Raw genomic sequence first — 42,897 nt, 5'->3', positions numbered from 1 at the left:
TTGGGCTTGACCTTGCCCGCCTCCAGATCCCGGACCCACATGCAGTCGAGCTTGTTCTTGCTCACATCAATGCCAATATGCGCCATCTCGTCCTCTCGCCTTGTCCGTACAGCCTCACCCGTCCCTCACGGGGGGCATTGGATACCGTTCAAACTTCGAGATGAAAAAGGACTCGGGGGCCCATCTACGAAACAGGTTCGTGACCTCAGGATGCGTTCGGGTTACCCCGAGCCCGGTACGGTTCATGGTAGCGATCCGTGAACCGCAAGACACAAGGATGCGTAGAGCGCAGCGAAACGCATCATGCATGGCCTTGGCAACGGGTGAACGATGCGTTTCGCTACGCTCTACGCATCCTACGTGAATACGGGGGCGTTGCGTGTCGTGCGCGGCGGTCAGGCGCGGGCGATCAGCTGCTGGATTACGTGCCCGGCGGCGGTCAGGCCGAAGATCGCGGGCAGGTAGGAGATGGTGCCGTTGACCGAGCGCGGGCGCCCGCCGTCGCCGACCGGCCGGTGCTCCGTGCCCTTGCGCGGCTGCTCGATGGAGAACACCACGGGGTAGTCGAGATGTGCGCCTAGGCGCCGCAGCCGTTTGCGCATCTGCCGCGCGAGCGGGCACACGCGGGTCTCGTTCAGCGGCCCTACGCGCACGGCCGTCGGGTCGATGCGCCCACCTGCGCCCATGCTCGAGATCACGGCCTGCCCACGGGCCTGGGCGGTCGCGACCAGCGCAGCCTTGCAGACAATGGAGTCGATCGCGTCCAGCACGAAGTCGGCATCCTCGGGGACCAGGTCGCCGATGGTGTCGGGCTGGAGGAAGTCCTGGCGAATGATGACCTCGATGCCGGGATCGATGTCGTGGATGCGGTTCGCCATGATCTCGGTCTTGGGTCGGTCCACGGTGGAGCGCAGCGCGACGAGCTGGCGGTTCAGGTTGGAGGCCCCGACCACGTCGTGATCGGCCAGGGTCATGCGTCCGACCCCGGCCCGCGCGATCGCCTCGGCCGCGTAGCTGCCCACACCGCCCAGTCCGGCGATGAAGACATGCCGATCGCGCAGGCGCGCGGTGACGTCATGCCCCAGCAGCAGATCCGTGCGTTCGGTATAGGGATTGTGCGGGGCGTCGGCGGGCGAGCTCATGCAGCGGAACCGGTCGGGAGCCGGAGGACCCGGCGTGCGTTTTGTGACGTGATTATAGCCATCTCGGCCGGATCCATGTCTCGCAGGGCCGCGAGCTGGCGGTTGACCTCGGCAGTCATGGCCGGTTCGTTGCGCTCGCCCTGGTGTCCGGCCAGCGGTTGGTCCGGGGCGTCCGTCTCCACCACCAGTGCCTCCAGCGGTGCCTCGCGCACCACGCGGTGCAGTTTCTTCGCGCGCTCGTAGGTCACGGGTCCGCCGATCCCGAGTGCAAAGCCGAGATCCGCCGCCTGCCGAGCCTGCTGCGGACTCCCGATGAAGGCATGCAGGATGCCGCTGATGCCGGGGTGCTGGCGCAGGCCCTTCAGGACCTCGTCGAGCGCGCGTCGGCTGTGGATGATCACCGGCAGCTCGCGTTCCCGGGCGATGGCCAGTTGCCGCGTATAGAACCGCCACTGGCGATCCCAGTCGAGCTCCTGGTGGTAGCCGTCCAGTCCGATCTCGCCGACGGCGACGGTCTCCGGGTGCGCGTCCAGCCAGGGCTCCAGCGCGTCGAGGTCGTCATCCGCATGGTCCTGCAGGAAGATTGGGTGCAGACCGTAGGCGACATGCAGACCATCGTAGTGCCGGTGCAGGGCGTCCAGATCCGGCCAGCGGGCACGCGTGACGCCGGGCAGGACCAGTTCCTGCACGCCGGCGGCGCGGGCCCGGTCCAGCACCGCCGGGCGGTCCGGATCGAACGCGTCGAGGTCCAGGTGGACGTGCGTATCGATCAGGTGCAACGGATCCGACCTAAGGACAAGGGTAGGTATAGCGGGCGTGGATCGCCTCGATGGCCTCCAGCACGGCGTCGGACAGGGTGATGTCGACGGTGGCGATGTTCTCGCGCAGCTGTTCCATGGTGGTCGCGCCGACCAGGTTGCTGGTCACGAACGGTTGCTGGTTGACGAAGACCAGTGCCAGCTGGGTTGGCGTCAGCCCGTGTTCGGCGGCGAGCCTGGCGTACTCGGCGGTGGCGGCCAGGCCGGATTCGTTGCTGTAGCGCTGGAAGCGCTCGAACAGGGTCAGGCGGGCACCTGCCGGCTTGGCGCCATCCAGGTACTTGCCGGAGAGCATGCCGAAGGCCAGCGGCGAATAGGCCAGGAGGCCGGCGTCCTCGCGGATGGCCATCTCGGCCAGGCCCGCCTCGAAACTGCGGTTGAGCAGGTTGTAGGGGTTCTGGATGGAGACAATGCGCTCGGACAGGCCGCGGTCATGTGCGCGGATCCATTCCATGAAGCCCCACGGGGTCTCGTTGGAGATGCCGATGGTCCGCACCCGGCCGCTGTCGACCATGGCCTTCAGGGCGGCGGCGGTCTCCTCGATCGGCGTGGCGTTATCGTCGGGCTTGTGGCTGTAACCGAGCTGGCCGAAGAAGTTGGTCGCGCGCGCCGGCCAATGGACCTGGTAGAGGTCCAGATAGTCGGTCTGCAGCCGCTTGAGGCTGTCGCTCAGGGCCTGCTCGATGTGCTCGCGGTTCAGCTGGGGGCCGCCGCGCAGGTAGTCGATCATGCCGGGGCCGGCGACCTTGCTGGCCAGCACGACCTGGTCGCGATTCTGGCGCTGCGCCAGCCAGTTGCCAATGTAGGTCTCGGTCAGGCCCTGGGTGTCTTCGCGCGGCGGCACCGGGTACATTTCGGCGGCGTCGATGAAGTTCACGCCCTGCCCCAGCGCGTAGTCCAGCTGCTCGTGCGCCTCGCGCTCGGTGTTCTGCTCGCCCCAGGTCATGGTGCCCAGGCCGATCAGGCTGACTTCGATATCGGTACGTCCCAGCTTGCGGTACTGCATGCCTTCTCCCGGGGTGTGGTGGAGTGCGTTTCAGGTGAACAGGGTCAGGACCCCAGTGTAGCCGTACAGGCGGTTGGCGAAGATCTCGCCATTGGCGAAGAAGCCGACCAGGGGTACGTCCCCCAGCCCCTTTTGCACGATAGCCAACTCCGCGCCTTCCTGCCCGAACTGGTGGCGTCCGCGCCCGACACAGGAGACGTAGAGCGCCCCGCGAATACCGTTGGGTGCCTGGGCGCGCACCTGTTCCAGCATGCGTTCGAGGTCGTCGCGGGCGGCCTGGCCGTCGCGGCGCACGAACAGGATCTGCGACCCCGGTTCCAGCATCTCGCCGATCGCGAGGACCTCCTGATCCAGGTCTACCCCGATGATGTTGCGCACGCGATAGTCGCCGGTATCCGAGCCGGCGATGGGAAAGCCGACCAGGATGTAGCCCAGCGCGCGTTCCAGATCGCGCGACAGGACATCGCCGATGATGCCCTTGAATGCCGGCAGCGCCTGCTGCCCGTCCAGGCGCACGATGATGTTGCGCCAGGTCTCGGTCAGCTCGTGCTGGCCGGGCAGCGGTGTGCAGCCCTGGCTGTGGCGCGCGGCGATGGCGACATCGTCGCGCAGCGCCAGGCCGGTGATGCCCGAGGCGGAGACCCCGTCGGCGATCTGTACCACGCCCGGCTCGCCGGAGTTGACCCCCCCGGTGGCGAACCAGGCGGTCTGCTCGCCGATTTCGGTCAGTATGCCTTCCAGGCCCTCCGTTTGGGGGTCGGCATTCAGGATCAGACGCCCCGGGGTCTGCGGGTCGAGGAAGCCGTCCAGTTCCTTTACCAGATCCTCGAAACGACGCACCGGATGGTAGATGACCCGAACACTGGATGCCGGGAACTCGCCAATCATAAGGGTCACACCGGGCTGCTCGTAGAGCTCGTCGTGCGGGCCGATGATCGCCATGGCCATGCCGCCGACGAAGTGATCGATCCCGAGGCCTTCGCGCAGGTGTTTCAGCAGGCTGCGGGCGTGGCGGCTCAGGGGGTCGGAGAGATAGATGAAGCCGACGCGTACCTGATCATCGCCACGCACCGGCTGTTCGCCGAGCTCGGCGATCAGGGTGGTGGCCAGGGCCCCGGGCTCGTCGCCGCGGGCGGTGGCGCTGCGAAAGGGTGTGGTCATAAACCGAGATGCTCCAGCATGCTGAGGGCCTCGTTGTCGTCGACCGGCAGGCCGGTGTGCACGTGCAGGCCGCCATCTTCGGCGAAGACCAGGCGGGCGTGGTGGCGAGTGTCCAGTTCCTCCAGAAACCAGGCGATCTCGGAGGGGTGCACGGCATGCTGCCCGCGCGTCAGGTGGCGTACGAGGATGGCGTCCTCGCGTACGTCCAGAAACAGCGGCTGAGGGAGCTCCAGCGGCAGGATGTAGGTCTGCACCAGCCATTCCACCGGGGTGGGGCGCCGCCGCGGCAGCGGTCGGCTGTCCATGCGGAAGTGGCCCCCGCCGCCCGGCTGCTTGATGAGCTCCTCCAGCCAGTCTCCGTTGAAACCCTGGTGCACGATCAGCGAGCGTCCGTCGTAACGGCTGCGAAAGCGCTCCATCTGTTGGGCCGGCCGTGGCCCGAAGAGTCCGAACACGCCAACTCCGTCCTGTTGGTTAAAGCCCGAATCCTAGCGGAATGCCCGGCCTTGAACGAAAAAAGCCCCGCCGGAGCGGGGCTTGGGAACTTCTCTTGGGCTTGCGGATCAGCCGCGACGCGACAGCATCTCGTGGATGATCGGGGCCAGGATGACCTCCATCGCGAAGCTCATCTTGCCGCCCGGGACCACCAGGGTCTTGGGATCGGACATGAAGGAGTCCGGGATCATGTTCTGCAGGTACGGGAAGTCGATGCCGAGCTTCGTCGGATCCTTGAAGCTGATCACCACCATCGACTCGTCCGGGGTCGGCACCGCGCGGGCGATGAACGGGTTGGAGGTGTCCACCGTCGGCACGCGCTGGAAGTTGATGTCGGTGTAGCCGAACTGCGGGGTGATGTAGTTCACGTAGTCCGGCATGCGGCGCAGGATCGTGTCGACGATCGCCTCGGCGGAATAGCCGCGCTCGGCATTGTCGCGGAAGATCTTCTGGATCCACTCGAGGTTCACGATCGGCACCACGCCGATACCCAGGTCCACGTGCTGCGCGGCGTCCACTTCGCCGTTCACGACCAGGCCGTGCAGGCCTTCGTAGAACATCAGATCGGTGCCCGGCTGGATCTCTTCCCAGGGGGTGAATTCGCCCGGTCCGAGGTTGGTGCCCAGGCGCTCGTTGTGCTCGGCGGCCTCTTCGTCGGAGTGCAGGTAGTAGCGCTTCTCGCCCTGGCCGGTCTCGCCGTAGGTCTTGAACAGCCCCTCGATGCGATCGAACAGGTTGGCTTCGGGGCCGAAGTGCGAGAAGTGATCGTTGCCGTCGGCGGCGGCCTTCTGCATCGCCTCCTTCATTGCCTTGCGGTCATAGCGATGGAAGCTGTCGCCCTCGATCACAACCGGGCTGATCTGCTCGCGACGGAAGATGGACTCGAAGGAGCGCTTGACGGTGGAGGTGCCGGCACCCGAGGAACCGGTCACCGCAATCACGGGATGCTTCTGGGACATGGGATTTCTCCTTGCAAACGGGTTGCTAAAGGTTGCGTTTAACAGACTAGAAAATCAGGTTGAGCATGAACATGGCGACCACGGCGAACAGGATGGTCATGATGCCGCCCGCTTTCATGAAGTCCTTCACCCGATAGCCGCCGGGGCCCATGATCAGGGCGTTCACCTGGTGGGTCGGGATCAGGAAGGAATTCGAGGTGGCGATCGCCACGGTCAGCGCGAACACGCGCGGGTCGGCATCCATGCCCGCGGCCTGCGCGGCGATCGCGAAATTGATCGCCAGCGGCACCAGCAGCACGGTCGCGCCGACGTTGGACATGACCAGGGTAAAGAACGTGGCCAGGGCGAAGATCGTCGCCTGCAGGACCCAGGGCGGTACGGTGCCCAGCATGTCGAGCGTGTTCTGCGCGATCCAGGCGGCGGTTCCGGTGTTCTCCACCGCCATGCCCAGCGGGATCAGTGACGCCAGCAGGAAGACGGTCTTCCAGCTGACGGCGCGATAGGCGTTGTCGAGGCTGATGACGCCGGTCAGGATCATGCCCAGTGCGCCGGTCAGCAGTGCGACCGAGAGCATCAGGTCGGTGAACACGATCAGGCCCACGGTCAGCGCCAGGAAGAACAGCGCATGCGGCACCTTGGACGGTACCAGTTCCTCGCGCGGATAGTCCGACGTGATCACCACGAAATCGCGGTCCTGCTCCAGCCGGGCCAGCGATTCCCAGGTGCAGTGCACCACCAGGATATCGCCCGGCTCCAGGGGGATGTCGCGCAGCCCCTCGCCGTAGGTCTCGTTGCCGCGCTGGATGCGCATCACCGACAGGCCGTAGGTCTGGCGCATCGCCAGTTCGGTGACCGTCTTGCCGGCGAGGTTCGAGCCCGGGGCGATGGCGACCTCGGCGACGCCGGAACGCCCACTGTCCAGGGCGTTGGCGAACACGTCGAGATGGGTGCTGGGACGCTTGCGCGTGCCCTCGCACAGCTTTTCCATGCGTGACGGGCTGGCCAGCACGGCCAGGTGCGAGTTGGCCTGGATCTCGTAGCCGGTCCACGGTGCCATGCGCAGCTCGTCACGCATGTAGGTGCCGACGATCGCGATCCCGGTCTCACGCTCAATCTCGGCCACCGTGCGCCCAACCATCGGGTCGTTCTCCGGGACGAACAGCTCATGGATCTCGTAGGACAGGCCGTACACGCGCTGGAAATAGTCCTGTGCGCTCTCGCGCTGGGCCGACTTGGTCTTTACCGACGGCAGTACAAAACGGCCCAGCAGCACGAAGTAGACGATGGCGGTCGCCAGCAGGGCCAGCCCGATCGGGGTCACGTCGAACAGCTGGAACGGTTCCATGTCCGACGGCAGCAGGTCGTTCAGCAGGATCAGCGGGCTGGACCCGACCAGGGTGATGGTGCCGCCGACGATCGCGGCGAAGCCCATCGGCATCAGCAGGCGCGACAGCGGGATGTTCAGGCGATTGGAGATGCGGCTCATCACCGGCATGAACAGCGCGGCTGCGCCGATGTTCTGCATGAAGCTGGAGATTACGCCGACGGTTCCGGAGACGGTCGGGATGATGCTTTTTTCGGTGGTGCCACCCACGCGCATGATGAACGCCGCCACCTTGTGCATCACGCCGGTCTTGTCCAGGCCCGCGCCGATAATCATCACCGCGATGATCGAGATCACCGCATTGGAGGCGAAGCCGCTGAACAGCTCTTCCTGGCCGACCAGCATCCCGAGTCCGGGCACCAGCGTCAGCAGGCCGAGCAGGACCATCACCGAGATCGCCGCCAGGTCGACCCGGATGATCTCGGAGACAAACAGGAAGATCGTGAACGCGAGCAGCGCAAGCACCACGATCATCTCGGTGGTCAGCGTAAGGTTTTCCATGTTCCAGTCGTGTCCTGAGGACCCGCGCCGGACGGCGCGTGGCCAGAAGCCGAAAAAGGGGACTCGCGCCGGGCGCAGGCGCCGAGGCGGGTCGGAGGAAACAGATTCCGCCTTTCCCTTGAAAGCGCGGGATTATTTCATCCCGCGGGCACGGACGCAAAAAATGCGCCGGCGTCGGGTTGGCGGTTCGGTCGGTGCGGCCCCGAGTGCTGGCGTTTGCCGGCATGTCGGTTATGCTTGGAAAAAAGTCCAGGTGGAGACCCCAGCATGTCCGAATCCGATGCCCCGCTGTGCCGTTTCGAGACCATCGTCCTGGCGACGGATGGCTCCGAATTCAGCGAATCCGCCGAGAATGTGGCGCTGGATCTGGCGCAGCGCTGTGGTGCGCGCCTGATCGTCGCACGGATTATCCGCACCGATACCCAGCACGATGCGTTGTCTCCGCCGCGCAGCCACGAGGCGAGCGTTGCCGGCCAGACCGATCTGGACGCACTGGAAAAGCGCGCCCGCGAGGTGGGCATCGATGCCTCCATGATCCTGCGCCACGGGGTCGACCGGCACCAGGAGATCGTCGCCATTGCCGAGGAGTTCAAGGCCGGGCTGATCGTCATCGGCCGGCGCGATCGCGGTGACCTCTCGCGCCTGATGGTGGGCGACGCCACGCGCAAGGTCGTGGGGCTCGCACCCTGCAACGTGATGATTGTCCCGCGTGGCGCCCAGGCGCCGCATCGTGGGCTTCTGGTGGGGACCGACGGCTCCGACCTTGGGGACCAGGCCGCGCGCGCCGCAATCGAGCTGGCCGGCTATTGCAAGCTTCCGATCACCATCGTGTCGGTGGCGGTCCCGGGGCAGAACGAGGAGCGGCGTCAGGAGGGCGTCCAGGCCATCCAGCGTCTGCAGGGCGAGGCCCGCGAGAAGGGGCTGGAGGCCGATGCGACCTTCGAGGAGGGGCGCCCCGAGGTTACCCTGCTGGAGGTGGCTGCGCGCGACCATCGCGATCTGGTGGTGGTCGGCAGCCACGGGCGTACCGGGCTCAAGCGCCTGCTGATGGGCAGCGTGTCCGAGCGCGTGATTGGCGGGGCTGACTGCCCGGTCCTGGTGGTCAAGAACGTCTGATCCGACCCGGCATCGCGCCGGGTATCATCAGGCGGGTTCGTCGGTGCGCCGGTAGAGCAGATCGGCGACCTTGTGGCCGCGTTGCTCCCCGCGCCGTTCGAACTTGGTCACCGGGCGCTCCGGTGGCCGGCCGGGAGCCGGGATCGGGCCGTCCGGCACGAACCATGGCCGGCATTCCTGCAGCACCACCATCATGTGTTCGGCGTATTCGGCCCAGTCGGTTGCCAGATGCAGCCGCCCGCCCGGCCGGATGCGCGTCGCCAGGTGGCGTACGAAGGCCGGCTGGATCAGGCGCCGCTTGTGGTGGCGCTTCTTGTGCCAAGGGTCGGGGAAGAACACCTGCACGCAGTCCAGGCTGGCGGGCGTCAGGTAGTGCTCCAGCAGTTCCACCGCATCGACATCGCTGACACGTACGTTGGACAAGTTGCGCTGTTCCACCTCGCGCAGCAGATGCCCGACCCCCGGTCGATGGACCTCGGTACCGATGAAGTCGCGTTCCGGCTGGTTCGCGGCCTGCTCAGCCAGGCTCTCGCCGTCCCCGAAGCCGATCTCCAGGGTCACGGGTGCCGTGCGCCCGAAGACCGCGGCCAGATCCAGCGGCGCGGCAGGCGCCGGCAGCTGCAGGCCAAAGCGTGGGGACAGGTCGTCCAGCGCCCGCTGCTGGCCGGGGGTTAGCCGGCCCTCGCGGCGCACGAAGCTGCGGATACGGCGGTAGAACGGTTTGTCGTCGTCGGCCCCGGTGTTGGTCTGGTCGTTCATGCTTAGTTGAAGAACAGGCCGGTCTGCGGCGAAGAGGCCGAGGCGTAGCGCCGTGGCGCCATGCGCCCGGCGCGAAAGGCCTGGCGCCCGCCGATGATCGCGTGGCGCATCGCCGAGGCCATCAGCACCGGGTCGTCGGCGGCGGCGATGGCGGTGTTCATCAGCACGCCGTCGCAGCCCAGCTCCATTGCGATCGCGGCGTCCGAGGCGGTGCCGACCCCGGCATCCACTAGCACCGGAACCGAGGCGTTCTCCACGATCTCGCGGATGTTGTAGCGATTCTGGATGCCCAGGCCCGAGCCGATCGGCGCGGCCAGCGGCATGATCGCCAGGCAGCCGATGTCTTCCAGGCGCTTCGCCAGCAGTGGGTCGTCGGTGGTGTAGACCATCACGTCGAACCCCTCGGCCACCAGCGTCTCGGCGGCCTTCACGGTTTCGAAGACGTCCGGGTACAGGGTCTTCTCGTCGCCCAGGACCTCCAGCTTCACCAGGTTGTGGCCGTCGAGCAACTCGCGTGCCAGGCGGCAGGTGCGGATCGCATCCTCGGCATTGAAGCAGCCGGCAGTATTCGGCAGCAGCGTGTAGCGCTCCGGCGAGATCACGTCCAGCAGGTTGGGTTCGTCCGGGTTCTGGCCGATGTTGGTGCGGCGGATGGCGACGGTCACGATCTCCGCGCCGCTCGCCTCGATGGCGTCGCGGGTCTGGTCGAGATCGCAGTACTTGCCGGTCCCCACGAGCAGGCGGGAGGTGAACTCGCGCGTGCCTACGCGGAACAGGTCGTCGGCGGACGCGGCCGATTCGGTCATGGTCATTCCTTCGTTGAAAAGTGGTCGCAGGCCGGGCGGCTGGGCAATCTAGCCGCCCCCGATCGCCTGCACGATCTCCACGCGATCCCCGGGTTTCAAGGGATGGGCCGCGTGCTCGCTGCGCGGGACCAGCTCTTCGTTCACCTCCACCGCCAGACGGCGGCCGCCAAGGCCGCGGGCCTCGATCAGCGCGGCCAGGGTGGCCTCGCGATCATCGGGGAGTTCAAAGGGTTCGCCGTTCAGCTGAATCTGCATGGTTCTTCGACTGCTCAGTTTACCGTTGAGCCGGAGGCCGACAAGGCCTACAATCGGCGGCGCAAGCGGGTGTAGTTCAATGGTAGAACGGGAGCTTCCCAAGCTCTTAATGTGGGTTCGATTCCCATCACCCGCTCCATTCTATCAGGCTTCCCGGCCTCACCGGTCCCCGGAAAGCGGGATATGGACTTGCTCCAGATCCCTGTTATATCGTCGGAATCATGAACATCGACTCCAACAACCCGGATCTGCTTTCGGTCCACGCCGCGCGCGAAATGCTGCGCGAGCACGCGATCTCCCCGACCGAGCAGCGCGTCGAGATTGCCCGCGTGATGTTCGCCCGCCATCAGCACCTCAGCGCCGAGCAAATCCTCGGGCAGCTAATGCGGCATGCCTCGCGGGTGTCCAAGGCCACGGTGTACAACACCCTGAACCTGTTCGCCGAGAAGGGGCTGGTGCGCGAGGTCGTGATTGATCCGGCCAAGCTGTTCTACGACTCCAACCTGAATCCGCATCACCACCTGTTCCATACCGATACCGGGCAACTGGAAGACGTGGATCCGGCGCGGATCGACATCTCCGATCTGCCCGCCCTGCCGGAAGGCAAGGAGCTCGAGGGTGTGGACGTCGTCTTCCGCGTGGGCCGCCGCCGCTCCTGAGCCGGTGATCGGTCGATTGTCCGGGCTCGCCGGATTGTGGTCGGCACCGGCCCTCGCTATCATGTCGCGCTTCGCCGGTGTAGCTCAGTTGGTAGAGCAATCGATTCGTAATCGATAGGTCGGAGGTTCGACTCCTCTCGCCGGCACCATCTTTTTCTGTGGTTTTCCCGCGTCCGCTCAGCCCCGGTTGCCGCTGCGCTGCGGGCGGCTGCCTCCGGGGCGGCCGCCTCCGCCGGAGCGTGGGCCACCGCGGCGATCGTCGCGCGGCTTGCGCGGGCGTGGCTTCGGCTTGACGGCATCCTGGAACAGGCGTGCCGGGTCCACGCTCGCGGTGGGGATGCGCTCGCCCAGGTAGCTCTCGATATCCGGCAGGTAGAAGGCCGAGTCCTCGCAGCCGAAGCTGATCGCGTCACCTTCGGCGCCCGCACGTGCGGTGCGCCCGATACGGTGCACGTAGTCCTCGCCGGACTGCGGCAGATCGAAGTTGAAGACATGCGTGACCGCCGGGATGTGCAGCCCGCGGGCGGCCACGTCGGTCGCCACCAGGTAGGTGTATTCGCCAGCGGCGAAGTGTTCCAGCAGCTGCGAGCGCTTGTTCTGCGGTACGTCGCCGGACAGCAGCGCGGCCTTCTGGTCGTTCACGTTCAGCCAGTCGCAGACCTTCTCGGCGCCGTGCTTGGTGTTCACGAACACGATGGCGCGCTCCGGCTCGAGGTCGCGTGCGAGCCCGAGGAGCAGCGGGATCTTTTCGTCGTTGGCCGGGTAGTAAATCACCTGGCGCACGCGGTCGGCAGTCAGGGTCTCGGCCTCGACCTGGACCTTTTCCGGATTGTTCATGTGCTCGTACGCCAGCTCCATCACGCGGAAGGACAGCGTGGCGGAGAACAGCATCGACAGGCGTTCGCTGGCCGGCGCGCAGCCACGCATCAGAAAGCGCACATCCTTGATGAAGCCGAGATCGAACATGCGATCCGCCTCGTCCAGCACCACCACCTCCGTATGCTTGAGGCCGAAGACCTTCTGCTTGAAGTAGTCGATGATGCGTCCGGGCGTGCCGATCAAGATGTCGGCGCCGGCCTCCAGCTGTTCGCGCTGGCTGTCGTAGCCGGTGCCGCCGTAGGCCAGCGCGAGCTTCAGCCCGGTCTCGGCGCCCAGCGATTCGGCATCCTTGTGGATCTGGATCGCCAGTTCGCGGGTCGGGGCCAGGATCAGGGCGCGCACGTCCGTCGGCCGCCGGTTGGGCGACGGCTGCTGGCGTAGCAGGCGGTTGAAGGTCGCGATCAGGAAGGCGGCCGTCTTGCCGGTCCCGGTCTGGGCCTGGCCGGCGACGTCGTGGCCGGCCAGCGCGATCGGCAGGGTCTGTGCCTGGATCGGGGTGCAGGTTTCGAAACCGGTGGCGCGGATGCCCGCCTGGACGGGTTCGGGCAGATCGAGCTGGTCGAAGCGGGGGGTGGTGTCCTGCACGGTTTCGGTCATGGGGTTCCTCGGTTCCTGCGTATTACTTGAACTGTCCGGCGTTGATCGTCGATAGTAAGGGCCGTGCAGCCGGCGGTGCGGGCTGCTCCCCCAACCCAAGTCATGAGGGCTCGGAGTGAGCGACAAAATTGTGTACACATCGGACGCCGGTTTCGACGAGGACGTCCTGAAGGCGGATCAGCCGGTCCTGGTGGACTACTGGGCCGAGTGGTGCGGGCCCTGCAAGATGATCGCCCCCATTCTGGACGAAATCGCCGAAGAATACGCCGGCAAGGTCAAGGTCGCCAAGCTGAACATCGACGAGAACCCGTCCACGCCGCCGAAATACGGCATCCGCGGGATCCCGACGCTGATGCTGTTCAAGAACGGCGATGTCGAGGCCACCAAGGTCGGTGCCCTGTCCAAGTCGCAGCTGACTGCGTTCCTGGATCAGCACCTTTGATGCTTGGGCCTGGCGGTTAACCGCCAGGCCTCGCAGGCGTCCGGTTTCACCGGGGTTGCCCCGCGCCGCCGCCTCGCTTACCATCGAACCAGTTCGAGTGGCCGCCAGGCCATTCCCTGCCTCCTTCCAGTCAATCCGAGTGACCATCCCCGGTCGCCGATCATCCACGTTGAACACAGCATCCCACGCATGAATCTGACCGAATTGAAGCGGATGTCCGCTGCCGATCTCGTGGCCTTTGCCGAAGAAAAAGGCATCGAGAACATGTCCCGTGCCCGCAAGCAGGAGATCATCTTCGCCCTGCTCAAGGCTCACGCGAAGAGCGGCGAAGCCATCTTTGGCGACGGTGTCCTCGAGATCCTCTCCGACGGCTTCGGCTTTCTCCGCAGTGCCGACAGCTCCTATCAGGCCGGGCCGGACGACGTCTATGTCTCGCCCAGCCAGATCCGACGCTTCGGACTGCGCACCGGCGACACCATCTCCGGCAAGATCCGCCCGCCCAAGGACAACGAGCGCTACTTCGCGTTGTTGAAGGTCTCGGAGATCAACTTCGAGCCGCCGGAGAACGCCAAGCACAAGGTGCTGTTCGAGAACCTCACCCCGCTGCATGCCAACAAGCGCATGCGCATGGAGCGCGGCAATGGCTCCACCGAGGACATCACCGCGCGGATCATCGACATCGTCTCACCGTTCGGCAAGGGCCAGCGCGGCCTGATCGTCTCCCCGCCCAAGGCGGGCAAGACGCTGATGCTGCAGAACATTGCCCAGAGCATCGCCGGCAACTACCCCGAGTGCTATCTGATCGTCCTGTTGATCGACGAGCGCCCGGAAGAGGTCACCGAGATGGACCGCATGGTCCAGGGCGAGGTCGTCTCCTCCACCTTCGACGAGCCGGCCCAGCGCCACGTGCAGGTCGCCGAGATGGTGATCGAGAAGGCCAAGCGCCTGGTCGAGCACAAGCGCGACGTGGTGATCCTGCTGGATTCCATCACCCGCCTGGCGCGCGCCTACAACACCGTCTCGCCCAGCTCCGGCAAGGTGCTCACCGGTGGTGTGGATGCCAACGCCCTGCATCGCCCGAAGCGCTTCTTCGGTGCCGCGCGCAACGTGGAAGAGGGCGGCAGCCTGACCATCATCGCCACCGCACTGGTCGAGACCGGGTCGAAGATGGACGAGGTGATCTACGAGGAGTTCAAGGGCACCGGCAACATGGAGCTCCAGCTGGAGCGCCGCATCGCGGAGAAGCGCATTTATCCTGCGATCAACGTGAACCGTTCCGGTACCCGCCGCGAGGAACTGCTGACCGCACCCGACGAGCTGCAAAAGCTCTGGATCCTGCGCAAGTTCCTGCACGGCATGGACGACATCGAGGCCATGGAATTCCTGCTCGGCCGCATGCAGTCGTCCAAGACCAATTCCGAGTTCTTCGACCAGATGAAGCGCAGCTGAGACCCGCCGCGTCCGGCGTCCGCTTCTGCCTCGAAAGGCAAGGGCGGTTTACAGGGAGGTTGGAAGACCGGAAGGTTTCAGGGTTATCCGGATAGGGCCGAGGCCTTGTGAGGCCTTGTGGGTCAGCTCATCGCCGGAGGCTGTTACAGGCCCATTTTGATCCGGCCTTCTGGTCTTCCTGTGATAGCTCTTTTGCAGGGAGTAGGATGCGGTTGAGCGTAGCGAAACGCATCCATCCGGGAGCCGGGAAACCTCAGGCCGCGACACGATGCGATTCGCTGCGCTCATCACATCCTACCTACTGTGGTGAATCAATCAGCCGCCGCGAGCCGACTTCGGTAGCGTGGCGTTCAGCCTGAGACCGGCTCGAAGCTGATCAGCCGGTCCAGGCGCCACCATTGCCGCCGGCCCTCGGCGTCACGCAGGATCAGGTACTCCGCGCTGCGCCGGGTGCGCAAGTCCAGCGGCCGTACGATCGCGATGCGGTCCATCTCCCCGCGGCGCCAGTGCGTGCGCAGGGACTGACCGCGCAGGATGGCCAGCTCCAGCTCGGAATAGCGCTCGCAGTCGATCGGGGTATACGGTGGCGCCGCGCTCACTCGCCCTCCCGTTGGGCAGCGACGCGCGGAATCTCCTCGTCGCCGGCATCCTCGCGGCGGAACACGATGGGGGCACAGCACACCGCGCAGTCCTCGACCCATTCGCGGTCATTGCTGACCATGTCCACCGTGATCTCGCCGGGCTCGCCGCACCAGGGGCAGGCGAAACCAACAAACTCGACGGGACGCATTATCGACCCTCCTCCCGGCCCGCGGGCCAGGCTATCGGCGTGGCGATCGAGTCCTGCGGAGTCCCTTCCGGAAGAAACCGTTCCAGCACGTCATTGAGAAACGCCAGGCCCCGTTCCGTGGCCTGCAGGCGCTCCGTATTCGCCCCCAGCAGCCCATCCGCGCGCAGTTCGGAAAGCGCCGGCTCGAGCGCCGCCAGCGGCAGGCCGCAATGTGCCTCGAAGCTCGCGGCCGGAACACCTTCCACCAGTCGCAGCGCGTTCAGCATGAACTCGAAGGGGCGCTCCGCCGTGGGCACGGTCTGATCGTTGTGCTGCTGCGGCCCGGCGAGATAGGCCTCCGGCTGGCGCGGCTTCATCCGCCGCAGGATCGTGCCATCGTGCACCTGCGTCAGCTTGCCGTGGGCCCCGGCGCCAATGCCGAGATAGTCGCCGAAGGTCCAGTAATTGCGGTTGTGGCGACATTCCTGCCCCGGGCGCGCATAGGCAGATACCTCGTATCGAGTATAGCCAGCCGCCGCCAGATGGGACTGGCCGCGGGTGAACAATTCCTCGATTGTGACGTCCTCCGGCAGTTCGGGTGGGCGCGCCGCGAACAGGGTGTTCGGCTCGAGGGTCAGCTGATACCAGGAGATGTGTCCCGGGTCCTGGTCGATGGCCGCCTGCAGGTCCGCCAGCCCGGCCGCCACCGACTGACCGGGCAGGCCGAACATCAGATCCAGATTGATCGCCTCGAAGCCGGCGGCGCGGGCGTGCTCCACCGCGTCGCGGGCCTCGGTGGCGCCGTGGATGCGACCCAGCCGGGCGAGCATCGCGTCGTCGAAGCTCTGGACACCCAGCGACAGCCGATTGACCCCGGCCTCGCGGTAGCCGCGAAAGTAGGCGCGATCGGCGGTGCCAGGGTTGGCCTCCAGGGTAACCTCGCAGTCCGGGCGCAGCGGCAGCCGGGCACGCAGACCGGACATGAGAGCGTCCAGTGCCTCCGGCGGGAACAGGCTCGGGGTCCCGCCACCGATGAACACACTCTCCAGCCGTCGCCCCCAGACATCCGGGAGCTGGCCCTCCAGATCCCGCAGCAGCGCCGCCACGTAGTCGTCGAACGGTGCCTCGCCGCGTGGCTCGTGGGAGTTGAAGTCGCAGTACGGGCACTTGCGCACGCACCAGGGCAGGTGCACGTACAGCGCCAGGGGTGGCGGATGGGTCATCGCGGGGTTCATGTGCGGAGCATAGGCGAGGCTCCGGGTGGCGTCGAAAGCACCCAGTCCCGCCATTGCAGCCTCCGACGTCGGGGCTTTCGCGCCGATCGCCGCAGGCGCGTGGCGATCTCCTGGGCCTGGCCCCGACGCGGGCCCGAACATGCGCCGGGGTGTCGTCGGGCGGTTGCTAAGGGGCCTCGCAACGACGGGCACAAAGAGACACCGTCATCGCGAGGGGCGCAGCGCCGTGGCGATCTCCCTGGATGCGCCCCGGAGCCAGGCAGGACCGGGTGTCAGGCCGTCGGGTTGCCCATACAGTTGCGCAGGCTGGCCACGAGCTGTTGCAGGGCCTGGCCGCGGTGGCTCAGGCGGTTCTTGGTCGCCGGGTCCAGTTCGGCCGAGGTGCAGCCTTCCTCCGGAACGAGGAACAACGGGTCGTAGCCGAAGCCCTCGGCGCCGCTGGCCTGCTCGGCGATGCGGCCGGGCCACACGCCCTCGGCGATGATCGGGGCCGGGTCCTCGGCGTGTTCCAGGTACACCACCACGGCGCGGAAACGCGCACCCCGCTGTTCCGGTGGCACGCCTTGCAATGCCTCCATCAGCCGCGCGTTGTTGGCGGCATCGTCGGCGTCCGTTCCGGCGTAGCGCGAGGAGTAGATCCCCGGCTGGCCGTGCAGGGCCTCCACCTCCAGCCCGGAGTCGTCGGCGATCGCCGGCAGTCCGGTGTGTCGGGCGGCGTTGCGCGCCTTCAGGATGGCGTTCTCCACGAATGTCAGGCCGGTCTCTTCGGCCTCCGGCACGCCATGCTCCGATTGCGACTCGACCGCGAGGCCCAGCGGCTCCAGCAGGGTGCGGATCTCGCGCAGCTTGCCGGGGTTGCCGGTGGCCAGCACCACGCGCCGCGGTTCGCCGGTCATGCCCGGATCAGCCTTCGGCCAGAACGGCGCGCTGGGCGTCGCAGATCTCGCGGATGCCCTTCTCGCCCAGATCCAGCATCTGGTCCAGCTCGTCGCGGCGGAAGGCGTGGCCCTCGGCCGTGCCCTGGATCTCGATCACCCCGCCGGCCTCGTTCATCACCAGGTTCAGGTCGGTCTCGGCCTGGGAGTCCTCGTCGTAATCGAGGTCCAGCACCGGCGTGCCATTGAAGATGCCCACGGAGACCGCTGCCAGGTGCCCGTGCAGCGGGTCCTTGCGGATCAGGCCCTGTTCGCGTGCCTTGCGGATGGCATCGCGCAGCGCGACGTAGGCCCCACTAATCGCGGCTGTGCGGGTGCCGCCATCGGCCTGGATCACGTCGCAGTCGACGATGATCTGGCGTTCGCCGAGGGCCTCGAGATCAACCGCGGCACGCAGTGAGCGGCCGATCAGGCGCTGGATCTCCATGGTGCGACCGCCCAGCTTGCCCCGGGCGGCCTCGCGCACCATGCGCTCGTGGGTGGAGCGCGGCAGCATGCTGTATTCGGCGGTGACCCAGCCGCGGCCCTTGTTCTTCAACCACGGCGGCACGCGCGACTCTACCGTGGCGTTGCACAGCACGCGCGTGTCCCCGAATTCCACCAGTACGGAACCCTCCGCGTGACGGGTGAAATGGCGGGTAAAACGCACGGGGCGCATCGCGTCGGCTGCTCGGCCACTGGGTCGCATGCTGTGATCCTTGCTAGATTTGAGAGGGGCGCAGTATACGGGCCATGAGTGTAGTGCGTCGCCCAGTGGGGTGACGCACTACACTCATGCCTTGCGCGGCAGGGATCGCAACGGGGGAATAATGATTACCAGCATGACCGGATTTTCCCGGCACGCCATCACCCTGGATGGGGGCGTATTCGACTGGGAGCTCAAGAGCGTCAATCACCGCTACCTGGAGCTGCGGATCCACCTGCCGGATCACCTGCGCTCGCTGGAGGCCGAGGTGCGTAAACGCCTCAAGGGCCACTTGGCACGCGGCAAGGTGGACGTGGTGCTGCGCGACCGGGGCCAGGCGGACAACGCCCCGGAGGCCTTCGATCAGGAGCGCGCGCAGGCGCTGATCGATGCCTGCGCGGCGATCGAGCGAAGGATGCGCAATCCGGCCCCGGTCTCGCCGCTGGACGTGCTGAGCTGGCCCGGCGTCCTGCAGGGCGCCTCGGATGCCGGCGAGGTCCTGGCGGAGCCGCTACTGGCCGGCTTCGACACCGCGCTGGAGGCCCTGGTCGCGATGCGTACGACGGAGGGGGCAGCCCTGGCCGATGGCATGCGCACGCGCCTGGAGGCCCTGGCGGAGCATGCCCGGACGGTCCACTCGCGGCGTCAGCCGATGCTCGACGAGCAGCGCGAACGCATCCTGGCGCGTATCCGCGAACTGGACCTGCACCTGGACCCGAAACGCCTGGAGCAGGAGGTCGCGTTGCTGGCCCAGCGCATGGATATCGCCGAGGAGCTGGATCGCATCGACGGTCACGTGGCGGCCGTGCGCGAGATCCTGGACCAGGGCGGGCCCAGCGGTCGGCGGCTCGACTTCCTGATGCAGGAGTTCAACCGCGAGGCCAACACCATCTCCTCCAAGTCGCACGATCTGGAGATCACTCGTGCCACAGTGGAAATGAAGGTCCTGATCGAGCAGCTGCGCGAGCAGGTGCAAAACCTGGAATAGCCGATGCGCCGGTTTCGCTTGCGCCTGGCGATCTCGCGCCAGGAGATGGAGGACTACTACACCGGGCGTGCCGCGGTGGTCTTTGCGCAGGCGGATAGTGGCGAGAGCGTGCAATTTCCGGCGCGGCTGCTGCGCAGTCATCTGGATCAGCGCGGCGTGCATGGCGTGTTCGAACTAATCACCGACGACGACTACAAGCTGAGGGAGTTTCGCCGTGTGTAAGTGAGGCGTTCATCAGCCTGCACAATCGGCGCGAGTGCGGGCCAGTACAGTGAGCGCCGTCTCCCTCAGGCCCTTGAAAACGCGGGAAGTGTCCCCTAACTGTAAGGGTGAGTCAGATGACACCCACACAGGAGGGAATGCCATGACCATGACCCGCTACGAACCGTTCAGCCTGCTCGGTCAACTGTCGCGCGAACTTGGGCGCATGCCGGACATGCCCGGCACCGAGGACTCCGCCGCGACCTCCGACTGGGCCCCCGCAGTGGACATCCGCGAAGAGACCGATGCCTACGTGCTGCATGCCGATATCCCCGGGGTAGACCCGAAGGACATCGAACTGCACATGGAGAATGGCGTGCTGACCCTGCGCGGCGAGCGCAAGCACGAAAGCGAGGAAGAGAAGGATGGCTACAAGCGCATCGAGCGCGTGCGTGGCTCGTTCTTCCGCCGCTTCTCGTTGCCGGATACGGCGGATGCCGAAAATATCTCCGCGCGCAGCGAGAACGGCGTGCTGGAGGTGCGTATCCCGAAGCAGGCCCGCGTGCAGCCGCGCCGGATCCAGATCGAGAACTGATCCGGCTTCACGTGCCCGGTGGGGATGCTCGCCCACCGGGCGAGACACGGGCGCTGCCCCGGGTTCCACCCGCGGTGGCGCCCGTTTTTTTGAACCTTGGGAGGCACGGATCTTTTTCTGCGGCTCGTGTCTCCCGGGGTGACAGCCGCATCCCGGCTATCATGGGCAAGGGAAACACTGATCAATGTACACACTCGCGTTGGTACCCCAGGTTTTCCGAGACAAGGCGCGTCGTGCAGCGGGTAGTGGTTCTACCGCGCAAGCGGCGCAACGCAGGATCGGGGAACCTGGGGTGCCAACCCCGAAGGGGCTCGGCCTCTTTTGCGCACGCACGGCGTTGCGGCTCCTTTGTGCAGAATGACTGCACGGCGGTCGCCGCGCCTTGTTCGCACGCAAAAGCGACTCGAGCGCGAGCGTGTACATTGATCAGTGTTTCCCTAGGCGAGATCCGGGTGTCACCCGAGGACGCAGCCGCAACCGCTCGAGGAAAGCAATGGAATACAAGGACTACTACAAGGTCCTCGGTGTGAGCCGCGACGCGAGCCAGGACGAGATCAAGAAGGCCTACCGCAAGCTGGCGCGCAAGTACCACCCGGATGTCAGCAAGGACCCGGACGCCGAGACCCGCATCAAGGAGGTCAACGAGGCCTACGAGGCCCTGGGCGACGCGGAAAAGCGCAAGGCCTACGACCAGCTGGGCTCTAACTGGCGCCAGGGACAGGACTTTCGTCCGCCGCCCGGCTGGGACGGCCGGGCGCAATACGGCGGTGCCCGCGGGGGCGCCGATGCCGGTGGCTTCTCGGACTTCTTCGACTCGATCTTCGGCGGTGGCGGTATGGGTGGGGGGCGTCGCGGTGGTGGGGCCGGCTTCAACATGCGCGGCGCCGACCGCGAGGGGCGCGTGGACATCAGCCTGGATCAGGCGCTCAAGGGCACCGAGGTCTCGGTTCAGGATGCCGAGGGTCGGGTGCAGCGCGTGCGCATCCCCGCCGGGGCCAAGGATGGCTCGCGCCTGCGGGTGCGCGGCCAGGGCGACCCGGGCGTTGGTAGTGGTGGCGCCGGCGACCTGCTGCTGGAGATCCGGGTCAAGCCGGATAATCGCTACACGCTGGACGGTCGCAACCTCTACCGCGACATCCCGATCACCCCTTGGGAGGCCGCGCTGGGCGCGACGATCGAGGTGCCCACGCCGCATGGCTGGGTCAACCTGAAGGTCCCGGCCGGTACCCAGTCGGGCAAGCAGATGCGTCTGAAGGGCAAGGGACTCCCGGGCAAGCCACCGGGTGATCTCTACCTGAAGCTGCTCGTGCAGGTCCCGCCGGAGGACGAGGCTGGTGACTGGTACCGCAAGATGGCCAAGGAGTCGTCCTTCGCCCCGCGCGCCAACCTGGCGCCCTGATCGAGGATTGCCCATGCGTCGGCTGGTTCCCCTTCTGATCCTGGCCCTGGCCCTGCTCGGGGCCGCACCGGCCGCCGCCCAGCTCCCGGCCGCGGTGGACGGTCAGCCCCTGCCCTCCCTGGCGCCCATGCTTGAGCGCACCATCCCCGGGGTGGTGAACATTGCCACCCGTGCGCGGGTGGTGGAGTCGGTCAGCCCGCTCTTCGACGACCCCTTCTTCCGCCGGTTTTTCGATGTCCCCGAGCGTTCGCGTGAACGGGAACGCCAGGGTCTGGGCTCCGGCGTGGTCGTGGACGCCGAGGCCGGCACCATCCTGACCAACAGCCACGTGATCGCGCGCGCCGACGCGATCCTGGTCACGCTCTTCGATGGCCGCCAGTACGAGGCCGAGGTGGTGGGCACTGACCCGGCCACCGACGTCGCCGTGATCCGCATCGACGCGGAGGGCCTGCAGGCGATCCCGCTGGCGGACTCCGACGCCCTGCGCGTGGGCGACTTCGTGGTCGCCATCGGTAACCCCTTCGGCCTCGGCCAGACGGTGACCAGCGGCATCGTCAGTGCCCTGGGCCGCAGCGGACTGGGTGGTGACGGCTTCGAGGACTTCATCCAGACCGATGCCTCCATCAACCCCGGCAACTCCGGCGGGGCGCTGGTCAACCTGCGTGGCGAGCTGGTCGGAATCAATACCGCCATTCTCGCGCGCGGCGGGGGCAACATTGGTATCGGCTTCGCGATCCCGGCCAACATGGCCAGCCAGATTCGCGACCATTTGCTGGCGGAGGGTCGTGTCGAACGCGGCGCGCTGGGCGTGGAGATGCAGGATCTGACCCCGGCGCTGGCCCAGGCCTTTGAGTTGGATATTTCCCAGGGCGCCGTGATCACGCGCGTGGTGCGTGGATCCGCCGCCGAACGCGCCGGCCTCCAGAGCGGAGATATCGTGCTGCGGGCGGACGACCAGCCGGTGCGCAGCGCCGGCGACCTGCGCAACCGGCTCGGCCTGCTGCGCGCCGGTTCCGATGTGCGCCTGGATGTCCTGCGCGACGGGGCCGAACAGCGGATCGTCGCCCGCCTGGATCGCCCCGAAGAGCGGCGCATCGAGGGCGCGGCCGTGCACCCGCGGCTGGAGGGTGTTCGCTTGTCCGAGGCCACCGGGCGTGACGGGGGCAGTCGCGTGGCGGTGATCGCGGTGGAGCCCGGCACCCCGGGGGCGCGCGCCGGCCTGCGCGCGGGCGACGTGTTGCTGGCCATCAACCGCCAGCGCATCCAGCGCCTGTCCGACCTGCCGCAACAACTGGCCGCACACCAGACCCTGGAGCTCCAACTGCGTCGCGGCAACCAGACCCTCTTCCTCACCCTGCGTTAAAGGGCCCGCGCTGTTCTCGCAGTGCCGGCTGCAACCTTCCCTTGTGCTGTCATCCCGGCCGCAGCGAAGCGGAGAGCCGGGATCTACCTGGATGCACCCGCGGAGCCAGATCCCGGATAACCGCTGTGCGGTTTCCGGGATGACGATGTGGGGGAGGCGGCCGGGATGCCTCATGTCCTGAGCTGGGCCCCGTAGGAGCCTGCTTGCAGGCGAATGCCCCTGCCCGCGTCCGACTTTGGCAGGGGCATTCGCCTGCAAGCAGGCTCCTACAAGGGGGGCGAACAGCGGGTGGCGTTCAGAAACCCGGGGTGTTTTTCTCCACCCAGCGGTCGGTGCCGTCGGCCAGGGTCTCGCGTTTCCAGAACGGGGCCTCGTGCTTCAGGCGTTCGAGGATGTCGCTGCAGGCGTCGCGGGCGGCGATGCGGTGGGCGGACCAGGTGGCCACCAGCACCAGGGCATCGCCGGGACGCACATCGCCGACGCGGTGGGCCACATGGCAGCCCAGCAGCGGCCAGCGCGCCTCGGCCTCGGCGACGATGCGCTCCAGCTCGCGCTCGGTCATCCCCGGATAGTGCTCCAGGAACAGGCCGGTCACATCCTCGTCTTCGTTGAAGTCGCGCATGCGGCCGACGAAAACGCTGGCCGCGCCGCGGGCGTTCGCCGGGATGGCCAGCTCGGCTTGGCGGACGACCTCCCAGGGGTCGAAATCGTTGGTGTGGATCTCGACCGCCACCCTAGCCCCCGGTCACCGGCGGGAAGTAGGCGACCTCGTCGCCATCGCGCACCGGGGTCTCCAGGCTCGCCTGTTCCTGGTTGACCGCGGCCATCAGGCGTTCGGGGGGGGCATCCTGGTGCAGGTGCCGCCACAGCTCGCCGACGGTCAGGCTGTCTCCGGGCAGCGCCACATCGTCGCCCTGGCGGCCCAGTTCCTCGCGCAATCGCGCGAAATAGTGAACGCTTACGGTCATTCCGGCCCCTGTAAAGATAACTGCGAGTCAAGCATTATAGCCGGCATGAACGAATTCACTCACTTCGATGCCGAAGGCCATGCGCACATGGTCGACGTCGGCGAAAAGTCCGTCACCCATCGCGTGGCGATCGCCGAGGGCCGGATCCACATGCAGGCGGATACCCTGCAGCGCATCCGCGAAGGCCGCCATGCGAAAGGGGACGTCCTGGGTATTGCCCGCGTGGCTGGCATCATGGGGGCCAAGAAGACCGGCGACCTGATCCCGCTTTGTCACCCGATCGGACTGACCCGGGTGGCCCTGGATCTGGAGACGGAAGACACCGCCGTGCGCGTGCAGGCCACCTGCGAGGTGCACGCCCAGACCGGGGTGGAGATGGAGGCGCTGACCGCCGTATCCACTGCGCTGCTGACGGTTTATGACATGTGCAAGGCCGTGGATCGCGGCATGCAAATTGATGGTGTTCGCCTGCTCGAGAAACGCGGGGGCCGCAGTGGCACCTGGCGGGCCGAACCGAAAGGAGATTCCGAATGAAATGGATCAAGCGCCTGCTGGGCCTGATCGCCGTACTGATCCTGCTGGCCATCATCGTGGCCGCCTACCTGCTGATCACCTTCGATGCGAATGACTACAAGGAGCGCATCGAAGCGGAGGTGCAGGAGGCGACCGGTCGCGAACTGACCCTCTCCGGGCCGATCGGCCTGACCCTGTTCCCCAGCCTTGGGCTGCGTCTGGAAGAGGTGCGCTTCGGCAATGCCGAGGGCTTTGGCGACGAGCCGTTCGCCGAGGTCGACGTGGTGGATGTCGCGGTGGCGGTGATGCCGCTGCTGCGCCGCGAACTGGAGGTCCAGCGCGTGCAGGCCGACGGCGTGCGCCTGAACCTGGCGCGCGACGAACAGGGCCGCAACAACTGGGACGACCTGCTGGATCACGCGGGTGCTGCCCGCGACGACGCCGTGGGTGCGGATGACGATGAACGCACCACGACCGAGACCCGGCTGGCCCTGCAGCGCATCGACGTGGCCGGGATCTCCCTGACCAATACCCGGGTGCACTGGGATGATCGCGAGACCGGCATGCAGGCCACCCTGGACCCGTTCGAGCTGCAGATTGGGCGCTTCCGCCCGGGCGTCGAGACGCGGCTGGATCTGGAAGCGGTCGTGCGCGTCGAGGGCGGCGATCTGGCCGAACCCGTGGAGCTCGCGCTTGACCTCGGCGGGCTGATGAACGTCGACCTGCTCAACGAGCGCTACTCCGTGCGTCGTCTGAACGCCACCCTGGGCCTCGACGGTGGTGGCTTGCCGCGCGCCGTGGGCATGACCCTGGAAACCGATGTGGCCCTGGAAATGGCCGACGCGATGTCCCTGCGCCTGGAGCGTCTGACGCTGGGTGTCGCTGGCGTGCGCATGACCGGGTTTGCCGAGCTGTCCGAGCTGGATGGCGAGCAGCCTCAGATCCGTAGCGAGATGCGCACCAACACCTTCAACCTCAAGGACGTGTTGACGGACCTGGGAATGGACGCCCCCGAAACCAGCGATCCGGATGCCCTGGCCCGGGTTGCCCTGGACCTGTCCGCCCACGGCAGCTTCCAGGCGTTGAACATGGACCCGTTCCTGATCACCGTCGATGACGCCATGCTGAGCGGTTCCGCGGGCTGGGATGGTCGCGGGGAACGCCCGCTGATTACCTTCGATGTGTCCGGCGAGCGCCTGAATCTCGACCGTTATCTGCCGCCGGAAGTGGAAGAGGCGCGCACGGAGAACGGTAACGGCGAGCGTGATGCCGACGAGGATATCGCTATCGAATTGCCGCTGGAGGCCCTGCGCAGCGTCGACGTGGATGGCAGCGCGGCGCTGGGCCGCCTCGACGTGATGGGCATGGTCCTGCGCAACATCGAGCTGCAGATCCGCGCCGAGGCCGGTGACTGGAATATCCAGCCCCTGAATGCCGAGGCCTACGACGGCGAGCTGAGCAGCCGCCTGCGCCTGGACGCGCGCCACGATGCCCCGCGCTACGAGCTGGCGGCCGACCTGCAGGCCCTGGATATCGGGGCCCTGCTGGAAGACTTTCAGGGAGACGATGCGCGCCTGATGGGTACCGGCAACCTGGAGCTGGACATCGCCACCCGGGGCGAGCTCCTGAGCGAGCTGAAGGGTGCCCTGAACGGCTCCGGCAACATGCGCTTCGAGGATGGCGCGGTTCGCGGCATCAACGTCGCCCAGATCATCCGCCGGGCCGAGGCGCGTCTGCGCGGCGAGCAGCTGGAAGAAGACGAGCCCAACCAGACCGATTTCAGCGAACTGACCGGCAGCTTCACCATTCGCGACGGCATAGTGCGCAACGAGGACCTGGCGGCCAGCTCGCCCCTGCTGCGGGTGAGCGGCGAAGGCCAGGCCGACCTGAACGACGACACCCTCGACTACCGCGTGAATAGCACCGTGGTCGGCACGCTAGAGGGCCAGGGCGGCCGGGAACTCGACGATCTGCGGGGCGTAAGGCTGCCGATCCGCATCAGCGGCACGTTCACCGACCCGAGCTTCCGTCTCGACCTGGAGGACGCCCTGCGGGACCGCTACGAGGACGAGGTCCGCGAACGCGTGCAAGAGGAAGAGGATCGTGTCCGCGAACGCCTGGACGAGGAAGAAGAGCGCGCCCGCGAGCGCATCGAGCAGGAGTCCGACCGCCTCCTGGATCGCTTCCGCAGTCGCTGATCACCCGCGGCGCCCGCCCCCGGTGCGGGTGCCGCCATGTTCGATTCGCCCATGAACGCCTTCGCCGAGCGGCTGCTCGCCTGGTTCGATCGCCACGGTCGCCAGGACCTGCCGTGGCAGCATCCGCGCACGCCCTATCGGGTGTGGGTCTCCGAGATCATGCTGCAACAGACCCGGGTGGAGACCGTCGTCCCCTACTTCCTGCGCTTCATGGAGCAGTTCCCCGACGTGCAAAGCCTTGCCGCGGCCCCGCAGGACGCCGTGCTGCACCAGTGGTCGGGGCTTGGCTATTACGCCCGTGCGCGCAACCTGCACCGCGCCGCACAGGTGGTGGTCGAGGAACACGGGGGCGTCTTTCCCGTCGAGCGCGAGGGCCTGGAACAACTGCCGGGCATCGGCCGCTCCACCGCCGCCGCCATCGTCGCCCAGGCGCACGACGTGCCCGAGGCCATCCTGGACGGCAATGCCAAGCGCGTACTCGCCCGTCACGCAGCGATCCACGGCTGGCCGGGCAGTACCGCCGTCCAGCGCGAACTGTGGGCCGAGGCCGAGGCGCGTACCCCTGCCACACGCTGCGCAGATTACACCCAGGCGATCATGGACCTGGGCGCCCTGCTCTGTTCTCGCAGCCGCCCCGCCTGTGAAGCGTGCCCGGTGCACGCGGACTGCGGAGCCGCGCAGCAGGGCCTGACCGGCACGCTGCCTTCGCCCCGGCCGCGCCGCGATCTGCCCACACGCACGCGTTGGGCCGCCTGTCTGCAGGCGCCGGAGGGTATCGCGTTGATCCAGCGCGAACAGGACGGCATCTGGGGCGGGCTCTACAGCCTGCCCGAGGCCGAAACCGCCGAGGCCCTGGAAGACTGGGTGCTCGTTCAGTGGCCCGGTGCCGCCCCGTCCGGTGCCGATCACGGGCTCCAGCACAGCTTCAGCCACTACCGCCTGGATCTGCGCATTCGGCCCTTCGACCTCCCGGCTGGCGCGTGTGGGATCATGGAAGGCAACAGGGTGATTTGGTATAAACCCGGCACATCACGGGCGGTCGGCATCCCGGCCCCCATCCAGCGTTATCTGCACGACGACAAGGATCCCGGCAATGGCACGAACCGTTAACTGCGTGAAACTCGGCAAAGAGGCGGACGGGCTCGACTTCCCGCCTTATCCCGGCGAGATGGGCAAGAAGATCTACCTGAACGTGTCCAAGGAGGCCTGGCAGGCCTGGCTGAGCCACCAGACCATGCTGATCAACGAATACCGCCTGACCCCGGTCGACCCCAAGGCGCGGAAGTTTCTCGAAGAGGAAATGGAGAAGTTCCTGTTCGGCGACGGTTCGGAAAAGCCGGAAGGTTTCGTCGACCCGAACGCCTCCTGAGTCGCAGTTTTCCGCGGCTCGTATCGATCCGGCGGCCCCGCGCGCTTGACGTGGGGCCGCCGGACGGCTTTAATACCGCCCTTCGTCCGCAGGACGATTCCCCCGAAGTATGGCCGGGTAGCTCAGTCGGTAGAGCAGGGGATTGAAAATCCCCGTGTCGGCGGTTCGATTCCGTCCCCGGCCACCATTATTTTTCCCGTAGCACCATCCGCCCCATCAATAAGCGTTGGCCGTGTCTGTGTATGGGCCGCCCGACCTGCGTCGCGTCTGCATGTGATCGGGTACTTGATCCGACGTTGAATGTCTCTGAACCGCCTGATGGCTATGCGGCCGATTCATGCTCGACATCCCAGCCCGGGAATACGAGTACGGCGGGGTGGCAGCGCAGAGCCCTTGCCAGGACCTTGGCGCGATCAACACCGAGACGTACACGGTCATTCTCGATGGCCGAAATGGTGGACTGCGGGATGCCGGAAGCATTCGCGAGGTCGTTCTGGCTCATTTCCTGAAGCTCACGCAGGATCCGAACCGACTCGCCAACCGAAACTTCGACCCTTTTCTTTACCTTGCGATAATCACTCATGTCACGTCCTCCCGTAATCGTGGGGAGTCACCTTCTCGACCTGTATAAGAACCTTGTTCTTCTCCACCCGGTAAATGACACGGTACTGGAGGTTCAGACGAGACGACCGGAAGCCCTTCCACTTGCCCGCTAAAGCTTCGTCGTTGAAGCCTCGAATCTGCCGCAACCCCTGCGGACCGGAGATGGTGACAATGTCCTTCCACTTCTCATACCGCTTCTGAACTTCAGCAGGTGCCGCTGCAAGGCTCTTCTCCACCCGCTTGTGCTCATAGACATCCCACATACTAAATAGAGTATGTATGCTAAATATGGTATGTCAAGTTCGATATCCCGACGCGGGTTACGAATACGGCAAGGTGGCAGCTAGGAAGGTGCGTTTCCTCTTCTTCTGAGGGCGGTCCAATTCTGTCCCCGGCCACCATTATTCCCCCTGTGGCACCATCTCCCCATGAGTCTTCGCCCTATCCTGCGCATGGGACACCCCGACCTGCGTCGCACCTGCGACCCGGTACCCGAATCCGATTTTGACAGCCCCCGGCTGCACGCCCTGGTGGACGACCTCGTCGACACCATGCACGCCAACGAAGGGCTCGGCCTGGCCGCCGCCCAGATCGGTGTGCCTCAACGCGTTGCCGTGATCGAGATCGAGCCCGGCAACAGCCGCTACCCCGATGCCGTGCCCACCGGTCGCCTGGTTCTCGTCAACCCGGCCGTGACCGTGCTCGACCCGACGCCGCAGCGCTACTGGGAAGGCTGCCTCTCCGTACCCGGCCTGCGTGGCGAAGTCGCGCGACCGCGGCACATTGCCGTGGACTACCGCGAGCCGGACGGAACGCCGCGCCATCTGGAGACCGAAGGCTTTCTCGCCACCGTCTTCCAGCACGAGATCGACCACCTCGACGGCAAGCTCTACATCGACCGCGTCACCGACACCACGCGGCTCGCCTTCCTCGACGAATACCGCGAATTCCACGCCGAAGCGTAGGCCTCACGCCCGGTGGAGGTACGGCCAGGCGTTGCGCACTACCGCCGCCCCCAGCGCGTCCAGCAGCGGGTGGGCAGCCAGGCCGAGCAGGCCATCGGTTAAGGATCATGGGGTCAGACCTTGCCTTTTGCCCCTTATACGGCGGCAAAAGGCAAGGTCTGACCCCTGCGATGAATGGACGATTGCATCCGCGAACAACGCCCCCTTTACCGGGATCTCCAGGAAGTTGCCGCTTGGCGGCGCGAGCGCTGGTCCTGGCCAGCGGCATCACCTTCCCAAAGGAGACCGGTCCCCTGGAGGTGCACGCCTCCTACACCCGCGAGCAGATCCGGCTGGCCCTGGGGCTCGGCAGCCTAGAAAATCCCATCACCCAGCAGGAGGGTGTCCGGCACGTACCGGAACGGCGCGTGGATGCGCTGTTCGTCACCCTGGAAAAATCCGAGCAGGAGTTCTCGCCTACCATCATGTACGAGGACTACGCCCTCAACGAGCGGCGGTCCCACTGACAGTCGCAGTCCGGCACTTCACCCACCTCTCAGACCGGGCAGCGCTACATCCACCACGAAGAGCTCGGCTACACCCCCATGCTGTTCATTCGGCGCGCTAAACGTGATGTGACTGGCCTCAGCGAGCCACTCACCTTCTGTGGCCCGGTTCGCTACCAGAACCACGAAGGTAGCAAGCCGATGAGCATCGGCTGGGAGCTGGATTACGAACTGCCCGCCCGGCTCCTGCACCTCGCCCGTCGGATGGTCCTGTAACGCGGTTTCGCTGGACCGCATTCAAAGCGGGATTCCCTCGCTTTCGATTTCCTTGCGCAACTCGTCGCTGACCTCGGTCATGTCAACCAGGTCGAAGGTGTAGAGGGTGCGCAGGTCCTCGATGTGCTCGCGGAGTCGGCCCCAGTCGCTGATGGAAACCTCCCTTCCGGGGAGTACTGCGAGGGCGATGCGGATCAGGCTGGCTGTGGCGCGGTCTTCTGTTCCCAGGCGAGGGCGTGGCGGACGATGAGGTCGAGGTCGGCGTATTGCGGTTCCCAGGCGAGGGTCTGGCGGATGCGGCGCGCGTTGGCCATCAGGGCGGGCGGGTCGCCATCGCGGCGCGGGCCGAGGGTGACGAATAAGGATCCTGGGGTCAGACCTTGCCTTTTGCCCCTTATACGGCGGCAAAAGGCAAGGTCTGACCCCTGCGATGCCACTCTAGAGGTTTCCGGGTGGTGTAGCTGTCGATACTCGACAGGCGTCAGGTCCCCCAGCGCGTCGTGAGGGACGGTTTCGTTGTAGTCCTGCAGCCAGCGCTCCGTGTGCTCGCGGACCTCCGTCAGCGTGCGGAAGACATACAGGTCGAGCACTCCACGGCGGTAGCTGCCATTGAACCGCTCGATGAACCCGTTCTGCATCGGTTTTCTCGGCTGGATGAAGCTCAGTTCCACACCGCGTTGCTCAGCCCAGTCGGCGATGGCCGCCGAGACGAACTCGGGGCCATTATCGAGCCGGAGCTGCTGCGGATAGCCCCGCCAGGCCGCGATACGTTCGAGCACCCGGATGACGCGCGGGGCCGGTAGATTGAGATCGATCTCCACGGCGAGGGCCTCGCGGTTGAAGTCGTCGACGACGTTGAAGGTGCGGAAGCGACGACCATCCCAGAGAGCATCGGACATGAAGTCCGCTGACCAGCACGCGTTCGGGGCGTCGGTCTCGGCGAGTGGCTGGTGCTCGCGGGGAGGCAAGCGTCGCTTGCCTTTGTTAAGGATCATGGGGTCAGACCTTGCCTTTTGCCCCTCCCGTTATACGGCGGCAAAAGGCAAGGTCTGACCCCTGCGATGACGTTATACGGCGGCAAAAGGCAAGGTCTGACCCCTGCGATGATTGCACTCGCTTTCGATTTCCTTGCGCAATTCATCACTGACCTCGGTCATGTCAACCAGGTCGAAGGTGTAGAGGGTGCGCAGATCCTCGATGTGCCCGCGGAGCCGGCCCCAGTCGCTGATGGAAACCTCCCTGGCCGGGAGTACGGCGAGGTCGATGTCCGAGTTCCACCGTGCGGTGCCGCGCGGCCAGGACCCGAACCAGAACACCTGTGCGTCTTTTCCGAACTCTTCGCGCACGAGTTCCGCAGCCGCATGGGCGAGGTGGTTCACGCGTTCGCGGGGCGGGAGTGCCTCTGCCGTGTTTCCGGTGTTGGCGTGGAGGGTCGATGCCATGTTTCGGACCGCCTTGGGCTTTGGCTCGACTATAGCATTCGGCCCTCAATGCCTGGGAGATACGGATCAGGCGGTCTCTAGTGCAGTCTTCTGTTCCCAGGCGAGGGCGTGGCGGACGATGAGGTCGAGGTCGGCGTATTGCGGTTCCCAGGCGAGGGTCTGGCGGATGCGGCGCGCGTCGGCCATCAGGGCGGGCGGGTCGCCTTCGCGGCGCGGGCCGAGGGTGACGGGGAAGTTCACGCCGCTGGCGCGTTTCACGGCGTCGATGACCTCAAGCACGCTGTAGGCGTGGCCATAACCGCAGTTGAGCACCTGCGAGGCACCGCTGCCGTCGAGGTGTTCCAGGGCGCGGACGTGGGCGGCGGCGAGGTCCTCGACGTGGATGTAGTCGCGTTCGCAGGTGCCGTCGCGGGTGGCGTAGTCGGTGCCGAATACGGTGATGCCGTCGCGCTGGCCGGTGGCGGCCTGGCAGGCGACCTTGATCAGGTGGGTGGCGTCGGGGGTGGCCTGGCCCCGGCGGCCTTCGGGGTCGGCGCCGGCCACGTTGAAGTAGCGCAGGCTGACGTAGCGCAGGTCGGAGGCGGCGCCCAGGTCCATCAGCATGCGCTCGGACATCATCTTGGAGGCGCCGTAGGGGTTGATCGGCTGTAGGGGGGCATCCTCCGCGACCGAGACGGTGTCGGGGATGCCGTAGACGGCGGCGGTGGAGGAGAACACGAAGTAGCGCACGCCGGTGGCGGCGCAGGCCTCCAGCAGGTTGAAGGTGTTGCGGGTGTTGTTGCCGTAGTACTTGAGCGGGTCGGTGACCGATTCCGGCACGATGATGTGCGCGGCGAAGTGCAGCACGCCGTCGAAGCCGCGTTCGAGCGTTTCTTGCAGGCGCCGGGTATCCGCCAAGTCGCCGACGACCAGCTCGGCATCCCCCACGGCCCATGCGTGCCCGGTACTGAGGTTGTCGTACACGGTGACGTCGTGCCCGCCCCTGCGCAGATGCTGCAGGACATGGCTGCCGATGTATCCGGCGCCGCCTGTTACCAGCAGATTCATCCGTCGCCCCTCGGTTGTGATGGGTTGGGGCTGGCGGGGCGCGTCAGGGGTCCGGCGGTGCCGGGCGACGGCCGTATTGCCAGCGATACCACAGAATACCGAGGTACTCGTGCATGGCGAGCCAGCTGGTGCGCATGGCGTTAGCCTGGGGTTTGAAGGCGCCTAACGAGAGCCTCGTGTCGTGGGCGACGAAGGCGCCGGTCGGGGCCGGGATGGCCTCCAGCCCGGCGCGCTCGAATGCCGCAGTGGCGCGCGGCAGGTGGTGCGCATGGGTGACGAGCAGGACGCGTTGCATGCCGCGTTCGTGCAACAGCGCGGCCGAGTGCCGGGCATTGCCTTCCGTGTCCCGCGCACGGGTTTCCTGCCACACCGGACTGACGCCGAACTCCTCCAGGACCTCGGCCATCCAGCGGGCTTCCGGTTCCCGGTCCTCCGGGCCGCCACCGGTGGCGACCACGGGGAGTCCGGTTTGCCGGTGCAGGGCGGCGGCGTAGCGCAGTCGCACCAGGGCCAGGTCGTTGACCGTTTCGCCGGAGAATTCCACCGCACCACTGCGATACCCGGCGCCGAGCACGACGATGGCCTCGGCGTGTTCCAGCGCGGCTGTGTCGGGCGGCGAGTAGGCGGCCTGCAGCGGGGCCATGAGGGCGTGACTGACGGGCGGGATGCTGAATGCGTAGGTCAGGAGCAGCCCGCCGGTCAGCAGGGCCTTGCCCGCCAGGGTCCGGTACAGGAGCAGGCCCGCCAGGGCCAGCAGGAGCGGCCCGCTGGGCGGGAGCAGAAACCAGTCGGCAAGGAAACGGAGAGACAGAAACTCCACGGGACACTCCTGTTCGGTGGAGGTAGATGGCCCGACGTCTCCGTAACACGAACGTTAGTCCTGGAGCGCCGGGAATGAAGACCTTACGTGGACTCTGTTCATACCCGAGGCCTAACATCAAGTTGCTTGTGGAATCCGGTATTCCCGGTAAGCGTAGCCAGTTTCCGCGACCTTTTGGGGTGCGGTGCGGGCCCCGTTCCCGGTCGGGTGAAGCCTCTAACAACCGCCAGAATCTCCAAGGGGGAGTCGTGATGTCCCTGATCAATGCTCCAAAGGCCGGGTCGAAGTCCGGGCCAAGGTTCGGCTTCGTCATCCTGCTGCCGGCCTTGTTGCTGGCAGGCTGTGCCACGACGGATTACCCGGAGGCCCCGACCTCCATCGAGCGCACGGTGATCGAGCAGTACATCATCGGTCCCGGCGATTCCCTGCAGGTATCCGTGCGCGGCAACCCGGACCTTTCCACTGGCGTGTCAGTACGCCCCGACGGGCAAATTACGACCCCGCTGGTCGAGGATGTCCAGGCGAGCGGGCAGACGCCCACGGAGCTGGCTCGTGTGATGGAGGAGGAGCTGTCCCGCTACCTGCGCGATCCGATCGTCACGGTGATGGTGACCGGTTTTGCCGGGCCCTATAGTCGCCAGATTCGCGTGATCGGGCAGGCCGCCGCGCCGCAGGCGCTGCAATATCGCGAGGAGATGAGCGTGATGGATGTGATGATCGCGGTGGGCGGCATCACCGAATTTGCTGCCGGAAATCGCGCAGTGATCGTGCGTAACGAGAATGGCGAGCGCAAGCAATATGGGGTGCGCCTGGACGACCTGGTCAACGGTGGCGATATCTCGGCCAACGTGGACATGCTGCCCGGTGACACGCTGATCATTCCTGAACGACGCTTCTGACGAACCCGGAACGGGGGGCCGGTTTCCGGGTGGGTGGGCCTTTGAGGCGCCACCCGGGAACGACCGCCCCCATTGATCGGGCTCGGGGACGGTACCCATGGATCCCCTGAAAAGGACGAACAACTCTTCTGTGTACGCGCCTCGGCGAGGGGGCTAGTCGTGCGCATCTTCGGCCACTACATCCGCCGCCGCGTCCTGATGCTCGCGGGCGCGGAGCTGCTCGTGGCGTATCTGTGCCTGTATGCGGTGCTGACCCTGCCGCCCTTCCAGCCGGAGGCTCTCAGCCTGTTGGACCCCCAGCTGATGGTGGCGACGCTGGTCGTCCTGGTCGTCCTGACTCTCGCCGGCCTGTACGAATCCGACTACCTCGCGACCCACAGCACGCTGCGGTCGCTGCTGCGCCTGGTTCCGGCCATCCTGGTTGTGGGTGGGTTGCTGCTGGCCTATGGCGCCATGGTCCCGGCCGCGCTGTTTTCGCCGATCGCAGTCGGCGGCGGCGTGCTGCTCCTGCTGACCGGTCTGGTCGCCGAAAGGACCCTCTGGCGCAACTTTTCCGAGGCGGATGCCTTCAAGCGCCGGGTCCTGGTGCTGGGCACCGGCAGCCGGGCCTGCGCGATCGACACGATCCATCCGGACAAGTATTCGGAAGAGTTGCCGTACCGGGTTATCGGGTACATCGCAACCGAGGGCGAGAAGGATTGTGCGCGCGATCCGGGACGCCATTTCTTGCTCGGGAGCGATGCCAGCCTGCTGGACATGGCCCGCGAGCACCGAGTACACGAGATCGTGGTCGCGATCCGCAATCGACGCCACAACCTGCCGATCGGGCAGCTGCTTGAGTGCAAGCTCAACGGGGTTGCCGTTACCGACGTCTCGAGCTTCTTCGAGCGCGAACTGCAGAAGGTCCAGCTGGACTCGCTGAACGCCAGCTGGTTGATCTTCGGCGAAGGCTTCCGGCAGCACTGGACGCGCAACGCGGTGAAACGGACGTTCGATGTGCTGGCCAGCGCCACATTGCTGGCAGCGACCCTGCCGGTGATGCTGGCCACCGCCCTGGCGATCAAGCTGGAGAGTCGCGGCCCGGTGTTCTACTGGCAGACTCGTGTGGGTCAGGGGAACGTCCCGTTCGAGGTCTGCAAGTTCCGCAGCATGCGCGAGGACGCCGAGGTCGATGGCGTCGCGCGCTGGGCGGTGCATGACGATGACCGCATCACCCGTGTTGGGCGCATTATCCGCAAGCTGCGCATCGACGAACTGCCGCAGGTCATCAATGTCTTCCAGGGCAGCATGTCGTTTGTCGGACCGCGCCCGGAGCGACCGGTGTTCGTCGGACAGCTCACCGAGCAGATCCCCTATTTCCCCGCGCGCCACACCATCCGTCCGGGGATCACCGGCTGGGCTCAGGTGCGGTATCCCTACGGGGCCTCGGTCGAGGATGCGCGGCAGAAGCTGCAGTACGACCTGTATTACGTGAAGAACCACACCCTGTTTCTGGACATCCTGATCCTGTTCGAGACCGTCAAGGTTGTGCTGTTCGGCCGCGGGGCCCGCTGAATCCGCGATGCTGATGCCCCTGGCCGCGACGAGCTATCTGACGGCGGCACTTGCGTTCCTGGTCCTGGCCGTTGTGACCGTGGTGCGCTGGCGCAATCGCCCATCGGCCCTGTGGATGGTGCTGGCCTCGCTGCTGTCGGTGGGATGGGCGGGATATCTGGGCTTTCTGGCCTGGCACTACGGGACCAGTGCTGCGATCTCCGGTGGGGTGATGGAGGTGGCGCGCAATGCCGGTTGGTTTGCGGTGTTGCTGGCGCTGCTTGCCGGCAGTGGCAGCCGCCCCGGGGTCGAGCCGCGTGCGTTGCGCTGGTGGGGGGCGGCCACCACGGCGTTCCTGCTGTTCATCCTGGTGCCGATGCTGTGGCCACAGTTGCTGGGTGCCATCTGGCCGGGGCTGGCAACCCTGTTGATGGCGATTGCCGGACTGGTGCTGGTGGAGCAGGTCTACCGCAACACGCCGCCGCAGAATCGCTGGGAGATCAAGTTCCTCTGCCTGGGCCTGGGTGGCCTGTTCGCGTTCGACCTGTTCCTGTTTGCGGATCTGGTGCTGTTCCAGACGATCGACAGCCCGTCCTGGCAGGCCCGCGGGTTCGTCAACGCGCTGGTGGTTCCGTTGCTCGCGGTCGCGATGAGCCGGCGCCTGCCGCACCGCGAGGGGCCCACGGTGTCCCGCCATCTGCTGTTTCACACCGCGTCGCTGTTCGGGGCCGGGCTGTATCTGCTGGCGGTCGGGGGCGCGGGGTATTACCTGCGCCACCACGGGGGCGATCTGGGCGCGCTGCTGCAGGTCACCCTGCTGTTCGGGGCCGTGCTGCTCCTGGCGATCGTGCTCTTTTCCGGCAGCGTCCGCGCCCAGTTGCGCGTCTGGCTGGCCAAGCACTTCTTCAACTATCGCTACGATTACCGCCAGGAGTGGCTGCGGTTTACCGGCACCCTGGCGCAGACCGACCACGAGACCCCGTTTCGCCAGCGCGCCATCCAGGCCATTGGCGAGCTGGTCGAGAGTCCGGGCGGATTGTTGTGGGTTCGTCGGGACGACAGCACCTTCGCCCTCGACGGGGTCCTGAATCTGGGCCAGCCGGATTATCCGTCAATGGAACCGGACGACCCGCTGGTGGCGTTTCTGACGCACTCCGGGTGGGTGATCGATATTGACGAGTTCCGCCGCGATCCGGCGTTCTATCACGGGCTCGATCTGCCGCAGTGGCTGGTCGACAACCCGCGCCACTGGGCCGTGGTGCCGCTCCTGAAAAGCGATGGTCTGGAGGGCTTTGTCGTGCTCGCCCAGCCGCGGGCACGGCACCGTATCGACTGGGAGGAGCGCGACCTCCTGAAGACCGCGGGCCGTCAGCTGGCGGTCTACGTGGCCCTGGTGCAGACCGACGAGGCGCTGCTGGAGGCGCGTCAGTTCGAGACCTTCCACCGGCTGGCGGCGTTTCTGGTCCACGACCTCAAGAACGTATCGGCCCAGCTGTCCCTGATCAGCTCCAACGCCGAGCGTCACCGCGATAACCCCGAGTTTGTGGCGGACGCCTTCCGCACCGTCGGCAACGCACGCGAGCGTCTGGAACGCACCCTCGCCCAGTTGCGCAAGGCGCAACCGGGTGCCGACAGCCCGCGTCAGGCGATCGACATGGACGCCCTGCTGCGCGAGGTTGCGGGCGATAGCCGCGAGATCCATCCGCTGCCCCGAGTGGCGATCGACACGTCCGCGGAGGTCCTCGGAAACCGTGACGCCCTGCGGAATGTACTGCTGCACCTGGTGCGGAATGCGCAGGAGGCCACACCGGATAACGGCGATATAACCTTGACCCTGAAAACCCGGGATCAATGGGTCATTATCGGAATCGAGGATAACGGGTCCGGCATGGACGAGGACTTCGTTCGTCGGCGGCTCTTCCGTCCGTTTCAGACCACCAAGGGAAACGCCGGCATGGGTATTGGGCTGTACGAGGCCCGCGACCTGGTGGTCCGGATGGGCGGGCGGATCGATGTTTCCAGCCGCGTCGGCGAGGGGACCACCTTCACGTTGCGCCTGCCGCAGTACGGCGCATGACAACCCTCCCCGCCGTCCACCATCACGTCCTCCCCGGGCCGGGTGCAATGTAATGGAGTCGATGCTCAAGCTTCTGATTGTCGAGGATGACACCGGCCTGCAAAGCCAGTTGCGCTGGTGTCTGGACGGCTACGAGATCCTCCAGGCCCAGGATCGTGCCAGCGCGATGTCCCACATGCGTCGCCACGAGCCCGAGCTGGTCACGCTGGACCTGGGTCTGCCCCCGGACCCCGCAAACGCCACCGAGGGCCTGGCACTCCTGGAGGAGATCCTGGCGTTCAATCCCGGGGTCAAGGTGATCGTGGTCACCGGCAATGATGATCGCGAGAACGCCCTGAAGGCCGTTGCCCTGGGGGCCTACGATTTCTATATCAAGCCCGTGGACGCCGAACTCCTGCGTCTGATCGTGGACCGCGCCGCGCGGCTGTACGAGCTCGAGGAGGAGAATCGGCGCCTGGCCCGTGGCGGCGTCTCTTCGCTGTCCGGGCTCATCACCGCGGATCCGCGCATGCTTCAGGTCTGCCGCATGGTGGAACGCGTAGCGCCCTCCGACGCGACGGTGCTGTTGCTGGGTGACAGCGGCACCGGCAAAGAGGTCCTGGCGCGCGCCGTCCATGACCTGAGCAACCGCGCCAAGGAGCGCTTCGTTGCGATCAACTGCGCCGCGATCCCCGAGAACCTCCTGGAAAGCGAGCTGTTCGGCTACGAGAAGGGCGCCTTCACCGGGGCTACCCGCCAGACTATCGGCAAGATCGAACACGCCGACAAGGGCACGCTGTTTCTGGACGAGATCGGCGATCTTCCGCAGAGCCTGCAGGCCAAGCTCCTGCGCTTTCTGCAGGAGCGCACGGTCGAGCGCCTGGGCGGGCGCAACGAGATCCCGGTGGATGTGCGCATCATCGGTGCGACCAATCAGGACCTCCAGGCGCTGATCCGCTCGGGCGATTTTCGCGAGGACCTTTTCTATCGCATTAGCGAGATCGCCATCGACATCCCCCCGGTACGCGAACGTCAGGGTGACGCAACCCTGTTGGCGCATGCGCTTCTGGAACGCTTCGCCCGCGAGCAGGGCAAACCCCGCCGCGGCTTCACTGCCGATGCGCTGCGGGCGATCGAGGGCCACAGCTGGCCCGGTAACGTGCGCGAGATGGAGAACCTGATCCGGCGCGCCGTAATCATGGCCGACGGCAATCTGGTGACTGCGGAGGACCTCGGCTTGCAGGACCGGGATCAGGATCCGCCGCCGGAGCGCCTGCGCGAGGCCCGTGACCGGGCCGAATATCAATCCGTAATCAAGGCGATGGGGCGCACGAACGGCAACATCGCCCAGGCAGCCGACACCCTCGGCATTACCCGTCCAACGCTCTACGGCCTGCTCGACAAGTACGGGCTCAGATGAGGAGCACCATAGTGACTACCCGATACATGCAAGAAGACGCCGGGCTCGCCCGGCCCCGCCCCATCCGGATACCGAACGGGCGGCTGAAGCCCCTGGCCCTGGCCGTGGTGCTGGCCACCGGTGTGGGTCTGGCCGGCTGCGACCAGATTGGGGCGGGCAGCGAACAGGACTACCTCGAACGCGCCCAGGCCCTGCAGGAGAAGGGCGACTACCAGGGCGCGCGCATCGAGTACCGCAATGCCCTGCAGCTGAATACCGATGCCCCCGCCACTCGGCAAAGGCTCGGGGTGGTGTACCTGCAGTTGAACAACCCCGAGGAGGCGTTGCGTCAGCTGGAGCGGGCGCAGTCGCTCGGGATCCCGGACGCTCAGGTGGCGTTGCCGCTGGCCGAGGCGTGGTTCGCGACCGATCGTTTTGGGCGCATCCGTGAGCAGGAGGTTCCAGAGGACCTGGCGGCGGAGGAACGGCCGCGGCTGCACGCCTTGCGGGCCGTCGCCTTCGCGGCCGTCGGCGAGCGCGAGGCGGCGGAAGTCGAGCTGGCGCAGATTGGAGAGCGCGAGCAGGAGCCGCTACAGGCCCTGGCGCATGCCCACCTGTCGATGGCCCAGGGCGATGCCGAACACGCGATCGCATCCCTGGAGCAGGCCCTTGACCTGCAGCCCGAGCTGGGACAGGCCTGGAGTCTCCTGGGCGAGTATCGGCGCATCATCGGCGACCCCGAGGGTGCGGAAGAGGCCTTCAGCCGGGCCATCGAAGTCCGCCCGGCCTCGGGGCGCGATCACATGGCGCGGGCGATGGTGCGTCTGAATGCCGGTGATTACGAGGGTGCGCGGGCGGATGTCGACGGCCTGAAGCAAGGCGGCTCATCGCATCCGGGCGTGCATTATCTGGACGGGATGCTCCTGATGGAGCAGGAGCGGCATAGCGAAGCGCGGGCGAGTTTCGAGCAGGCCCTGGCCGGCAATCGCTCCTACAGCCCGGCGCTTCTGGGCCTCGGCCTGGCTCATCGCAGTCTCGGCAACATGGAGCAGGCCGAACACAACCTCAATCGTCATGTTCAGGAGAGCCCCGGATCGCTGCAGGGGATTCGTACGCTGACCGCGGTCTATCTGGAACAGGATCGCGTGGAGGATGCCCTGCAGTTCGTGGCGCGGGCGAGCCGTGACTACACCGGCGAGCCGGCCGACATGGCCGAGCTGCGCGGGCGACTGCTGCTGGTTGCCGGCGATTCCGAAGCCGGCATCGATGCGTTGCGCGACGCGGCGGCGTCGAGCCCGGGTTCGCAGGGTCTCCAGGAATTGCTGGCGGTGGCGCTGCTCCGGGGCGGGGAGACGGAAGAAGGTCTGGATGCGCTGCGCGCCGCCGGAGGCGGCGAGGCCTCGGCCCAGCAGGTGGATACCACGCTGGTGCTGTACCTGTTGCAGACAGGACGCTACGACGAGGCACTCGAGCGGGCACAGCGTCTGCAGGAGCTCCAGCCGGAAGCGGCCGGTCCGTTGAGCCTGCAGGGCGCCGCCCTGATGGGGCTGGGGCGAACCGACGAGGCCCGGGCGGCCTTCCGCGAGGGCGTCGCGCTGGACCCGGACGATATATCCGTGGCGATGAACCTCGCTGGCCTGGAACTCCAGGTCGGCAATCGCGGGGCGGCGCGCGAGGTGCTGGAAGCGATCCAGGAGCGCGACCCGGGGCATGCCCGTTCGGCCCAGCGCCTGGCCAACATGAGCCTGCAGGATGGCGACCGCCAGGGGGCGGCGCGCTGGCTGCAAACGGCCATCGACTCGCAGCCCGAGTTGCTGCCGCCGCATCTCACCCTGGCCCAGATCCAGCTTCAGGGCGGCCAACCAGAGCAGGCCCTGCAGACGCTCCTGGCCGCGCGCGAGCATCACCCCGGGAATCCGGACCTGCTGTATGCGCTGGCGGACGTCCAGCAGAGTCTCAATCGTCCGGATGCCGCGGTGACAAGTCTCGCGGAGGCCGTCGAACAGGCGCCGGACAACGTGAACCTGCGTCTCGCCCTGGCCCGCGCACATGCACAGGCCGGCGACGAGGCCGCGACCGAGAGCACGCTTCGCGAGCTCCTGGAGCAGCAGCCGGACCACTACCGGGCCCGCCTGCTGCTGGCCCGGGGCCTGCTCAATCAGGACCGCATGAGTGACGCCGAGCCGCATCTGGCGCGCCTGGAGGAGCGTTACGAGGACCGCAGCGAGGTCCAGGCCTTGCTGGGCCGCGCGGCCATGCAGCGGGACGACCCAGCCGCCGCCGTGCAGCATTACCGGGCCGCCCTGGCGGACCCGGGTTCGCAGCGTCGGGACTGGGTGCATGCACTGGCGGAGGCGCAGCGCGAAGCCGGGGATGGCGATGCCGGACGGGCCACGCTGGCCGCCTGGCTGGACCAAAATCCGCAGGACCTGGCGACATGGCATATCCACGCGGCGCAGCAGATGGCGGCGGACGACCGGTCCGGAGCGGTGGATTCGTACCGTCGGATCGTCGAGCAGGATGGCGACGATGTGATTGCGCTCAACAACCTCGCATGGTCGTTGCGCGAGAGTGACACCCGGCAGGCGCTGGAGCATGCGCGCCGGGCCGCCGAGCTGGCACCGGAGGCGGCTCCGGTGCTGGACACCCTGGGTGTGGTGCTGATCCACGCCGGTGAGCCTGCAGAGGCCGCAGACATCCTGGGCCGTGCCAGCGAGCTTGCCCCGGATGATCCGGGCATTCAGTACCACCTGGCCTGGGCGGAAAGCGAACAGGGCGAGCGCGAAGCCGCCGCTGAACGCCTGCGTCGCCTGCTGGAGGTGCACGACCAGTTCCACCAGCGGGCAGATGCCGAGGCGCTGCTCGGTCGCCTGTAGGCCCTGCGGAACCGGTCGATCAAGGGGGCTGCCGAGAGCAGCCCCTTTTTTGTGTGCGTCAGCCTGGCCGCCGCATATCCATCCGTCCGGCCTGCCCTGTAATCCAGGGCCGGCTCGGACATTGCTTCGTTGTCTGGTTTCTGATGGCTGCGCCCGGGCGGGGGCCTTGCTCGCGGCGGTCGGCTGGGCCCGCTACCGGATGTCGGTGGGGATGAGCCCATGCCTCTATTTCGGGGTCGGGTTATCCGTCCCTTCGACCAACGGCCCGTTGCCATACCCATGGAGCCTCCGTAGGTGCCTGGAAGAGGTTCATGAATGTGCCGGCATCGCGTTGATGCACTGTGTATTCCGGCCCGGCCCGGCCCGGCCCGGCTCGGCTCGGCGCGCAGTCCGGTCGCGGTGTTGCCAGTCCCTTTTTGTCTTCTTCGGGGCGCAGCGGGGCTCGGAAAGGTGGGGGATGGGGGCGCCATCCCCACACGCCATCGAGCGACGGGGCTTGAGTCGGCTTTGCTTGCTGAGGGCGTTGCGGTTCGCGGGATGAAGCTTGGCTTCGCATCGCTCACCGCGCCTTGTCAGCGAGCAAAAGGGCCTCAAGCTCGAGAGGGTGTATCAGTCAGTAGGCTCGGTCGACATCCGAAGGCGGTCGAGCATCGGTCCGGGCTGGCGCGGACCCGAAACTGCGCGGTCGCCGGATGGTTGCCGGCGGTGACGGAAGAGGGGTGGCCGGTGCGCACTGAGAGTCACTGAAAACTGCGGTACTGGGCCCGGATCGCGGAACAAAAAAAGGGCTCCCGGAAGGGAGCCCTCAACTCGATGCCCCGGGGGGAGGGCCATCAAGACTAGAAATCGT

At 66.5% G+C, this 42,897-nt stretch carries 43 protein-coding genes, 3 tRNA genes and 4 pseudogenes; 23 read left to right on the top strand and 27 right to left on the bottom strand.

What is annotated here, in order from left to right:
• Positions 1-395: 395 nt before the first annotated feature.
• The 7 genes from F816_RS0112965 to F816_RS0112935 form a co-directional block, all read right to left on the bottom strand.
• On the bottom strand, positions 396-1,142 hold the full coding sequence (locus tag F816_RS0112965) for a ThiF family adenylyltransferase (RefSeq protein ID WP_019595084.1): 747 nt from the start codon (positions 1,140-1,142) through the stop codon (positions 396-398).
• On the bottom strand, positions 1,139-1,921 hold the full coding sequence (locus F816_RS0112960) for a TatD family hydrolase (protein ID WP_019595083.1): 783 nt from the start codon (positions 1,919-1,921) through the stop codon (positions 1,139-1,141). Before F816_RS0112960 ends, F816_RS0112965 begins: the two co-directional genes overlap by 4 nt.
• 10 nt (positions 1,922-1,931) lie before the next feature.
• A complete protein-coding gene (locus tag F816_RS0112955; protein WP_019595082.1) occupies positions 1,932-2,966 on the bottom strand; it encodes an NADP(H)-dependent aldo-keto reductase in 1,035 nt (344 codons plus the stop codon).
• A gap of 30 nt (positions 2,967-2,996) precedes the next feature.
• A complete protein-coding gene (locus F816_RS0112950) occupies positions 2,997-4,127 on the bottom strand; it encodes an FIST C-terminal domain-containing protein (RefSeq protein ID WP_019595081.1) in 1,131 nt (376 codons plus the stop codon).
• Positions 4,124-4,582 (bottom strand): hypothetical protein, encoded by a 459-nt coding sequence (locus F816_RS0112945; protein WP_018175893.1) that lies wholly within the window; start codon positions 4,580-4,582, stop codon positions 4,124-4,126. The genes F816_RS0112950 and F816_RS0112945 overlap by 4 nt, the downstream gene beginning before the upstream one ends.
• A gap of 108 nt (positions 4,583-4,690) precedes the next feature.
• Positions 4,691-5,581: a phosphoribulokinase gene (locus F816_RS0112940; protein ID WP_019595080.1), complete on the bottom strand. Its 891-nt coding sequence runs from the start codon at positions 5,579-5,581 to the stop codon at positions 4,691-4,693.
• Between the two features lie 46 nt (positions 5,582-5,627).
• Positions 5,628-7,466 carry an SLC13 family permease gene (locus F816_RS0112935; protein WP_019595079.1) on the bottom strand — a complete coding sequence of 613 codons (1,839 nt, stop codon included), beginning with the start codon at positions 7,464-7,466 and terminating at the stop codon, positions 5,628-5,630.
• A 267-nt stretch (positions 7,467-7,733) separates the two neighbouring features.
• Here F816_RS0112935 and F816_RS0112930 point away from each other — a divergent pair, with 267 nt between their 5' ends.
• A complete protein-coding gene (locus F816_RS0112930; RefSeq protein ID WP_018175891.1) occupies positions 7,734-8,582 on the top strand; it encodes a universal stress protein in 849 nt (282 codons plus the stop codon).
• 27 nt (positions 8,583-8,609) lie between these two features.
• Here F816_RS0112930 and trmB read toward each other — a convergent pair whose 3' ends face one another.
• From trmB to thiS, 3 genes are read right to left on the bottom strand one after another with little or no spacing between them, the layout of a single operon-like run.
• Positions 8,610-9,341, bottom strand: coding sequence for a tRNA (guanosine(46)-N7)-methyltransferase TrmB (gene trmB, locus F816_RS0112925; RefSeq protein WP_019595078.1), 732 nt, complete (start codon positions 9,339-9,341; stop codon positions 8,610-8,612).
• A 2-nt stretch (positions 9,342-9,343) separates the two neighbouring features.
• A complete protein-coding gene (locus tag F816_RS0112920; protein WP_019595077.1) occupies positions 9,344-10,147 on the bottom strand; it encodes a thiazole synthase in 804 nt (267 codons plus the stop codon).
• A gap of 48 nt (positions 10,148-10,195) precedes the next feature.
• Positions 10,196-10,402 carry a sulfur carrier protein ThiS gene (gene thiS / locus F816_RS0112915; RefSeq protein WP_018175889.1) on the bottom strand — a complete coding sequence of 69 codons (207 nt, stop codon included), beginning with the start codon at positions 10,400-10,402 and terminating at the stop codon, positions 10,196-10,198.
• A 65-nt stretch (positions 10,403-10,467) separates the two neighbouring features.
• Between thiS and F816_RS0112910 the strand changes: the two genes are divergently transcribed.
• The 3 genes from F816_RS0112910 (at position 10,468) to F816_RS0112900 (ending at position 11,210) form a co-directional block, all read left to right on the top strand.
• Positions 10,468-10,541: transfer RNA gene (locus F816_RS0112910), tRNA-Gly, on the top strand.
• 82 nt (positions 10,542-10,623) lie between these two features.
• Positions 10,624-11,061 carry a Fur family transcriptional regulator gene (locus tag F816_RS0112905; RefSeq protein ID WP_018144889.1) on the top strand — a complete coding sequence of 146 codons (438 nt, stop codon included), beginning with the start codon at positions 10,624-10,626 and terminating at the stop codon, positions 11,059-11,061.
• Positions 11,062-11,134: 73 nt separating this feature from the next.
• A tRNA-Thr gene (locus tag F816_RS0112900) sits at positions 11,135-11,210 on the top strand.
• A gap of 28 nt (positions 11,211-11,238) precedes the next feature.
• On the opposite strand, the gene F816_RS0112895 is transcribed toward F816_RS0112900, so the two are convergent.
• Complete coding sequence (locus F816_RS0112895) at positions 11,239-12,537, bottom strand: DEAD/DEAH box helicase (protein WP_019595076.1); 1,299 nt, start codon at positions 12,535-12,537, stop codon at positions 11,239-11,241.
• A 115-nt stretch (positions 12,538-12,652) separates the two neighbouring features.
• On the opposite strand from F816_RS0112895, the gene trxA reads away from it, so the two are divergent.
• Complete coding sequence (gene trxA, locus F816_RS0112890) at positions 12,653-12,979, top strand: thioredoxin TrxA (protein ID WP_012983830.1); 327 nt, start codon at positions 12,653-12,655, stop codon at positions 12,977-12,979.
• Between the two features lie 189 nt (positions 12,980-13,168).
• Positions 13,169-14,428 carry a transcription termination factor Rho gene (gene rho / locus F816_RS0112885; RefSeq protein WP_018168683.1) on the top strand — a complete coding sequence of 420 codons (1,260 nt, stop codon included), beginning with the start codon at positions 13,169-13,171 and terminating at the stop codon, positions 14,426-14,428.
• A gap of 350 nt (positions 14,429-14,778) precedes the next feature.
• On the opposite strand, the gene F816_RS0112880 is transcribed toward rho, so the two are convergent.
• The 5 genes from F816_RS0112880 to rph form a co-directional block, all read right to left on the bottom strand.
• On the bottom strand, positions 14,779-15,027 hold the full coding sequence (locus tag F816_RS0112880; RefSeq protein ID WP_019595075.1) for a transcriptional antiterminator, Rof: 249 nt from the start codon (positions 15,025-15,027) through the stop codon (positions 14,779-14,781).
• Positions 15,024-15,218, bottom strand: coding sequence for a CPXCG motif-containing cysteine-rich protein (locus F816_RS0112875; RefSeq protein WP_018168681.1), 195 nt, complete (start codon positions 15,216-15,218; stop codon positions 15,024-15,026). The genes F816_RS0112880 and F816_RS0112875 overlap by 4 nt, the downstream gene beginning before the upstream one ends.
• Positions 15,218-16,486: a radical SAM family heme chaperone HemW gene (gene hemW / locus F816_RS0112870; protein WP_019595074.1), complete on the bottom strand. Its 1,269-nt coding sequence runs from the start codon at positions 16,484-16,486 to the stop codon at positions 15,218-15,220. The genes F816_RS0112875 and hemW overlap by 1 nt, the downstream gene beginning before the upstream one ends.
• 218 nt (positions 16,487-16,704) lie before the next feature.
• A complete protein-coding gene (gene rdgB / locus F816_RS0112865; RefSeq protein ID WP_019595073.1) occupies positions 16,705-17,328 on the bottom strand; it encodes an RdgB/HAM1 family non-canonical purine NTP pyrophosphatase in 624 nt (207 codons plus the stop codon).
• Between the two features lie 7 nt (positions 17,329-17,335).
• A complete protein-coding gene (gene rph / locus F816_RS0112860) occupies positions 17,336-18,055 on the bottom strand; it encodes a ribonuclease PH (RefSeq protein ID WP_018938668.1) in 720 nt (239 codons plus the stop codon).
• A gap of 121 nt (positions 18,056-18,176) precedes the next feature.
• On the opposite strand from rph, the gene F816_RS0112855 reads away from it, so the two are divergent.
• The 5 genes from F816_RS0112855 to F816_RS0112835 all read left to right on the top strand — a co-directional run bounded on the left by F816_RS0112855 (position 18,177) and on the right by F816_RS0112835 (position 22,598).
• Positions 18,177-19,040, top strand: a complete 864-nt coding sequence (locus F816_RS0112855; RefSeq protein WP_019572104.1) for a YicC/YloC family endoribonuclease — start codon at positions 18,177-18,179, stop codon at positions 19,038-19,040.
• A gap of 3 nt (positions 19,041-19,043) precedes the next feature.
• The gene (locus F816_RS0112850; protein WP_018144873.1) at positions 19,044-19,262 is read left to right on the top strand and encodes a DUF2835 family protein; all 219 of its coding nucleotides are present in this window, start codon (positions 19,044-19,046) and stop codon (positions 19,260-19,262) included.
• 142 nt (positions 19,263-19,404) lie between these two features.
• Positions 19,405-19,836 (top strand): Hsp20/alpha crystallin family protein, encoded by a 432-nt coding sequence (locus F816_RS0112845; protein WP_018175884.1) that lies wholly within the window; start codon positions 19,405-19,407, stop codon positions 19,834-19,836.
• A gap of 493 nt (positions 19,837-20,329) precedes the next feature.
• A complete protein-coding gene (locus F816_RS0112840) occupies positions 20,330-21,235 on the top strand; it encodes a DnaJ C-terminal domain-containing protein (RefSeq protein WP_019595072.1) in 906 nt (301 codons plus the stop codon).
• Between the two features lie 13 nt (positions 21,236-21,248).
• Complete coding sequence (locus F816_RS0112835; RefSeq protein ID WP_019595071.1) at positions 21,249-22,598, top strand: Do family serine endopeptidase; 1,350 nt, start codon at positions 21,249-21,251, stop codon at positions 22,596-22,598.
• 295 nt (positions 22,599-22,893) lie between these two features.
• On the opposite strand, the gene F816_RS0112830 is transcribed toward F816_RS0112835, so the two are convergent.
• Both F816_RS0112830 and moaD read right to left on the bottom strand, forming a co-directional pair.
• Positions 22,894-23,331, bottom strand: a complete 438-nt coding sequence (locus tag F816_RS0112830; protein WP_019595070.1) for a molybdenum cofactor biosynthesis protein MoaE — start codon at positions 23,329-23,331, stop codon at positions 22,894-22,896.
• A gap of 1 nt (position 23,332) precedes the next feature.
• Entirely contained in the window at positions 23,333-23,566 is a 234-nt protein-coding gene (gene moaD / locus F816_RS0112825; protein WP_018951590.1) for a molybdopterin converting factor subunit 1, read from the bottom strand.
• 45 nt (positions 23,567-23,611) lie between these two features.
• Here moaD and moaC point away from each other — a divergent pair, with 45 nt between their 5' ends.
• From moaC to F816_RS0112800, 5 genes are all read left to right on the top strand, one after another.
• A complete protein-coding gene (gene moaC / locus F816_RS0112820; RefSeq protein ID WP_019595069.1) occupies positions 23,612-24,100 on the top strand; it encodes a cyclic pyranopterin monophosphate synthase MoaC in 489 nt (162 codons plus the stop codon).
• Positions 24,097-26,277, top strand: coding sequence for an AsmA family protein (locus F816_RS0112815; protein ID WP_019595068.1), 2,181 nt, complete (start codon positions 24,097-24,099; stop codon positions 26,275-26,277). Before moaC ends, F816_RS0112815 begins: the two co-directional genes overlap by 4 nt.
• 51 nt (positions 26,278-26,328) lie before the next feature.
• Complete coding sequence (gene mutY, locus F816_RS0112810) at positions 26,329-27,387, top strand: A/G-specific adenine glycosylase (RefSeq protein WP_026333274.1); 1,059 nt, start codon at positions 26,329-26,331, stop codon at positions 27,385-27,387.
• Positions 27,371-27,646 (top strand): oxidative damage protection protein, encoded by a 276-nt coding sequence (locus F816_RS0112805; RefSeq protein WP_038032041.1) that lies wholly within the window; start codon positions 27,371-27,373, stop codon positions 27,644-27,646. Before mutY ends, F816_RS0112805 begins: the two co-directional genes overlap by 17 nt.
• Positions 27,647-27,757: 111 nt before the next feature.
• Positions 27,758-27,833: transfer RNA gene (locus F816_RS0112800), tRNA-Phe, on the top strand.
• A gap of 135 nt (positions 27,834-27,968) precedes the next feature.
• Here F816_RS0112800 and F816_RS0112795 read toward each other — a convergent pair.
• Positions 27,969-28,229 carry a helix-turn-helix domain-containing protein gene (locus F816_RS0112795; protein WP_019595066.1) on the bottom strand — a complete coding sequence of 87 codons (261 nt, stop codon included), beginning with the start codon at positions 28,227-28,229 and terminating at the stop codon, positions 27,969-27,971.
• Position 28,230: 1 nt separating this feature from the next.
• A complete protein-coding gene (locus F816_RS0112790; protein ID WP_019595065.1) occupies positions 28,231-28,512 on the bottom strand; it encodes a type II toxin-antitoxin system mRNA interferase toxin, RelE/StbE family in 282 nt (93 codons plus the stop codon).
• A gap of 165 nt (positions 28,513-28,677) precedes the next feature.
• Here F816_RS0112790 and def point away from each other — a divergent pair, with 165 nt between their 5' ends.
• Positions 28,678-29,214 (top strand): peptide deformylase, encoded by a 537-nt coding sequence (def, locus tag F816_RS0112785; protein WP_026333273.1) that lies wholly within the window; start codon positions 28,678-28,680, stop codon positions 29,212-29,214.
• 3 nt (positions 29,215-29,217) lie between these two features.
• Here def and F816_RS14745 read toward each other — a convergent pair.
• A pseudogene (locus F816_RS14745) lies at positions 29,218-29,316 on the bottom strand (polyketide cyclase/dehydrase); the annotation flags it as partial.
• Positions 29,317-29,388: 72 nt separating this feature from the next.
• Here F816_RS14745 and F816_RS14740 point away from each other — a divergent pair.
• Positions 29,389-29,975: pseudogene (locus F816_RS14740) on the top strand (DUF3427 domain-containing protein); the annotation flags it as partial.
• A 21-nt stretch (positions 29,976-29,996) separates the two neighbouring features.
• On the opposite strand, the gene F816_RS15155 reads toward F816_RS14740, so the two are convergent.
• From F816_RS15155 to F816_RS0112755, 6 genes and pseudogenes are all read right to left on the bottom strand, one after another.
• Positions 29,997-30,242: a hypothetical protein gene (locus F816_RS15155; protein ID WP_369773439.1), complete on the bottom strand. Its 246-nt coding sequence runs from the start codon at positions 30,240-30,242 to the stop codon at positions 29,997-29,999.
• Positions 30,170-30,331: pseudogene (locus F816_RS15015) on the bottom strand (UDP-glucose 4-epimerase GalE); the annotation flags it as partial. The pseudogene F816_RS15015 and the gene F816_RS15155, both read right to left, overlap by 73 nt.
• 90 nt (positions 30,332-30,421) lie before the next feature.
• Positions 30,422-30,958, bottom strand: a pseudogene (locus F816_RS14160) (integrase core domain-containing protein); the annotation flags it as partial.
• Between the two features lie 84 nt (positions 30,959-31,042).
• The gene (locus F816_RS14155; RefSeq protein ID WP_019595060.1) at positions 31,043-31,417 is read right to left on the bottom strand and encodes a nucleotidyltransferase family protein; all 375 of its coding nucleotides are present in this window, start codon (positions 31,415-31,417) and stop codon (positions 31,043-31,045) included.
• 66 nt (positions 31,418-31,483) lie between these two features.
• Positions 31,484-32,464, bottom strand: a complete 981-nt coding sequence (gene galE, locus F816_RS0112760; protein ID WP_019595059.1) for a UDP-glucose 4-epimerase GalE — start codon at positions 32,462-32,464, stop codon at positions 31,484-31,486.
• A 43-nt stretch (positions 32,465-32,507) separates the two neighbouring features.
• A complete protein-coding gene (locus F816_RS0112755; RefSeq protein WP_019595058.1) occupies positions 32,508-33,284 on the bottom strand; it encodes a YdcF family protein in 777 nt (258 codons plus the stop codon).
• A 251-nt stretch (positions 33,285-33,535) separates the two neighbouring features.
• Between F816_RS0112755 and F816_RS0112750 the strand changes: the two genes are divergently transcribed.
• The 5 genes from F816_RS0112750 (at position 33,536) to prsT (ending at position 42,047) form a co-directional block, all read left to right on the top strand.
• Positions 33,536-34,183 carry an XrtA/PEP-CTERM system exopolysaccharide export protein gene (locus F816_RS0112750; RefSeq protein WP_019595057.1) on the top strand — a complete coding sequence of 216 codons (648 nt, stop codon included), beginning with the start codon at positions 33,536-33,538 and terminating at the stop codon, positions 34,181-34,183.
• A 159-nt stretch (positions 34,184-34,342) separates the two neighbouring features.
• The gene (locus F816_RS0112745) at positions 34,343-35,737 is read left to right on the top strand and encodes a TIGR03013 family XrtA/PEP-CTERM system glycosyltransferase (RefSeq protein ID WP_019595056.1); all 1,395 of its coding nucleotides are present in this window, start codon (positions 34,343-34,345) and stop codon (positions 35,735-35,737) included.
• Between the two features lie 7 nt (positions 35,738-35,744).
• Entirely contained in the window at positions 35,745-37,793 is a 2,049-nt protein-coding gene (gene prsK / locus F816_RS0112740; protein ID WP_019595055.1) for an XrtA/PEP-CTERM system histidine kinase PrsK, read from the top strand.
• Between the two features lie 61 nt (positions 37,794-37,854).
• Entirely contained in the window at positions 37,855-39,192 is a 1,338-nt protein-coding gene (gene prsR / locus F816_RS0112735) for a PEP-CTERM-box response regulator transcription factor (RefSeq protein WP_018144846.1), read from the top strand.
• Positions 39,193-39,203: 11 nt separating this feature from the next.
• Positions 39,204-42,047 (top strand): XrtA/PEP-CTERM system TPR-repeat protein PrsT, encoded by a 2,844-nt coding sequence (gene prsT, locus F816_RS0112730; RefSeq protein WP_231363408.1) that lies wholly within the window; start codon positions 39,204-39,206, stop codon positions 42,045-42,047.
• Positions 42,048-42,897 lie beyond the last annotated feature (850 nt).

The sequence above is a fragment of the Thioalkalivibrio sp. ALM2T genome (genome assembly GCF_000381505.1).
GTDB classification, from domain to species: domain Bacteria; phylum Pseudomonadota; class Gammaproteobacteria; order Ectothiorhodospirales; family Ectothiorhodospiraceae; genus Thioalkalivibrio; species Thioalkalivibrio versutus.
Note: the sequence above shows the minus strand (reverse complement) of the source record. Positions and strands in the feature narration are given on the sequence as shown.

What these genes read in the sequence shown, in the direction of transcription:
- F816_RS0112965 (WP_019595084.1), bottom strand. Translation starts at nt 1,142, where the DNA reads ATGAGCTCGCCCGCCGACGCCCCGCACAATCCCTATACCGAACGCACG.
- F816_RS0112955 (WP_019595082.1), bottom strand. Translation starts at nt 2,966, where the DNA reads ATGCAGTACCGCAAGCTGGGACGTACCGATATCGAAGTCAGCCTGATC.
- F816_RS0112950 (WP_019595081.1), bottom strand. Translation starts at nt 4,127, where the DNA reads ATGACCACACCCTTTCGCAGCGCCACCGCCCGCGGCGACGAGCCCGGG.
- F816_RS0112940 (WP_019595080.1), bottom strand. Translation starts at nt 5,581, where the DNA reads ATGTCCCAGAAGCATCCCGTGATTGCGGTGACCGGTTCCTCGGGTGCC.
- F816_RS0112935 (WP_019595079.1), bottom strand. Translation starts at nt 7,466, where the DNA reads ATGGAAAACCTTACGCTGACCACCGAGATGATCGTGGTGCTTGCGCTG.
- F816_RS0112930 (WP_018175891.1), top strand. Translation starts at nt 7,734, where the DNA reads ATGTCCGAATCCGATGCCCCGCTGTGCCGTTTCGAGACCATCGTCCTG.
- trmB (WP_019595078.1), bottom strand. Translation starts at nt 9,341, where the DNA reads ATGAACGACCAGACCAACACCGGGGCCGACGACGACAAACCGTTCTAC.
- F816_RS0112920 (WP_019595077.1), bottom strand. Translation starts at nt 10,147, where the DNA reads ATGACCGAATCGGCCGCGTCCGCCGACGACCTGTTCCGCGTAGGCACG.
- thiS (WP_018175889.1), bottom strand. Translation starts at nt 10,402, where the DNA reads ATGCAGATTCAGCTGAACGGCGAACCCTTTGAACTCCCCGATGATCGC.
- F816_RS0112905 (WP_018144889.1), top strand. Translation starts at nt 10,624, where the DNA reads ATGAACATCGACTCCAACAACCCGGATCTGCTTTCGGTCCACGCCGCG.
- F816_RS0112895 (WP_019595076.1), bottom strand. Translation starts at nt 12,537, where the DNA reads ATGACCGAAACCGTGCAGGACACCACCCCCCGCTTCGACCAGCTCGAT.
- rho (WP_018168683.1), top strand. Translation starts at nt 13,169, where the DNA reads ATGAATCTGACCGAATTGAAGCGGATGTCCGCTGCCGATCTCGTGGCC.
- F816_RS0112875 (WP_018168681.1), bottom strand. Translation starts at nt 15,218, where the DNA reads ATGCGTCCCGTCGAGTTTGTTGGTTTCGCCTGCCCCTGGTGCGGCGAG.
- hemW (WP_019595074.1), bottom strand. Translation starts at nt 16,486, where the DNA reads ATGGCGGGACTGGGTGCTTTCGACGCCACCCGGAGCCTCGCCTATGCT.
- rdgB (WP_019595073.1), bottom strand. Translation starts at nt 17,328, where the DNA reads ATGACCGGCGAACCGCGGCGCGTGGTGCTGGCCACCGGCAACCCCGGC.
- rph (WP_018938668.1), bottom strand. Translation starts at nt 18,055, where the DNA reads ATGCGACCCAGTGGCCGAGCAGCCGACGCGATGCGCCCCGTGCGTTTT.
- F816_RS0112855 (WP_019572104.1), top strand. Translation starts at nt 18,177, where the DNA reads ATGATTACCAGCATGACCGGATTTTCCCGGCACGCCATCACCCTGGAT.
- F816_RS0112850 (WP_018144873.1), top strand. Translation starts at nt 19,044, where the DNA reads ATGCGCCGGTTTCGCTTGCGCCTGGCGATCTCGCGCCAGGAGATGGAG.
- F816_RS0112845 (WP_018175884.1), top strand. Translation starts at nt 19,405, where the DNA reads ATGACCATGACCCGCTACGAACCGTTCAGCCTGCTCGGTCAACTGTCG.
- F816_RS0112840 (WP_019595072.1), top strand. Translation starts at nt 20,330, where the DNA reads ATGGAATACAAGGACTACTACAAGGTCCTCGGTGTGAGCCGCGACGCG.
- F816_RS0112835 (WP_019595071.1), top strand. Translation starts at nt 21,249, where the DNA reads ATGCGTCGGCTGGTTCCCCTTCTGATCCTGGCCCTGGCCCTGCTCGGG.
- moaD (WP_018951590.1), bottom strand. Translation starts at nt 23,566, where the DNA reads ATGACCGTAAGCGTTCACTATTTCGCGCGATTGCGCGAGGAACTGGGC.
- moaC (WP_019595069.1), top strand. Translation starts at nt 23,612, where the DNA reads ATGAACGAATTCACTCACTTCGATGCCGAAGGCCATGCGCACATGGTC.
- F816_RS0112815 (WP_019595068.1), top strand. Translation starts at nt 24,097, where the DNA reads ATGAAATGGATCAAGCGCCTGCTGGGCCTGATCGCCGTACTGATCCTG.
- mutY (WP_026333274.1), top strand. Translation starts at nt 26,329, where the DNA reads ATGAACGCCTTCGCCGAGCGGCTGCTCGCCTGGTTCGATCGCCACGGT.
- F816_RS0112805 (WP_038032041.1), top strand. Translation starts at nt 27,371, where the DNA reads ATGGCACGAACCGTTAACTGCGTGAAACTCGGCAAAGAGGCGGACGGG.
- F816_RS0112795 (WP_019595066.1), bottom strand. Translation starts at nt 28,229, where the DNA reads ATGAGTGATTATCGCAAGGTAAAGAAAAGGGTCGAAGTTTCGGTTGGC.
- F816_RS0112790 (WP_019595065.1), bottom strand. Translation starts at nt 28,512, where the DNA reads ATGTGGGATGTCTATGAGCACAAGCGGGTGGAGAAGAGCCTTGCAGCG.
- def (WP_026333273.1), top strand. Translation starts at nt 28,678, where the DNA reads ATGAGTCTTCGCCCTATCCTGCGCATGGGACACCCCGACCTGCGTCGC.
- F816_RS14155 (WP_019595060.1), bottom strand. Translation starts at nt 31,417, where the DNA reads ATGGCATCGACCCTCCACGCCAACACCGGAAACACGGCAGAGGCACTC.
- galE (WP_019595059.1), bottom strand. Translation starts at nt 32,464, where the DNA reads ATGAATCTGCTGGTAACAGGCGGCGCCGGATACATCGGCAGCCATGTC.
- F816_RS0112750 (WP_019595057.1), top strand. Translation starts at nt 33,536, where the DNA reads ATGTCCCTGATCAATGCTCCAAAGGCCGGGTCGAAGTCCGGGCCAAGG.
- prsK (WP_019595055.1), top strand. Translation starts at nt 35,745, where the DNA reads ATGCTGATGCCCCTGGCCGCGACGAGCTATCTGACGGCGGCACTTGCG.
- prsR (WP_018144846.1), top strand. Translation starts at nt 37,855, where the DNA reads ATGCTCAAGCTTCTGATTGTCGAGGATGACACCGGCCTGCAAAGCCAG.